General features: G+C 59.9%; 53 protein-coding genes and 8 pseudogenes (2 of these 61 cut by a window edge). 29 read left to right on the top strand and 32 right to left on the bottom strand.

Annotation, left to right across the window (positions count from 1 at the left end; translation table 11 throughout):
- Both BLJAPNOD_RS26125 and BLJAPNOD_RS26120 read left to right on the top strand, forming a co-directional pair.
- A pseudogene (locus BLJAPNOD_RS26125) lies at positions 1–1,012 on the top strand (phosphoketolase family protein) (it extends 1,341 nt beyond the left edge of the window).
- A 283-nt stretch (positions 1,013–1,295) separates the two neighbouring features.
- Positions 1,296–1,535: a hypothetical protein gene (locus BLJAPNOD_RS26120; RefSeq protein WP_115421997.1), complete on the top strand. Its 240-nt coding sequence runs from the start codon at positions 1,296–1,298 to the stop codon at positions 1,533–1,535.
- Between the two features lie 113 nt (positions 1,536–1,648).
- Here the strand turns inward: BLJAPNOD_RS26120 and BLJAPNOD_RS26115 are convergent.
- Together BLJAPNOD_RS26115 and BLJAPNOD_RS26110 are read right to left on the bottom strand one after the other, a co-directional pair.
- A pseudogene (locus tag BLJAPNOD_RS26115) lies at positions 1,649–1,882 on the bottom strand (EF-hand domain-containing protein); the annotation flags it as partial.
- A gap of 121 nt (positions 1,883–2,003) precedes the next feature.
- A complete protein-coding gene (locus BLJAPNOD_RS26110; RefSeq protein ID WP_115421995.1) occupies positions 2,004–2,612 on the bottom strand; it encodes a Spy/CpxP family protein refolding chaperone in 609 nt (202 codons plus the stop codon).
- Positions 2,613–2,828: 216 nt separating this feature from the next.
- On the opposite strand from BLJAPNOD_RS26110, the gene BLJAPNOD_RS26105 reads away from it, so the two are divergent.
- On the top strand, positions 2,829–3,050 hold the full coding sequence (locus BLJAPNOD_RS26105) for a heavy-metal-associated domain-containing protein (RefSeq protein ID WP_115421994.1): 222 nt from the start codon (positions 2,829–2,831) through the stop codon (positions 3,048–3,050).
- A 203-nt stretch (positions 3,051–3,253) separates the two neighbouring features.
- Complete coding sequence (gene nirK, locus BLJAPNOD_RS26100) at positions 3,254–4,321, top strand: copper-containing nitrite reductase (RefSeq protein WP_115421993.1); 1,068 nt, start codon at positions 3,254–3,256, stop codon at positions 4,319–4,321.
- 43 nt (positions 4,322–4,364) lie between these two features.
- Here nirK and BLJAPNOD_RS26095 read toward each other — a convergent pair whose 3' ends face one another.
- Positions 4,365–4,799 carry a cytochrome c gene (locus BLJAPNOD_RS26095; RefSeq protein ID WP_335925561.1) on the bottom strand — a complete coding sequence of 145 codons (435 nt, stop codon included), beginning with the start codon at positions 4,797–4,799 and terminating at the stop codon, positions 4,365–4,367.
- On the opposite strand from BLJAPNOD_RS26095, the gene BLJAPNOD_RS36145 reads away from it, so the two are divergent.
- From BLJAPNOD_RS36145 to BLJAPNOD_RS26080, 4 genes are all read left to right on the top strand, one after another.
- The gene (locus tag BLJAPNOD_RS36145; protein WP_237244044.1) at positions 4,783–5,202 is read left to right on the top strand and encodes a hypothetical protein; all 420 of its coding nucleotides are present in this window, start codon (positions 4,783–4,785) and stop codon (positions 5,200–5,202) included. The genes BLJAPNOD_RS26095 and BLJAPNOD_RS36145 overlap by 17 nt on opposite strands.
- A gap of 128 nt (positions 5,203–5,330) precedes the next feature.
- Complete coding sequence (locus tag BLJAPNOD_RS26090) at positions 5,331–6,668, top strand: HipA domain-containing protein (protein ID WP_115421992.1); 1,338 nt, start codon at positions 5,331–5,333, stop codon at positions 6,666–6,668.
- A 3-nt stretch (positions 6,669–6,671) separates the two neighbouring features.
- A complete protein-coding gene (locus BLJAPNOD_RS26085) occupies positions 6,672–6,959 on the top strand; it encodes a helix-turn-helix transcriptional regulator (RefSeq protein ID WP_115421991.1) in 288 nt (95 codons plus the stop codon).
- Between the two features lie 476 nt (positions 6,960–7,435).
- On the top strand, positions 7,436–7,768 hold the full coding sequence (locus tag BLJAPNOD_RS26080) for a WGR domain-containing protein (RefSeq protein WP_115421990.1): 333 nt from the start codon (positions 7,436–7,438) through the stop codon (positions 7,766–7,768).
- Between the two features lie 83 nt (positions 7,769–7,851).
- Here the strand turns inward: BLJAPNOD_RS26080 and BLJAPNOD_RS26075 are convergent, their stop codons facing one another.
- From BLJAPNOD_RS26075 to traA, 8 genes are all read right to left on the bottom strand, one after another.
- Positions 7,852–8,247 (bottom strand): type II toxin-antitoxin system HigA family antitoxin, encoded by a 396-nt coding sequence (locus BLJAPNOD_RS26075; RefSeq protein ID WP_115421989.1) that lies wholly within the window; start codon positions 8,245–8,247, stop codon positions 7,852–7,854.
- On the bottom strand, positions 8,247–8,543 hold the full coding sequence (locus BLJAPNOD_RS26070) for a type II toxin-antitoxin system HigB family toxin (RefSeq protein WP_115421988.1): 297 nt from the start codon (positions 8,541–8,543) through the stop codon (positions 8,247–8,249). The genes BLJAPNOD_RS26075 and BLJAPNOD_RS26070 overlap by 1 nt, the downstream gene beginning before the upstream one ends.
- Before the next feature lie 607 nt (positions 8,544–9,150).
- Positions 9,151–9,342: a hypothetical protein gene (locus BLJAPNOD_RS26065; protein ID WP_115421987.1), complete on the bottom strand. Its 192-nt coding sequence runs from the start codon at positions 9,340–9,342 to the stop codon at positions 9,151–9,153.
- 495 nt (positions 9,343–9,837) lie between these two features.
- The gene (locus BLJAPNOD_RS26060; protein WP_115421986.1) at positions 9,838–10,590 is read right to left on the bottom strand and encodes an SOS response-associated peptidase; all 753 of its coding nucleotides are present in this window, start codon (positions 10,588–10,590) and stop codon (positions 9,838–9,840) included.
- Positions 10,591–10,605: 15 nt separating this feature from the next.
- Positions 10,606–10,929, bottom strand: coding sequence for a hypothetical protein (locus tag BLJAPNOD_RS26055; RefSeq protein WP_147294587.1), 324 nt, complete (start codon positions 10,927–10,929; stop codon positions 10,606–10,608).
- Positions 10,930–10,933: 4 nt separating this feature from the next.
- Positions 10,934–11,179 carry a hypothetical protein gene (locus BLJAPNOD_RS26050; RefSeq protein ID WP_115421984.1) on the bottom strand — a complete coding sequence of 82 codons (246 nt, stop codon included), beginning with the start codon at positions 11,177–11,179 and terminating at the stop codon, positions 10,934–10,936.
- A gap of 77 nt (positions 11,180–11,256) precedes the next feature.
- Positions 11,257–11,430, bottom strand: coding sequence for a hypothetical protein (locus BLJAPNOD_RS35695; protein ID WP_173238095.1), 174 nt, complete (start codon positions 11,428–11,430; stop codon positions 11,257–11,259).
- A gap of 478 nt (positions 11,431–11,908) precedes the next feature.
- The gene (gene traA / locus BLJAPNOD_RS26045; RefSeq protein ID WP_115421983.1) at positions 11,909–15,223 is read right to left on the bottom strand and encodes a Ti-type conjugative transfer relaxase TraA; all 3,315 of its coding nucleotides are present in this window, start codon (positions 15,221–15,223) and stop codon (positions 11,909–11,911) included.
- A 191-nt stretch (positions 15,224–15,414) separates the two neighbouring features.
- On the opposite strand from traA, the gene BLJAPNOD_RS26040 reads away from it, so the two are divergent.
- Genes BLJAPNOD_RS26040 through BLJAPNOD_RS26030 form a run of 3 tightly spaced genes read left to right on the top strand, consistent with a single transcriptional unit; the run spans position 15,415 to position 18,220 of the window.
- Positions 15,415–16,206: an NYN domain-containing protein gene (locus BLJAPNOD_RS26040; RefSeq protein ID WP_115421982.1), complete on the top strand. Its 792-nt coding sequence runs from the start codon at positions 15,415–15,417 to the stop codon at positions 16,204–16,206.
- A 10-nt stretch (positions 16,207–16,216) separates the two neighbouring features.
- The gene (locus BLJAPNOD_RS26035) at positions 16,217–16,510 is read left to right on the top strand and encodes a mobilization protein (RefSeq protein ID WP_115422087.1); all 294 of its coding nucleotides are present in this window, start codon (positions 16,217–16,219) and stop codon (positions 16,508–16,510) included.
- A 42-nt stretch (positions 16,511–16,552) separates the two neighbouring features.
- Complete coding sequence (locus BLJAPNOD_RS26030; protein ID WP_115421981.1) at positions 16,553–18,220, top strand: type IV secretory system conjugative DNA transfer family protein; 1,668 nt, start codon at positions 16,553–16,555, stop codon at positions 18,218–18,220.
- Between the two features lie 135 nt (positions 18,221–18,355).
- Here the strand turns inward: BLJAPNOD_RS26030 and BLJAPNOD_RS26025 are convergent, their stop codons facing one another.
- A complete protein-coding gene (locus BLJAPNOD_RS26025; RefSeq protein WP_115421980.1) occupies positions 18,356–19,267 on the bottom strand; it encodes a nucleotidyltransferase and HEPN domain-containing protein in 912 nt (303 codons plus the stop codon).
- A gap of 534 nt (positions 19,268–19,801) precedes the next feature.
- Positions 19,802–20,728 (bottom strand): zincin-like metallopeptidase domain-containing protein, encoded by a 927-nt coding sequence (locus BLJAPNOD_RS26020; RefSeq protein WP_115421979.1) that lies wholly within the window; start codon positions 20,726–20,728, stop codon positions 19,802–19,804.
- Positions 20,729–21,202: 474 nt separating this feature from the next.
- Here BLJAPNOD_RS26020 and BLJAPNOD_RS26015 point away from each other — a divergent pair.
- Positions 21,203–21,349 (top strand): annotated as a pseudogene (locus BLJAPNOD_RS26015) (cold shock domain-containing protein); the annotation flags it as partial.
- A gap of 97 nt (positions 21,350–21,446) precedes the next feature.
- On the opposite strand, the gene BLJAPNOD_RS26010 reads toward BLJAPNOD_RS26015, so the two are convergent.
- The 3 genes from BLJAPNOD_RS26010 to BLJAPNOD_RS26000 form a co-directional block, all read right to left on the bottom strand.
- Complete coding sequence (locus tag BLJAPNOD_RS26010) at positions 21,447–21,989, bottom strand: hypothetical protein (protein ID WP_115421977.1); 543 nt, start codon at positions 21,987–21,989, stop codon at positions 21,447–21,449.
- Positions 21,990–22,021: 32 nt separating this feature from the next.
- Positions 22,022–22,540 carry a hypothetical protein gene (locus BLJAPNOD_RS26005; RefSeq protein ID WP_115421976.1) on the bottom strand — a complete coding sequence of 173 codons (519 nt, stop codon included), beginning with the start codon at positions 22,538–22,540 and terminating at the stop codon, positions 22,022–22,024.
- Positions 22,541–22,660: 120 nt separating this feature from the next.
- A complete protein-coding gene (locus BLJAPNOD_RS26000) occupies positions 22,661–23,083 on the bottom strand; it encodes a SyrB-like regulator (protein ID WP_115421975.1) in 423 nt (140 codons plus the stop codon).
- A 388-nt stretch (positions 23,084–23,471) separates the two neighbouring features.
- Between BLJAPNOD_RS26000 and BLJAPNOD_RS25995 the strand changes: the two genes are divergently transcribed.
- The 7 genes from BLJAPNOD_RS25995 to BLJAPNOD_RS25965 all read left to right on the top strand — a co-directional run bounded on the left by BLJAPNOD_RS25995 (position 23,472) and on the right by BLJAPNOD_RS25965 (position 29,590).
- The gene (locus BLJAPNOD_RS25995) at positions 23,472–23,843 is read left to right on the top strand and encodes a hypothetical protein (RefSeq protein WP_115421974.1); all 372 of its coding nucleotides are present in this window, start codon (positions 23,472–23,474) and stop codon (positions 23,841–23,843) included.
- Positions 23,844–24,026: 183 nt separating this feature from the next.
- Positions 24,027–24,305 carry an HU family DNA-binding protein gene (locus BLJAPNOD_RS25990; RefSeq protein WP_042778458.1) on the top strand — a complete coding sequence of 93 codons (279 nt, stop codon included), beginning with the start codon at positions 24,027–24,029 and terminating at the stop codon, positions 24,303–24,305.
- 779 nt (positions 24,306–25,084) lie between these two features.
- Complete coding sequence (locus tag BLJAPNOD_RS25985; RefSeq protein WP_115421973.1) at positions 25,085–25,780, top strand: FadR/GntR family transcriptional regulator; 696 nt, start codon at positions 25,085–25,087, stop codon at positions 25,778–25,780.
- Between the two features lie 31 nt (positions 25,781–25,811).
- Entirely contained in the window at positions 25,812–26,777 is a 966-nt protein-coding gene (locus tag BLJAPNOD_RS25980; protein ID WP_115421972.1) for a tripartite tricarboxylate transporter substrate binding protein, read from the top strand.
- A 9-nt stretch (positions 26,778–26,786) separates the two neighbouring features.
- Complete coding sequence (locus tag BLJAPNOD_RS25975) at positions 26,787–27,260, top strand: tripartite tricarboxylate transporter TctB family protein (RefSeq protein ID WP_115421971.1); 474 nt, start codon at positions 26,787–26,789, stop codon at positions 27,258–27,260.
- A complete protein-coding gene (locus tag BLJAPNOD_RS25970; RefSeq protein WP_115421970.1) occupies positions 27,257–28,759 on the top strand; it encodes a tripartite tricarboxylate transporter permease in 1,503 nt (500 codons plus the stop codon). The genes BLJAPNOD_RS25975 and BLJAPNOD_RS25970 overlap by 4 nt, the downstream gene beginning before the upstream one ends.
- 78 nt (positions 28,760–28,837) lie before the next feature.
- Positions 28,838–29,590: a ribonuclease activity regulator RraA gene (locus BLJAPNOD_RS25965; protein WP_115421969.1), complete on the top strand. Its 753-nt coding sequence runs from the start codon at positions 28,838–28,840 to the stop codon at positions 29,588–29,590.
- Between the two features lie 134 nt (positions 29,591–29,724).
- Here the strand turns inward: BLJAPNOD_RS25965 and BLJAPNOD_RS25960 are convergent, their stop codons facing one another.
- Complete coding sequence (locus BLJAPNOD_RS25960; protein WP_115421968.1) at positions 29,725–30,639, bottom strand: dihydrodipicolinate synthase family protein; 915 nt, start codon at positions 30,637–30,639, stop codon at positions 29,725–29,727.
- Positions 30,640–30,867: 228 nt separating this feature from the next.
- Here BLJAPNOD_RS25960 and BLJAPNOD_RS25955 point away from each other — a divergent pair, with 228 nt between their 5' ends.
- The 3 genes and pseudogenes from BLJAPNOD_RS25955 to BLJAPNOD_RS25945 all read left to right on the top strand — a co-directional run.
- A complete protein-coding gene (locus BLJAPNOD_RS25955; RefSeq protein WP_115421967.1) occupies positions 30,868–31,566 on the top strand; it encodes a FadR/GntR family transcriptional regulator in 699 nt (232 codons plus the stop codon).
- 16 nt (positions 31,567–31,582) lie between these two features.
- Positions 31,583–31,690, top strand: a pseudogene (locus BLJAPNOD_RS36140) (IS110 family transposase); the annotation flags it as partial.
- A 26-nt stretch (positions 31,691–31,716) separates the two neighbouring features.
- A pseudogene (locus tag BLJAPNOD_RS25945) lies at positions 31,717–31,983 on the top strand (type IV secretory system conjugative DNA transfer family protein); the annotation flags it as partial.
- Positions 31,984–32,273: 290 nt separating this feature from the next.
- Here the strand turns inward: BLJAPNOD_RS25945 and BLJAPNOD_RS25935 are convergent.
- Positions 32,274–33,335, bottom strand: coding sequence for a dienelactone hydrolase (locus tag BLJAPNOD_RS25935; protein WP_115421966.1), 1,062 nt, complete (start codon positions 33,333–33,335; stop codon positions 32,274–32,276).
- A 263-nt stretch (positions 33,336–33,598) separates the two neighbouring features.
- Between BLJAPNOD_RS25935 and BLJAPNOD_RS25925 the strand changes: the two are divergent.
- The 3 genes and pseudogenes from BLJAPNOD_RS25925 to BLJAPNOD_RS25915 all read left to right on the top strand — a co-directional run.
- A pseudogene (locus BLJAPNOD_RS25925) lies at positions 33,599–34,245 on the top strand (Tn3 family transposase); the annotation flags it as partial.
- Positions 34,246–34,875: 630 nt separating this feature from the next.
- A complete protein-coding gene (locus BLJAPNOD_RS25920) occupies positions 34,876–36,228 on the top strand; it encodes a M24 family metallopeptidase (RefSeq protein WP_115421965.1) in 1,353 nt (450 codons plus the stop codon).
- 68 nt (positions 36,229–36,296) lie between these two features.
- The gene (locus BLJAPNOD_RS25915; protein ID WP_115421964.1) at positions 36,297–36,965 is read left to right on the top strand and encodes a CerR family C-terminal domain-containing protein; all 669 of its coding nucleotides are present in this window, start codon (positions 36,297–36,299) and stop codon (positions 36,963–36,965) included.
- A gap of 285 nt (positions 36,966–37,250) precedes the next feature.
- Here the strand turns inward: BLJAPNOD_RS25915 and BLJAPNOD_RS25910 are convergent.
- From BLJAPNOD_RS25910 to BLJAPNOD_RS35230, 9 genes and pseudogenes are all read right to left on the bottom strand, one after another.
- Positions 37,251–37,983, bottom strand: a pseudogene (locus BLJAPNOD_RS25910) (LysR family substrate-binding domain-containing protein).
- Positions 37,984–38,306: 323 nt separating this feature from the next.
- On the bottom strand, positions 38,307–38,744 hold the full coding sequence (locus BLJAPNOD_RS25905; protein ID WP_115421963.1) for an SRPBCC family protein: 438 nt from the start codon (positions 38,742–38,744) through the stop codon (positions 38,307–38,309).
- Positions 38,745–38,753: 9 nt separating this feature from the next.
- Positions 38,754–39,587: a phosphoenolpyruvate hydrolase family protein gene (locus BLJAPNOD_RS25900; protein WP_115421962.1), complete on the bottom strand. Its 834-nt coding sequence runs from the start codon at positions 39,585–39,587 to the stop codon at positions 38,754–38,756.
- Position 39,588: 1 nt separating this feature from the next.
- A complete protein-coding gene (locus BLJAPNOD_RS25895; RefSeq protein WP_115421961.1) occupies positions 39,589–40,797 on the bottom strand; it encodes a Tm-1-like ATP-binding domain-containing protein in 1,209 nt (402 codons plus the stop codon).
- Positions 40,798–40,807: 10 nt separating this feature from the next.
- A complete protein-coding gene (locus BLJAPNOD_RS25890; RefSeq protein ID WP_115421960.1) occupies positions 40,808–41,707 on the bottom strand; it encodes an ABC transporter permease in 900 nt (299 codons plus the stop codon).
- Complete coding sequence (locus tag BLJAPNOD_RS25885; protein WP_115421959.1) at positions 41,708–42,733, bottom strand: ABC transporter permease; 1,026 nt, start codon at positions 42,731–42,733, stop codon at positions 41,708–41,710.
- Complete coding sequence (locus tag BLJAPNOD_RS25880) at positions 42,730–44,235, bottom strand: ABC transporter ATP-binding protein (protein WP_115421958.1); 1,506 nt, start codon at positions 44,233–44,235, stop codon at positions 42,730–42,732. Before BLJAPNOD_RS25880 ends, BLJAPNOD_RS25885 begins: the two co-directional genes overlap by 4 nt.
- A gap of 17 nt (positions 44,236–44,252) precedes the next feature.
- Positions 44,253–45,272, bottom strand: coding sequence for a BMP family ABC transporter substrate-binding protein (locus BLJAPNOD_RS25875; protein WP_158556177.1), 1,020 nt, complete (start codon positions 45,270–45,272; stop codon positions 44,253–44,255).
- Between the two features lie 73 nt (positions 45,273–45,345).
- The gene (locus BLJAPNOD_RS35230) at positions 45,346–46,185 is read right to left on the bottom strand and encodes an SDR family oxidoreductase (protein ID WP_147294585.1); all 840 of its coding nucleotides are present in this window, start codon (positions 46,183–46,185) and stop codon (positions 45,346–45,348) included.
- Positions 46,186–46,296: 111 nt separating this feature from the next.
- Here BLJAPNOD_RS35230 and BLJAPNOD_RS25870 point away from each other — a divergent pair, with 111 nt between their 5' ends.
- A complete protein-coding gene (locus BLJAPNOD_RS25870; RefSeq protein WP_158556176.1) occupies positions 46,297–47,706 on the top strand; it encodes a PLP-dependent aminotransferase family protein in 1,410 nt (469 codons plus the stop codon).
- Between the two features lie 20 nt (positions 47,707–47,726).
- On the opposite strand, the gene BLJAPNOD_RS25865 is transcribed toward BLJAPNOD_RS25870, so the two are convergent.
- Positions 47,727–48,098 carry a cupin domain-containing protein gene (locus BLJAPNOD_RS25865; protein ID WP_244611104.1) on the bottom strand — a complete coding sequence of 124 codons (372 nt, stop codon included), beginning with the start codon at positions 48,096–48,098 and terminating at the stop codon, positions 47,727–47,729.
- A gap of 352 nt (positions 48,099–48,450) precedes the next feature.
- Positions 48,451–49,167, bottom strand: a pseudogene (locus BLJAPNOD_RS25860) (IS6 family transposase).
- A gap of 354 nt (positions 49,168–49,521) precedes the next feature.
- On the opposite strand from BLJAPNOD_RS25860, the gene BLJAPNOD_RS25855 reads away from it, so the two are divergent.
- The 3 genes from BLJAPNOD_RS25855 (at position 49,522) to BLJAPNOD_RS25845 (ending at position 52,101) form a co-directional block, all read left to right on the top strand.
- Positions 49,522–50,892, top strand: a complete 1,371-nt coding sequence (locus tag BLJAPNOD_RS25855; protein WP_115421954.1) for an adenylate/guanylate cyclase domain-containing protein — start codon at positions 49,522–49,524, stop codon at positions 50,890–50,892.
- A gap of 154 nt (positions 50,893–51,046) precedes the next feature.
- On the top strand, positions 51,047–51,322 hold the full coding sequence (locus tag BLJAPNOD_RS25850; RefSeq protein WP_115421953.1) for a metal-sensitive transcriptional regulator: 276 nt from the start codon (positions 51,047–51,049) through the stop codon (positions 51,320–51,322).
- A 17-nt stretch (positions 51,323–51,339) separates the two neighbouring features.
- Positions 51,340–52,101 (top strand): glutaredoxin, encoded by a 762-nt coding sequence (locus BLJAPNOD_RS25845; RefSeq protein ID WP_115421952.1) that lies wholly within the window; start codon positions 51,340–51,342, stop codon positions 52,099–52,101.
- Positions 52,102–52,289: 188 nt separating this feature from the next.
- On the opposite strand, the gene BLJAPNOD_RS25840 is transcribed toward BLJAPNOD_RS25845, so the two are convergent.
- From BLJAPNOD_RS25840 to BLJAPNOD_RS25830, 3 genes are all read right to left on the bottom strand, one after another.
- Positions 52,290–53,303: a cation diffusion facilitator family transporter gene (locus BLJAPNOD_RS25840; protein ID WP_115421951.1), complete on the bottom strand. Its 1,014-nt coding sequence runs from the start codon at positions 53,301–53,303 to the stop codon at positions 52,290–52,292.
- A gap of 387 nt (positions 53,304–53,690) precedes the next feature.
- Positions 53,691–53,900, bottom strand: coding sequence for a heavy-metal-associated domain-containing protein (locus tag BLJAPNOD_RS25835; RefSeq protein WP_115421950.1), 210 nt, complete (start codon positions 53,898–53,900; stop codon positions 53,691–53,693).
- 185 nt (positions 53,901–54,085) lie between these two features.
- Positions 54,086–55,366, bottom strand: partial view of an efflux RND transporter permease subunit gene (locus BLJAPNOD_RS25830; RefSeq protein ID WP_115421949.1) — the final stretch only. 1,896 nt of this gene lie beyond the right edge of the window; only the last 1,281 of its 3,177 coding nucleotides appear in the window; its start codon lies off the right edge, out of view; the stop codon is at positions 54,086–54,088.

Below are 55,366 nucleotides of genomic sequence, written 5' to 3'. Positions count from 1 at the left end.
CGGCCGGGTGATGGAAGTCCTGAGCGAGCATCTTTGCCAGGGCTGGCTGGAGGGGTATCTGCTCACGGGCCGGCATGGATTTTTCTCCTGCTACGAAGCTTTCATCCACATCGTCGATTCGATGTTCAACCAGCACGCCAAGTGGTTGAAGGTTTCGCGTGAGGTTCCCTGGCGACAGCCCATCGCGTCGCTGACCTATCTGCTCACGTCCCACGTTTGGCAGCAGGATCACAATGGCTTCAGCCATCAGGATCCGGGCTTTATCGACCACGTAGCGAACAAGAAAGCCGACACCATTCGCGTCTATCTGCCGCCCGATGCCAACACGCTACTCTCGGTCACCGACCATTGCCTGCGCAGCCGCAATTACATCAATGTCGTCGTTGCGGGAAAGGCGCCGGAACTACAGTGGTTGGACATCGATGCCGCGGCATCGCATTGCGCTATCGGCATCGGTGTATGGAAATGGGCCAGCAATAACGACGACGGTGAGCCCGATGTCGTGATGGCCTGCGCCGGCGACGTGCCGACGCTTGAGACGTTGGCCGCTGTCGATTTGATCAGGCAGCACTTTCCGGACCTAAGCGTCCGCGTCGTCAACGTCGTCGACTTGATGGCCTTGCAACCTCCAAGCCAGCATCCTCATGGCTTGGGCGATGGCGAATTTGACGAGATGTTCACCAGGGACAAGCCGGTGATATTTGCCTATCACGGCTATCCGACACTGATCCATCGGCTGACCTATCGGCGTACCAACCATCAGAATTTTCATTTCCATGGGTACAACGAAGAGGGAACGACCACGACACCGTTCGATTTGGCCGTGCTCAATGAGATCGACAGGTTTCATCTGGCCGTGGATGCCGTTAACCGCGTGTCGCGTCTCGGCTCGCGCGCGGAGCACTTTGGCCAAATCATCCGCGAGAAGCTGGCCGGTCATACGCACTACATCAACTTGCACGGTGAAGACGTGCCCGAAATCCGCAACTGGTATTGGGGAGCGGCGGAATGAGGCTTCCTATTCGCGGGCCCGCGTGCGAGCGTACGGTCGCCGAGTTCCCTTATTGATGGCCAGAAGGTCAGCTAGGAGATTGTGAAGGACAACAGATCCGACAAAATGTCGGCTGATCAACTTTGGACGCTCAGACTGAAGATCGTGCCGATCCAACTGAGCTGCGCGAAAGTTCCGCAGCGTGATTGCGACAGCCGGAATTAAGAGCTACCATTTGCGTGCCGATCGTCGACACGGCGCATTCCGCGGGCCGGGATATGGCCGGGATATGGGAGAAACGGCCATGTTACGTTCAGTTCTGCTTGCCCTATTATTGTCGGTCATCCCCGCGACCGCGTTTGCCAATGAATGCCCGAGCATCATGACCGCGATCGATGCGGCCTTGCCGACCGCAACCCTCGCAGAGCCCGATATGACGAAAGTCAAGGAGCTGCGCTCCAAAGGCGAAGAATTGCACGCTGCCGGCGATCACGCCGGATCAATGGCTATGCTCAACCAAGCCAAAAAGATGCTCGGCATATAATCCTACCGACATCACAGCGCCCGTGGATGTAGGTGCGATAACAAGGGATCAGAACCCGCGAAGGAGGATATTGACGAGTCGTCATGGTAAAAACGCATCGAGAATTGGATGCGCTACTCGCGCATAAACGTCCTCATTTCCTCGGGCGTGATCTTGGGGTTTTTGTCGGCGTCCACCTTGTCGAAGATTCTTTTGTGGATGGTGGTTACTTCCTCGAATGAGAGCGCGCCGTCCCCATCGGCATCCGCGATGGCGAACACGAGCTTCATCATTTGCCCGCGCATTGTGCCCATGGGCATTCCCGCCATCATTCCGGATTGCATCATGTTCCGGCCGATCATGCCTGGCTGACCAATTTGCATTCCTTGGTCTTGCCCGGTTGCACCGTCAGCCTCGGGCGTTTGTACCGCCTGAGCGGATGTCATCTCGTTCTCCTTCTTAATGTGATTTCCAAGTGGTCGGTGGTCCCTACATCATGCCCATCATGGGAGGCAGGAGCAGCTTGTCGGCCATCTGCTTCTGCTCCGTCCCGAGCGATTGATAGAGAGGGGCAAGGGCAGCCTTCAATTTCCGCACGCCTTCAAGACGGCTGTTCAAATTGCTCTCCCGGCGTTCGAGACGCTGCAACGGGGTCGCTGCGGCCCCGCCCGGCGTGCCCATGGCGTCTGGCATTTGCATCATGCCTTCCTGCATGCCGCCGGCATTGGCACGCAGAATGTCGGCGAAGACGTTCCACGACGCCTCCTGCTCCGGCGTTATCTTGAGTTCCGTCTTCAGGAACGCGATACGTCCCTCGACATGTTCGGGGGCCATCATCTCGGCCATCGGCCCCATGCCCGGCAGTCTCATTCGTCCCGGTCCGCCAGCCATCATCCGCATCATGTTGCCCATCATGTCGCCCGACATCATGCCGCAGGACATCATCGAGCTCGGGTCCGCACCGGAATCTGGCGGCTGGGCCATTTGCTCGCTCGTCTGCCCTACAGAGGTCTCGGGATGGTGCGCGTCTTCAGCAAAGGCCGGCGTCGAGAGCATGAGCACTGTACCCGCCAGCAGGATTGTCCGCAGTGTCGTCATTTCGCTTCTCCTAAGCTCCGATAAACGACTGGTCTTCAGGGTACGACGGCTGAGACAGTTCACATTGACGCAGATCAAGCTCTGATCAGAAGTCGCAAGGTGCGCGAAGATGAAGAAGAACAACGCGCAGGAGAGAGATTCTGTCGGCGGCTATTGACCTTGCCATCGTTGGAAGCACCACATTCCACCATATCATTTTCCACGAGGAGATCTCGAATGTACCATCTCAACATCCCCGACATGACCTGCGGACACTGCGCCGGAGCGGTCGAAAAAGCGGTGAAGTCGGTCGACCCCAACGCCAAGGTCGCCGTCGATCTCGATGCCAAGACCGCATCGATCGACTCTCCGGTGTCCTCCGACGCATTTGTTTCCGCGATCGAGGAAGCGGGCTACCAGGCCTCCTTCAAGAAGTCCTGCTGCGGCCCCGTGGCTTAAAGCATAGGGATACGCCGCCGTCATGCCGGAACACGCCACTCAAGCGGCGCGAAGAACGAGAGTTCGGCCGCAGATGTTGGCGGCGTACCGCATCAAATGATCACGATCTCGCGAGCACTTGCCGTCCTTGCGGCAGCTCAAAGATCTCAGGACCGGGGAGGTCTTGACTGCTTTGAGTACAAGCATTGCACAGGAGCTTCCCCATGAGACGTTCATCCAGACCTTCACATGCAATATTGGCACTTGCACTCCTGGCTGCGACCGGGACGTCAGCCATTGCTGCAGGTTCCCACGATCATCCGACAGAGAATGGCAGCGCCGAGGCTCCGCTTGATGTTGTCCGTTCTGCCCTCGACCTGGCACCGCCGATTGCAAGAAGCGAGCCAGCGACCATCACGGTGAAACTGGACACGGTCGAGGTGACGGGCCAGCTTGCAGACGGCGCGGCCTATCACTACTGGACGTTCAACAAGAAGGTTCCAGGTCCGTTCGTGCGTGCCCGAGTGGGCGACACGATCCAGGTGGAACTGTCCAACCGTGCCGACAGCAGCGAACGCCACAGCGTCGACTTCCATGCAGTGACGGGGCCTGGCGGCGGAGCGGTCGCGACGGATGCCGCACCGGGCGAGACCAAAGGCTTCTCGTTCAAGGCCTTGAAGCCGGGTCTTTACGTATATCACTGTGCGGTGCCGCTTGCCGCTCATCACATCGCCAACGGCATGTATGGCTTGATCCTCGTCGAGCCGTCAGGCGGTCTGCCGCCGGTTGACCGGGAATTCTACGTCATGCAGGGCGAGGTCTATACGGCGCAGCCGTACGGCTCCAAAGGGAAGCTCACGGAGAGCATCGACAGGCTGCTGGATGAAGACCCAGAATACTACGTGTTCAACGGAGCCGCCAACGCGCTTACTGGCGACAATGCTCTATCGGCCAAGATCGGCGAGACAGTTCGCATCTACTTCGGTGTCGGCGGTCCGAACAAGACATCCAGCTTCCATGTGATCGGAGAAATCTTTGACAAGGTGTACCAGTTGGCTTCGTTGACGACGGAGCCTCTATCCGATGTCCAGACGATCACTGTGCCGCCCGGAGGCGCGGCCGCGGTCGACATGAAGTTGGAGGTTCCAGGCGAATACGTCCTGGTGGATCACGCGTTGTCGCGGGCGGCTCGTGGGTTGGTAGGCAAGTTGGTCGTGAGCGGCGAGAACCGGGCCGAGCTGTTCCAGAACCTATCGCCTGTTACGGGCCAGGTGGAGCACAGCGCTCATTGAGCGAGCCGCGGCCCTCGTGAGCCAGTCCTGGCCACGACTGCCGCTACTCGCCCTTAACTCGAAACTTGGCGTGGCAGGAGGTGCAAGTCTGCAGCATCATGTGGAAGGCGTGCTCGGCCGGCATTTTCATCGGGTCCGGAGCTGCCGCCTTCCTCTTGGCGAGCGGCCCACCCATCATCACGTCGCCGCCTTCCATTCGCATGTCGGGAGCGAGAACAGCCGGATTGCGGTCGGCTGCGACTGAAAGCGCCGACGCATAAGCGCCAAGTTCGGCCGCCAGCTTGTCGAACGTTGGCCGATCGGCCTCGATGCTGGCGCTGGCCTTGGAGCCTTCGACGATGACCGGTGCTTCGAACAGGACCGAAAGCCTTTCCCCGGAATGGATCCGGATGGTCTCGACGGCGGTTTTGAACGCCTTCGCATCGTAACGCGATGCGCCCTTGAACATGGCGTCGATGCCCTTGGCGGCTGCCGCCATCGCCTTCCTGTCCTGCTGTCGCTCGGCCACCTTCGGTGACGTCGAGCGCGTGCAAGGGAATTGCCGGCCGTCCTGGTTGCAATTGTTTCTGGTCGTGCCGGTGGCAGAGGCGGCCCCCATCAAATGCGGGCCACATATCGGCGGAAGCGAACATGTCGTTTCCCCGCAGGTGAAAGCCGATCTCCACGCAGAGAAAGAAACAGGAGGCCAGAAAGCGTGCTGCAAACGCATCTGCAGCCTGCGCTACGCGTTGTTCCCGGCTCCGATCTTCGGCGAAGTCACCCTGAATTCCGGCAGTCGGCGGGACCTCGCCCCCAAACCGCCCATTTACGGCATCACCTTCCGCCCCGCCATCGGCCCTCCTCGATCCATCAACGAACCTGAATTGTACGCGGCGGTGTGATGTCTCCCTTTAAATCAGACGCATGAGTTCCATAATAAACATTATCCCGCAAACCATCTTTATTGACCCACACAATGGGTTGATTGCTTCGCGTTTTGTCTATAAATGATCCTCAAAGGGGTCGTTTAATGAGATTGACGCTGGAAATCCACTTCGAAGGCAAATGGCACGAGGCCGCGACAGTTGCCCTCCAGGATGATGAGGCCGGCTACCAGGGCAGCTCTGTAGTCGACTACGACCTTGATTACTTCATTGCCACAGCAGCACGGGATTTCGCGGTCGGAAGTGCCGTCGGGGATCATCGTGCGCTTTCAGTTCGCTTTCCCGTCGACCTTGAAAACCGACACGGCAGCCGCTGGCCGCCTTTCCTTCTCGACCTTATGCCACAGGGGCATGCGAGACGGAAACTTGCTGAACATCTTGGTCTGAACGAAGCGGCTCGCTCATCGGACTATTCGCTGCTCGTGAGGGCAGCGACTGGAGGAATAGGCAACATACGCATAAAGGAGGCGGCCGAGGCGGAATCGCAGCGCCTGCGCGGATTGCAGCGCCAGGGCGTCACAGAAAGGGACATTCTCGAGCGTTCCGACCGTTTCATGGAGGTGGCGGATCGCTTTGCAATGCTCGCCTCGGGCTCAAGTGGGTTGCAGGGCGAATGGCCAAAAGTGTCCATGACCCAAGCGGCAGACGGTCTTTACTATGCCGACAGCATCGTGAATGACGAGGAGGCCGTTCGACACGTCATCGTCAAGCTCGTTCGCAGCAATGAGCCTGTTGATCGCACGATACTTGAGGGCGAAGCTCTCTATTCCCGATTGGCGTTGGAACTTGGTTTGGACGTTAAGGAACCGTCTCTTTACGCTGACGGCGTGCTGATCATTCCAAGGTTCGACCGACAGAAGGGCGCGAACGGAGAAACGATCCGCCTTGGGCAGGAGAGCCTCGTTTCGGCTGTCGGCGTTGCGGACTTCGGCCATATCGGCACGCATGAAGCCTATATAGACATTCTCAAGGCGTATTCGGCCGACCCACTTGCAGATGTGACCGAATATCTGAAGCGCGACATCGTCAACCTGGCGCTCGGCAATCCTGACAATCACGGCCGAAATTCCGCGCTTAGCAAGTATCCGGACGGGACGATCCGGCTTTCTCCACTTTTTGATTTCGCCCCGATGCGTTTGGCAAGGGAGGGCATTTTGCGCTCTACCCGATGGGCATCGATGCGCGATGCCGGCCGCGACCACCTTCCGGACTGGCGCCAGATCTGCGCGGATGTTTGGCCCGAACCAGACGGTCAGGCGAGCATCGGCAGCCAATTGCAGTCGCTTTCGGACCGCCTGAGGCAGATCCCCCAATACGCCAGGGACTTGGGCGCGACGGATCCAATTGTCGATCGAGCCATGATGAGATGCGGTGAGATCGCCGACGGCGTTCAATCGTCGTTCGCCGGCTCGTCGGGAGCCTGACCAATGGCGCGCTGGAAAAAACCGACAAAGGAGCAGATCCTGGCGATGCGTCAGGATTTGGCTGAGCGCGCCCGGCACGGTTCCCTGCGAATCCCGGAAGCCGTGATCGATATCCGCAAGAGCATCGGCCTTTCGCAACAGGAGTTCGCCAGGACACTAGGGCTAACCCGCAGGCAAATCGCCGAAATTGAGGCGGGCACGGCGAACCCGACTTTGGAAACTTTGGAAAAAATCGGAAGACTGTTTGGTTTCACGGTGGGGTTTGTACCCAAACCCGGGACTAGGCCCTGAGGCCCTTCTCCAGCTGAACGCTCGGGCGGGGGCAGTTGGTCCCGCTCCCTTCGGGCCACGATGTTGAAGCTCCTGCGGCGGCCCTGCTTCCGCCCCTCCGCGTGACGCGAATTCCCGCTTTCCTGCGTTTTACGCGGCGCTCTCTAATCGGCGTGTCGAGGTCAAGCGCTTTTTGAGCCCTTCCTTGGAAGCAACGAGATGACATCGTCGTCCGCAGTCGGCCCAAAGTTCGGCCGACTGGCAATCATCGAGCGTGAAAGCCGGTCGGAACGGGGGTGCCGTCAGCGCCAGCAGCGAACCTAAGTGTCGCATTTCTAACTGTCTGGCGCCGCTGAATCCCTAATCAGCTTGCCAATTAGTTGATTTTATTGACTCATTTCTTGCGGCGCAGCGCATAGAAGTTCACATGACTGAATGTCTGCCGTGCCCGTCGGCAACTTCGACCCGGCCTATGAAATCAGACTCGCATCAACAACGTGAATCGATTGGCCGCAACCGATTCAAAACTCTCGTTGGACGCCGAATCTCCGGCACGCAATGCTGTGTCCATGACCCAGCATTGCTCCAGCCTGTACCTACAACGAATAGACCCAAGCCGAAACATGGCGCGCTATTATGCGCTTTCGATAGAGCGAAACCTTTTTGGCGAAATTTGCCTCATTCGGGCTTGGGGACGTGTCGGCACCCACGGCAAGGAACTGAACCACCATTTCCCATCCGAGGCTGAGGCAGCGGCGCTTCTTCGCGCAATCGCCCGCCAGAAGAACGCGAAGGGCTATGTAGCCAAGGCAACCGTGCAAAATCGATGACGTGTGGTGACTAATGCCGCGTCATTCGAAGCGTCGACTTGGCTTAACTCGCATACGCGGAACGAGACTTTGAAGTCGCCTTGTCAGGCGACCTCTCGTTCGCGGCCAACAAGATGATACGGTTCCACAAGGTAGTCTGACGGAATATTCCACGCCTTATGAAGCCGGTGGATCATCTCCACGGTCAGAGCGCGCCTTTTATTCAGAACCTCAGAGGCCCGGGAGCGCGAACCTAAAATCACGGCAAGATCGGCCTGCGTGCGGCCGAACATTTCCATGTGCGCCTTGATGAACTCAACGGGTTCAGGTGCCTCTATCGGGTAGTGCGCGTCTTCATATGCCTCGATGAGGGCCGACAGAACGTCGAAGCGGTCAGCCTCCTCTGTCCCGAGTTCCGGCTGGTTCTCGAAATATGCCGAGACCTCTGCAATAGCCCATGCAAGGTCATCATCATTCCTGATGGCTCGAATGTTGTCCATTACACCGTCTCCGGGTTGATCTCATCGTACTCTTTGTGGGTGCCAACAAACTTGATCAGCACCCGCTTATATGGATAGGCAACGTGGACGATCAGGCGATACTTGTTGCCGGAAATGTCGAATATGATGCGATTATCGCTGACAAAATCGATGTTGGCACCGAACATCGTCTTCACATCCGCCGGCCCCGTCCACGCGGCGCTGCTCACCATTGCGTACCAGGTCTTCAGGGGTACTTCCGCTTGGGGATGCCTTCCCCAGAAGGCTCTTAACGTGGACTTCGCTATGATTTGCATGCGTCATGTGTATTCCCATATTGGGAACAAGTCTACAAATTTGTCAACACGCAACCCCCTTCGTGACGATGCACGCGGCGGGTTGCTACCGCCCGCAGGACCGGTCCAAGCGGCGGTATCGGCAGTGGGCCTGGCAACCGATTTTGGTTTTCGGCCCTGCGAGACAGCACTCAACCCTGAAAATTTGCGCAGTAGCCACTCGAATCGGACCGCAGACACAAAAAACCGCGGTTCGCACTTAACGCACCCAAAATCCAGACAGACTGGCCGGGACCTGTGCTTTGTGGCGGCAACCTTTTCCGCGGTACTCTCGCCACACGGATTTTGGGAACGTTAGGATGTCTCGTGAAGAGTGGCTTGCAATGTTGATGGAATGGGTGAAACGCGCAGCGTCTCTCCTGCGCCTGGTTCCGCCTGCGTCCGTGAAAACACAGCGCTTCGAAATACGCGGCGCGACGGCAAGCGATGTCGTGCGGATCTTGCGAGAGTTAAGGCAGCACGACGACCAACTTCCTCAAGGCGAACCTTTAAGCCACCAACAACCTGACATCGCCGATGCGGAAGATATTGCAAAGGGTCGGGGGCGGTCAATTTCAGCGCGTTTGATTCATGCGCCCCCGAGACGGCCACCGCCGGTCTTCGAAGCGAGGTACATGACCGAAGCGACGATCTGTAGGATCAATCCAATGCCCCAGATAACCAAACCAATATCTGCCATCAAATTCACGCCGAGGAGCGCGCCGACGATCATTAGGACCCAGCCTAGTGCGATCTGAATACGTGCATTCCTAAGAGACATCTGCTCACTCCTGCTCAAAGCATCCAATGGCAACGATGCTTGCAACCCCCCCGGCGATTGCACCGATTAGTCCGACGAATTCTGGCCCTAAATCAGCCATCCCCATGCCCGCACCAAAACCAGTCAGATAGCCGAGGATCGCTCCGGTTAGCAGACCCAGACAGCACGCCCATGTTGGCCTGAAAGGCAAGGAATCCTCCCATCAAATTTGCTTCTTAGGATAGTGTAGCGCAGGGGACGATGGATTTCATGGCCACAAAATTGAGTAGCTGCGTCTACGACGTTAAGCGATGGAAGCTGATGGGCAATCGGGGCGCGCCCCGGAAGACCGGCGGCCGCAGCACCTGGAGAGGATTCAAACGGCACTATGGGGAGTATTGCTCCGGTACTGACAAGTGTCGCCGTCGATGACGGATGCGCGGCCGACGATCGGCTCTTGTGCGGCCGCGCCGTGACACCAAGCCAGCATTATCGCGACGTAAGCGGCGGCTCGGTTCACAACAATAACGCCTCTTGAGCGGCCTCAGGCTTTGCCGGTGCCTCAACCAGTTGCAGCACGCCATCGGCAAGTGGCCGCTGCAGGGAGCGGGCTTCTTCCCACGGGGTGCTAAGCCAAGCTTCCACTTCATCCTTGGACGTGAGGAGAACCGGCATTGCCTTGGGGTGTATTGGCTCGACAATGCTGTTGGGCTGCGTGGTCAGAAATGCGAAGAGATCGATCGTCGTCAGGCCTTCCTTGACCTTCCGAACACTGGTCCAGTCCTTCACCCAGATGCCGGCAAAGAACATAAGTGGCTCGTCCGCGGTGCTTGCGAACCAGGCGTTTGGCGTGTGGCCGCCTTCGACTTTGCTCGCTGGGTCTGGCTCCGCGAAGCGGGTCACCGGTACGACGCATCGGTTCTCCACTCCAAGCCAACGCTTCCAGTGCTTGCTTGAAGTGTTTCTTACGTTGGTGGTGCCGCCGTCTGGCTCCATTTTCAGGAGTTCGTCAAAGTCGACCTCCTTGCCCTTGGCGCGAAGCTTATCCGCGCGCTTCGTGGCTGCGTCCAATTGCGCCTTACTCGACGAAGGCATGCCCCAGCGCACCATTGCGAGTTCACGCCGTTCCTCGTTGTTGCGAATGATCGGCGCGAAGCGGTCCGGGTAGACGTCGATGGACGGCTCCAGGTTGCCGATCAGATCGTGTGTCACCGAAACGAAATCACGGATAGCCTGCTGGTTTGTGGTCAAGTTGTAGAGGTTGCACATCGCTCTTGCTCACCTTCAATAGACATCGTCTTTCCAGACTGGCTTGCGAACTGTTTTGATATTCACCAGTTTTCGGATGCGGAGCTTTCCAGTGTCGGCGGGCCATGGCAACTCGAAAACTGCACACAAGTAGTGTTTGTGGTTGCATTTCTCGCACCGGAAATGCCGTGCGATTTCATCGATGGGCACGTCACCGCATAGCAGCAGCAAGTCGCGACAGCGGTAGCGATGAGTGATCCGGCAGTACATGCAGTCGATCCTGACGATCTGGCGCGTTCCCTCGGCCTTGGACAGGGTATGCATGCGCTGGCTTCGGGTTAGTCCATTCTGTTCCGGCATGGTGTCAACCTGAAGCGTTTGCGCTTCCGCTTGCTTCGGTCGGCTCTCTGCACGGCCGCCACCCACGGGTAAACCCCAAGCTCATTGAGATCTCGGCCAACGCGAGTTGTTCGCGCAGATGTCGGCAGTCGGCGAGCAAGGTCCGGATCGTGGCTTCGGCGTCGCCATCGTGCCAGGTCAGGGCTGCGGCGTACTCATCGTGGGTCTGATCTGTATCGTCGATCGGAACGGTTTGCTGGGCGGCGGGCATAGTCTCTCCTCGTCCGGGGTGCCTGCCCGGAGCTTCAATTTGCTGGGTTTAGATTGGCGGCCGCATCGCCAGTGGATTTAGGATTTCTTGGCCGGCGGCCATTCGATCCTGTGTTCGGAGCAATACCAATTGGGCGCTGCGCTGCCGTGGGCGAAGCCGAAACCGCCCCATGCTTTGCAGCCTGGATCCTCGCACAAATGCACGAACGGGCCGCTTCCCGTCTTCTTGATCGCACCGGTTTCGTCGCTCATGCTGTAGGCCTCCCCAATGCGTCCGTTCTATAAATGTTCTCATTGAGGCTAGGAGTCAACGACCAGATTTGGGGAAGGCTAATGAAGCTTTTACGCCCGGATGATTGCGCCGGCAGCTTCCTCAAACATGCGACGCTCGGCGTCGAGCGCAAACCAATGGTTACGCACCCGAGGCGCGCCCAGCATGTTCAAGGTAGGGGAACATGATACATGAGCTACGCCTCGCGGCGACACGCTCGCAGTCCGAACAGTATCACCAAGCTACACCTGTCCCCGGACAGTCTGAGGGTTTGGCTAGCTGGCCTTCGTCAATCCCGCGACCTTCCTAAGGTCGTCGTTCAGTCGACTTTGCCAGCCCTTGCCGCAGTTGCGCATGAGTGTAAAGCTAGGCGAGGCGTCTGACCGAACATACGGAGAGCCCGCGCGAAGCGATGCTATCCTGATCCCGAACAGACTGAAACAATTCGAAGTCACGCCGTCACATCCTCAGTCCCAATCCCTTTTTCAGCCCGCGAGTGAGTTCGTACTCGCGGGTTAACTCCGCCCGCTGCGCCCGATCGGTGATGCGGGCAATATCCTTGATGCGATCAAGTTTCGTGGAGAGCTCCGGCCCAAGCCGCACGGTTTGCTTCTTCCAGTCGCGCGGATCGGCGCTGCCAAACCGCTGCTCGAGCGCTTGGGCGATGTTCCTTGCCTCCTCGAGCGCCTGCTTTCCCTCAGATGTGCCAGATAGCTGCTCGAGGAATTTCGGCTTCTCGGCATGGGAAAGTCCGTCGAGCTGCTTCAGGATGGCCTCACTTCGGGGTGTGAGCCCCGGAACCTCGACCACATCCCGCTTCTCGCGGTTCCACTTTTCTGACTGGCACTCGGCCTCAAGCCGGCGCTCCCAGGTTTGACTGGCCGACGCGACGTGATGGCCGAGCGCCTTGGCGTAATGACACGCGGCCTTGCGCTCCTTGTTGTCACCTAAAAGCCCGGTCTTGCCGCGCAGCTCCCCGAACTGCTCCGGACGCTCGGCGACCGATTTCGCCAAAGCCTGACCGTCTGCGCCCTTGCCCACAATGGCCGCCCCGAGCTTCACGGCAACACCGTCCGGATCGGCATAGACATTGCGCCCAAGGGACCGTACCGCCTCCATCGCCCGCTCGAAATCCGGCCTGGCATTCTCCCGGGCAACGTCCTCGACGCTGCGGGAATATATCGTCAGCGCCGGCACAAGCGGTTCAACTTCTTCGACCGCCCTCTCCGCACCCTGCCCGCTTCGCTGCCCCTCGTCGATGGCTGGAGACTGAGGGGCGGCCTGATGAGCACGCTCCTCGCCATAACCGGAGCGAAGTGCCAGCCGCTCGTCCGCCCGACCAGGCGAAAGAGTGACAGTGATCTCGCTTTGAACGCCGAACTCTTCCGCCAACCCTCGCCGCGCCGCAAATGTGCTGGTGTAGTCGAGCGTCGTTTCCTTGGCCCCCGATCGGCTCATGCTGGCGCTGAGTGCCTTCATGTCCTTCAGCTCATCACGACCGGCATAGAGCTGCACTTGATCGCGGTGACGCGTCATCGCCACATAGGTCAGATGCCGGTCCATGGTACCGGACGCCATGACGAAGGCGCGATCGACCGTCGCGCCTTGAGACTTATGGATGGTGGTCGCATAGCCGTGATCAAAGGATTGGTAACTGTTGACGGGTATGGACACCGCACGGGCGTTGTTCTGCCCGCTGCCGTCGAGACGTATCTGTAGTGCGTCCGCCTCGACGGCGATGACGGTACCGAGCATACCGTTCTTCACCCCGAGATCGCGGTTGTTTTCGAGAAGCACGATCCTGTCACCTGGGGCGAAAGCACGCTTGCCGTCATTGGTCTGATAGACCACTTCACGAGCCAGCGCGCCCTGCTCATCGTCACCACGCGCCAGCCGCCCACGCGCTTGGAGCGACACCCGGACATCGGCATTGATAGCCCGAACGTCGACGCGCCGATGCGCCAATGCAATCCGTGAGCCGGACCAGCGTTCTTCCAAATCGGAAATGTAGTCGCGAACCAAAACGGCTCGCGCCTCATCGCGGTTGTCGGAGAATTGAACCGCGCCGCGATCGGCATAGATCGCCAACCCCTCGCCGGTCCGATGGGTGGCAAATGCTATCGATGCCTCGCGCTGCCGGCCGTCGTTCTGCCTGCGGATTTCTGAAAGCTCCACCGCGCCGACGCGCTCGGCAATCGCGCGGAACGGAGACCCTGCCCCAATCGCCTGCAGCTGTTCGTGATCGCCGACAAGCACGAGTTTGGCGCCCCGCGCCTCTGCCTCGATCACGAACTTCGCAAGCTGCCGACTTGCGACCATGCCAGCCTCGTCGATGACGAGAACATCGCCCTTGCCAAGCTGCCCCCTGCCCGCCTGCCAGCCATACTCCCAGGACGCCAACGTGCGCGACGCAATGCCGGAGGCTTCCTCCAGACCCTCTGCCGCCTTGCCGGCAAGTGCCGCGCCATGAACACGGTAACCCTGCCTTGCCCAGGCATCGCGTGCTGCGGCAAGCATGGTGGATTTACCGGCGCCGGCAAAGCCAATCACCGCCACGATCTGCTCCGACCCGGTGATGTGCTCAACGGCGACACGCTGCTCCTCACTCAAACCGGAACGCGCGATTGCCCGTTCCCGATCGGTGAGCAGCATTTCGCCACGCTCAACTTTTCCGGAGAGCGAAGCAGCCAGCCTGGATCTGATCGCATCGTCCTGGACGCGTAGTGCCTGATCGACGTGCTGGCGATCGACGCCGTGGCGCAATGACTGGCTCATGCGTTCAGCGCTCGCCGCCATGCTGCGCTCGATCTCAATCATCTCCCGCGTCGAATAGCGCGCCAGTTCCCTCTCGGTCTCCGGCTTCAACTCGACCAATGCCGGCGATGCCATGACGGCCGCAAAGGCATTGCGAAACCCATCCACATCGTCGATGTAACGATGCAGAGCGCGGGCGATGTCGTGGCGATCGAACACACTCTTCTCGCCGGTAATAATCGACAGAACCTGCTCCGGTTGTCTGCGGATCAACTCGGCATTGGATCGCGCCGCCTTCCAGTCAAGCCGTTCACGCGAAACGTCCAGCCCACGCCGGTCCATCTGAGAGGCATGCACACCCATATGCTCGGTCGGCTCAATCTCGAGCCCGCGCTCCAGGTGCGAACGATGATCGACCCGAACATCCAGTCCGAGCCGTGCCAGATGCCGGTTTGTGTGGTGCTCCCACAGTTGCCGGATATCGCGAAGCTGCATATGCGAGGTCGGCTGGTCGTGGTTCAACAGCCATTTGTTCTCGCGCTCGATCAGCGTCTTTTCGCCAAGCCCCTGCTCGCTCACCACCCGCGTCGTCATCACCACATGCGCGTGGAAATTCCGGATGTCGCTTTCACCCTGTGGCTGGTGAATGGAGAAGTCCACCGCGGCGCCATAACGGTTTGCCAGATCCTGCGCGAAGTCGCGTGTCAGCGCCAGGCGATTGCCAGCACTTATCTCATGCGGAAGTGCGATCTCGAACTCGCGGGCGACCCGCGCATCCTTCCGGTTCTCGGCTTTCTCGACGGCATTCCACAGCGTCGAGCGATCCAATGCCCAGGACGCCTCGACGCCATCGGGAAGAACGATCTCGGAGTGCTCGACACCTCGCTTCTGCGTGAAGTCATGCACGACGCCATCGCGCTCGTTGACGATCTTCGTCGCGGTGCGATAGGCGATGGCGGCAACCGCGCTGCGGCCACCGCTTCTAGCGATCGGCTTCATGCTGCAATGGTAGATGGCCAAGCGACACCCTCCAAAGTCGCACAACCATACCAAGCGCTGAGTTGTGCAGCAACTCGTAAGTGCGCCCTTCAAGACTTCGTTCGCTACGCTCCCTACGTTCGGGATAACGCAAGACGCACGCTCCCCATGCCAATTCAGGGTTGCGCAAATCGTCGTAGTGCTTAAGCTCGATGCAACCGGTGGAGGGCCAAATGGCAACAGACAATTCCGCAACACTGGCATTGCTGATCGACGGCGACAACGCTTCGCCAAAGATTGTCGTCGGCCTCATGGCCGAGATCGCCAACTACGGGATCGCCAGCGTCAAGCGTATCTACGGCGATTGGACCGGCCCCAACCTCAAGGGCTGGAAAGAATGTTTGCTCGAACATTCCATTCAGCCCATTCAGCAGTTCGCCTATACGACCGGAAAGAACGCAACCGACGGCGCGATGATCATCGATGCCATGGACCTGCTTTATACTGGCCGGTTCTCCGGCTTCTGCATCGTCTCCAGTGACAGCGACTTCGCGCGGCTTGCTGCCCGCATCCGTGAGCAAGGTGTCACGGTCTATGGCTTCGGTGAGCGCAAGACCCCTCGCCCGTTCATTACCGCTTGCGACAAGTTCGTCTATTTCGATGTGCTCAGTGCACCGGTCGAAGAGATCGAAGAAGCCGCGGTTGCCGACCGCCAGAAACCGACGGAAGTCAAACTTGCCGCTGCGAAGCCCGTGCCGCGAAAGACGGGTCTCGATAAGGTGGCACGGGCGATGCTGACGAAGGCGGTCATCGCGACGGCCGACGAAGACGGACGAGCCAATCTGTCTCAAGTGGGCGGGCACCTGGCCAAGCAAGCGCCCGACTTCGATGCCCGCAACTACGGCTTTCCAAGGCTGAGCGATCTCGTCAAAGCCTCGGGTCTCGTCGATGTCGAGCGGGCCGCCGATAACCCCAAGGCAATCCTGGTTCGTCTCAAAAAGACGTCGGCGGACACTCTGAAATAGAGGGATGAAGATGGCGCGCAAGTCGATCGAACAGCGCATCGCCGAACTGGAAGCGCGCAAGAAGACGTTGCAGGCGCGCCTCGGAAAACAGGAACGTGTTCAAGACACGCGTCGCAAGATCCTCATCGGCGCACTCGTGCTGCATCGATTGGAGCATTCCAAAGACCTGGTGTTCACCCGAAGCTTGCGGGAATGGCTTCGTCAGGAATTGCCCGGCTTCCTCGTTCGCGACGCCGACAAGGCGCTGTTCGACGACGTGCTCGGTCAGCCTGAGGCGACCGAAAGCGGCGGGAGGGCGGAATGAACACTGCCGCGCCGGGATTGCGCAAGAGATCGAGCTAGCGTGATGGACCGAATACGTCTCACCTGGATTGCCCTGAAAAACCTGATGCGGATTGCAGCACGAGAACCGGTTTGGACAATTGTAACGCTGATCCGACTGCCGTTGCGCGCCCTCATGCCAGCAGCGAGTGCAACCGTCATCCTGTTCGGGGTCGTCGTCCTTGTTGGACAGGGCGGCACCTTCGCCTTGAAACAGATCGGCTTTGTACAAGGCAGTATCCCGATCATCGCGCTGAACTTGTTCTTGCTGTTGCTGCTGATGTTCATCCTGTTCTGGCTTGTCAGCAATCGACTGATCGAACGCTTCGGCAGTCTTGCCGACGACGACACCCACGGTTCGGCGCGCTTCGCTACCGCCAGGGAGGTCGCACCCCTCGCTCGGACCAGCTCCGGCGTGTTGATCGGCCGCGATCTGAAGACGAGAAAGCTTCTGCGCTATGATGGTCCGGCGCATCTGCTCACAATGGCGCCGACCAGGTCGGGCAAAGGGGTCGGCACAATCATCCCCAATCTGATCGCCTGCGATCGCTCCGTCATCTGTATTGATCCGAAGGGTGAGAATGCAAGGATCGCCAGCCGGGCGCGAGCGCGATTTGGCCCGGTTCATGTCCTCGATCCTTTCGCCGTCAGCGGCGAGCCGTCGGCTGCCTTCAACCCGCTCGACATGCTCGATGCCGCCGGCCTCGACCTGGCGGAAGACGCGAGCAGCTTGGCCGACGCGCTCGTCGTCGACGAGCCGGGCATGGCGGCAGAGGCGCATTGGAACGAAGAAGCCAAAGCGCTGATCGCTGGACTGATCCTTCATGTCGTCACGGCGGAGGCTCCCGAGCGGCGAACGCTGACCACGCTTCGAGAAAGGCTGACGTTGGCGCCGGATGTCTTCCTGGCACTGCTCAAGAACATGCAATCGTCAGACGCCGCGGCTGGGCTCGTCGCCCGGGCCGCCAACCGTCATCTCGCCAAGGCGGATCGGGAAGCCGCCGGCGTGCTCTCGGCCGCGCAACGCCACACCCATTTCCTTGACAGCCCGCGCATGACAGCCGTCCTCAATCGATCAGAGTTTCGCTTCGCCGACCTGAAGCACCACAACGCAACCGTGTTTCTGGTCCTGCCACCCGATCGGCTGTCGACCTACTCGCGCTGGTTACGCCTGCTGGTGACGCAGAGCTTGGCTGACATAGCGCGTGATGCCGCCAAACCCGACCTGCCGGTACTGTATCTGCTCGACGAGTTCGCCGCGCTCGGATATCTCGCCCCGGTCGAACGCGCCATGGGCCTGATGACCGACTACGGCGTCCAACTTTGGCCGATCCTGCAGGACGTTCATCAGCTGCGCGCAATCTATGGCAAGCGCGCGGGCACCTTTCTTTCCAACGCCGGTCTTCTCCAGGTGTTCGGGGTCAACGATCCCGAAAGCGCTCGTCTGGTTTCCGATCTGCTCGGGCAGGAAACCGTCCTGTTCCAGACGATGAGCCGTGCGCTCGATGCGGAAAAGTCCGGGCTCAGCTTCAGTGAGCAACGCGCAGCCCGCGCCCTGCTCACGCCTGACGAGGTCCGCAATATGCCCGCGCGCGCGCAGCTGTTGTTCGTTTCGGGCAAGCGCCCGATCATGGCAGGCAAGCTTGTCTTTTACAGCGACAAGGAATTCGCCGGCCAGTTCGATCCGGGGTGATCTTGAGGGCGCCAGGCGGAGGCAACGCAGCAAAGTTGATGTGGCACACCTCCCCGTCCCGCCCACCGCAAGGTATGATGTTGTCGACGGGATCAAAACACCGACCCGCCGGACCAGTCCACAATGAGAAAAAGCTCAGGTGGCGCCGGCTGCCTTAGCCAACTCCGCCAGCCGCTCCTGGCAGATGGTTTCGACGAGGCGGTGCAGGTGCTCGGTCCGGTCGAGAAGCCAGCCCAGCGCCTCCTCCGTGATCTCGAAGTGCTTTGCGTAGCGCGCCTTCACATAGGCCTCGTTCAGGGTGTTGTACCAGGCAATAAAGCGGTGCTGGTCGCGCGGCCAAGCCTCGACGAGCCGCTGATCCTGGCCTTCTGCAAGCCCGCGAAGGAATTTGAGGTTGTGCGACGGCGGGCTGTAGCTGGTCAGCGTCAGGAGCACGCAGGAATACGCGGTCTCCACCGATTGGTGCAGATTGAAGGCGGCGTGGTTGAACTTGCCATCTTTAATCGAGTAGCGCGCCAACTGTCGAAAGTACTCAGCGCTCGAAAGCTGCCTGTCAGAATGTTCCTTTGCGATTCGGAGGACGTCGGCTGGAGAAAGCCGTTTCGGTTGCGCCAGCGGCTGGTCGTCAAGCTCATAAAGCACGATACCTTCGCGCAGGATGTCGACGAAGAAATACTGCCCCTCGGTGAGGAACGTGTTGACCTCACGCCGTCCATGGACGATCAGCCCGACCGGCGTCGACACGACCTTGTCCCACATCAACCGATCGGTCGCCTTGTCCCAATATTCCGGCTCAGCAAGTTTGCGAGTGTTGACGATGACAAGGATATCATAGTCGGAACGGTATCCTTTCATCGTGTGCGGTTCGTCCACCCATGTTCCACGGGCATACGAACCGAACAGAATGATCTTCAGGATCCGACCGCGCTTCTTGAAAGGGGCGGTCCCGCCCTCGAGCGCATCGGCAAACTCCTCGTGGATGATCTCCACGAGGCGGGCAAGCTCGCGCTGCTTTTTCTCCGGCAGGTGATCCAGGCTCGTTTTCATATACAACCGATAGGATAAAGGCGACTCGTCGTCTACCACAGGGAACAAGAAAGGTGCCGCGTCTGCGATCCGCGCCGTTTGATCCGGCCGACCGCGTGACTGTGGAGCGTGCCACTTGTCCCAAAGATGATGAGCGTACCAGGCGGCGACAGCAACGCTGCCAAGCCCGTTCGCGCGCGACTTGACCGGTTAAAAGCCTCGTCTCGGAGGATTAGCATCGCGACGGCCATAGGCCGGGATCCGGGAAGCCTGGGCCCGGCAAGCCGCTTCGTTTCGCCGTGAGGCTCATGTCTGTGTCCGTCGCACCGCAGTCGCGGTGTATCGGCTCGCGGCCCAGCTGCGGGCCGCATTTTTTTCGGGATGCCGAACTTGGTCGCCTCCCTCATTTGGGGGATGGCACCGACGGCGACGGAAGAATAGAGACTGGCACACGGTGGCAGCCGTGGGGATATTCGGTGCAACGATACGAGGCGGCGCACTCGAATATCCCTCGGCCACTCAGCCGCTTAAACGACCGCACGGTTGTCCACGTCTTCATTCGTCCACGTCTTCATTCGAAACTTTGCCAGCCATCGGCTGCAGGCCGTGCAGAAAGGTGACGGCTCGTTCGGCATGGGCTGCCATCTGGAACACAAGTCGCCTGTCGTTTTTCAATTTCGTCAGCCATGAGGCGATGTAGGCGGCGTGGTCGTCGCGCGGTTCGATCGCAAGGCCGAGATCGGCGGCGAGGAACACACTGCCGAGTTCGGCAACCAGCTCCTCCTTGGCATATCCTTCATCACCCCACCTTTCGCGGCCGAGATTGCGATCGAGCCGGGTGGGGCTCATGGTCCAATGGATCGCCTCGTGCCCGAGGGTGGTCGCGTGGCTTTCAGCCGACACGAACGCTTCGAAACGCGGCATCTGGATGAAATCTCCGACGGGGTGGTAGTACGCCTTACTGCCGCCATGGCGAATGTCGGCGCCGAGATTGGCGAAAAACCGATCGGCCAACTCGATCCGCTCCTTGCCGCTCTCCGGCAACGCGGACGGTATTGCATGATAGTGTTCGGGCAGGCCGTCAATCTGATCGGCATTGAACACGCTGTATCCCTTCATGAACGGGATGCGTCGCTCGATCTCCTCGCCGGCGTCGTCGGTCTCCTTTCGCTCGATGGCATTGGCGTAGACGACAAGGGTCGACGTCTCACCCTTGCGCACTTGTGCGCCGAGTTCCGACGCCTGCCTATAAGTCATCCAATAGGGCGAAGAGTATCCCTGCTCCGCAGCCGTCATCCAGAGAAGCACAGTGTTGATGCCGCGATAGGCCACGCCGTTGTGCCGAAGCGGACGGACCGGCGTCCCTCCCCCGCCCCACGGTTGCATCCACGGCCGTGTGCCTGCCTCCAACTGCTCGACGATGCGGTTGGTGATGCGTTCGTAAACGTCGCTGGTCGTGATCGCTGTTGCGGTCTTTGCCATTGCCTTGCCCTTTCCCTGATCTCGCGAAGCGGGAGCCGTTCGCTCCTGCTTTCGAGCTCGTGCGGAACAGCGGGGGATTGGGGTGCAAGCGATCCGCGCGGGGAACCGGCTGCACGAAGCGCAACGTCAGTGGGGTGGAGGAAGCTGGGCGGCGGGCGCTTGGAAGGGGCGAAGGGGGCAGCGCCCCCCAGCCCCTCGCCTTATGTAAGAATGGGGCGCAAGTCGCGCCGACAAGCCACCCTCTGACGGTCCCGGGGCAATATCTCGCTAGAGAACCCGGCATGACACCGAGAGCAGATGAACGGTTCAGGTGGGTTCAAAGCCAAGCACGAAATCGATGACCTTGGATGAAGACATTTCGCAGTTCTTCAGGATGGCGTTCGCGCCAGTGAGCGCATAGAGGTTGAAGGATGCGACCGAAGCAGTTCTCGACGGCCGTGATCACGAGGTCCTGCACGTCTTCGCTCTTGATGCCCTGAGAACGGTGGAACGGACGTGTTTGTCCATGTGTCCGCGGTTGAAGACGGCAGTCCGCTTCGAGACGGCCAAAAGGTCAGCTACGACATTGGCCAGGACCGTAAGACAGGAAAATCACGAGCCGAAAACGTCAGGTCAGCCTGAGTTGCCAACTGTACAACAGTGACACCGACGAAAGTCGCGAGCTGTGGTTCAACGAAGGACTCGCTGGCCTTCGAAGCGAAGGTCAGCAAACCACAATTCAGTTTGTTTCGAACCGTTCAAGCATTTTTTGGAGCAGGGTGTTTTCCTGCCGAAGCCGTTGCGCGAGCAGCCCTTTCAGACGGCGGTTCTCTTCCTCGAGCGCGGCAAGGTCGTCAATTGTTTCGGGAGTAACGATAACCGTCCGGCTGCCAATAGGTCGACCCCGGCGCGCTGAGCCCTGGCGCCTCAGCTTCGTTTTTTGTGGGATAGCCTTGGGGCGATCCACTTCCAAGGGTAGGATCGGAGCAGAACCGGAAAAAACATCAACGCTACCAGCGCCGCCTTCTGACGGGTCCGCCAGATCTGCGATTGGGGCAGCAGCCTCGATTACGGCGCCCTCGTTTGGCAAAACGTCAGCAGTGGTCTCTGGAGAAGGCAGGTCCATGCGCTGAGCCGGTTCGAACAGATGCGGTGCTTCTGTCTCCGCCGCGCGCACGAGGGCTTTGAGGTCCGTGTCTCCCCAAATTGAAGACTGGTTGGTAGTCGACCGCCGGCGAGCCGATTTGACTTCGACGATAAACGTTCGCTGTTGCGGTTTCATGCGGCTCCAACGTTTAAAGGTGGGATATCAGTTTACGGCGTGTCATACCGCCCAAGCATTTTTTTGAGCTGCGTATTCTGCAACCGCAACTTTTGTGCAAGCCGGCGTCTTAGTTGCCTGACGTCCTCGTCCAGTGCGGTCATCTCATCGACGAAGGTCATCGGCGGCTGTGGGGCACCAGAGGTGCCATCTCCATACTCGACGACCTCGGCCACTGCAACATCGCCAGCTCTCGTTTTCCGGCTGCGCCTCGGCCTTTTCGTCGGCGGAGGCTGTGGCGGTCCGGCGGGTTCCGGAAGCACCACCTGAGCGTCGGCAGGTGACCGGTCAACTGTTGCAGCGAGCGTCCCGTCACCTTCGTCAACCGCAGCAACTTCGGTGTCGATGTTCGGAGCGTCGAGACTGCTTGCCTCCTCTTTTGGGGACTCCACAATCCGGTCAGCAACCTCTCGTGCCGGGACCGCGGTCTCGATTTCAGGAGGATTTTCCGGCGCCTTGACCGTTCGTCCCAAGGACGCCAGCTGGACCAGATATTTCCATGGTGCTTTCATAGTGCGCCGCCAACCCGATCAATGGCACCGGCATCCTCGGCAGCAGGCCTCAAAGGAACTCCAGCCAGAATGCGATGACAAGGGCCAATCAGGCTATCCGATCGGCCCTCTATCAATTGATCAGGCAAGGCCCAACCGCTTGCGCAGGTCGGCGTTCTCGACCCGCAGTTTTTCGGCCAGCGCCTTGCGCAGCCGCGCGTTCTCTTCTTCGAGCTGGCGAAGATCTGCAATGTCGTCGAGGACTGGAGCTGGAGCCGTCATCGACGTCGGCTGCTTTGCCCCACGGGTTTCGCCGGCGCCCTTGGCGACCTTCTTTGCCCTGGTCTCGCGAACGGCCGGCCCCTCTAGCGAGAGCTTACCGTCTACAGACTTGTCTGCACGCTTCCTGCGTCCCCTCACCGGCTGGGCAGCAACGGCCTCCGGTGCTTCAGCAGTCGCGTCCGCAACGACATTCTTGGGTCGCGGCCCCCGACGCTTCTTGGGCGGCGCGACTTCCGCCGGCGGCGCGGTCTCCACGATTTCGGTATTGCTCTCGTCTGCCATGAGTTGTTTCCCTCTCGAACCGATCATCTTTTTCCATTGGGCGGTAAGCAGAGTCAACGCATCGCGACATCTTCTATGCGTTGGCGCATTACACGGTTGCCGGTCAATGCGGGAACCGAAGGCGGAACAGGCTCCGGCCGCGGGGTTCACGCTGCAACGTTCGTGGTCGAGTTTTTCTGCGGCAGCGTACCGGAATCGAGGAAACAGACCTTCTATCCGCTGAGTTATGCGCTTAGCGTACATGAGCAGTTTCTGTTGGACTGCATCTCCCCGCGCCCAGTGAGCCATATGGGTGCGATACTCGCCCCGCCTACCGGCGGGGCTTTCTTTCCGGCACGAGAGTTCCCGTAGCTAGAGCCAGGCATCAGGATACTCCGAGAGGCGCTGCATGAAAGCTGAAGAAATTTCGCTAAACTATCCCATTCACCGGCGCGACGGCGCTGTTGTGGAGATTGAGTTCGATCAGGAGATCGCCGCGACGCTCGCGCGGCTCCCGGATGACCCTTCGCTTTACTTCGATCTGAGCGAACCACATCTCCTTATTCCGCTCCAGCAGTTGGTAAACGCGCGTGCGCGTGAAAGAGGCATCGTCAATGCCAACCGCCACATGGTGGCGGCAGCGAAAGGCAGTCTGGAGAAACGCAAACCCCTCACGGTTCAGTCGTTAGGCAACGAGCTGTGGCTCGTGGTGGATGGCAATTCGACTTTACTCAACGCTCGTCATTCTGGTTGGCGGGTGATACCTTGCTGCATGAGATGACCAGACACATCTGTATATCCCGCCGTCGATCGACGGACACTCACCGGCTCGGGAGCCAACTTCACCGAAAGCGGCGATTGCGTTGTGGAAATCTTCGGCATTTCGCTCCACCTCGCTCGGACGCCAGATGACAAGAGGGATTTCGTCGGGCGAGACTTCGCCCGTCACCATGAGGGGAAAACAATGACAACAACCAATGAGATTGCAGACAAGATCGCGACCGAGCACGGCTTGACCAAAGTCCAGAGCAAAGCGGTTGTCGAGGCGGTCTTCGCCGCCGTGACCGCGGCCGCCACATCCGGCGCCGAAACGTCGATACCGGGCTTTGGCAAGTTCAAAGTCAAGGACACGCCTGAGCGGGAGGCGCGCAATCCGGCAACCGGTGCGACCATCAAGGTTGCTGCTGCGAAGAAGTTGACCTTCGCGCCGGCCAAGGCGCTTAAGGACGCGCTGAACGGCTGATAAGACTGGAAGGTTCGGGGCGAGAGAGCGCACCACCTCACGGTGATGCTATCTGGTCGCCTCGAACCTTAAACGATTGCGGATTGTGCGGCAGAACCGGTCGGCTGAAGCACATGAGCGATACGGGACCGGCGATGGCTTGGTCCCGCTGCACGCGGCTCCCGATGATATATTATGCGATTCTAAAGCTCCAGCCGGGCCGGAAAGCCCGGTGCGCGCAGCGGAAAGACCTTCCTCGCGATAGAGCCGGTAGATGCGATTGACGCCGGACGGCTCCGAACCCGATTTGATCGTGATGATGTACGTCCATTAGAGCGGGAACAGATAGAGGCCGGCGAGAACGATTGCGATTGCCGGCACCAGCCGGTCACAGGATAGGGTATTCAGATGTGCTGCCACTATCTGGTTGAACCCGTTGCATGAACCCCGCATCACCACCGACTACCAGCCAACAACTTCATCTCCGGGTGACCTGACATCACCGCCGCGGCTCTTGGGAATACAGCGCAAGCCGCGCTCTTGGCTCATCTTTAAGCCAGTACAGCCCGCTCATAATTAGTCTCCTCACGGAGCTGACATTACATCGGCTGCATCCAACCAGTGGGTCCTAACCCAGGGCGGCTTCTGATCGAAAATGTTCAAACATAGTATGTTTGGCATTGCAACATATGATGTTTGATGTTTTTATTCCTGGAACAGGCCGGTATGGACGCGGATTTGTACATGCGTGACCGTCAATTATCAGATGTTTCTGGACCAATGGGAGGGTAGCCGTGACCATGGGAACCATGCGCGCAAACAAAGGCTGGCTTGTGTTGGACAAGCTCGGCCGCGATATCGCGGCGAGTGTTTTCCAGCCGGACGACCGCCTTCCGCCAGAACATGAGCTTGAGCAGATGTTCGAGGTCAGCCGCTCCGTCGTCCGTGAAGCAACCAAAAGCTTGGCGGCCAAGGGTATGGTGGTAGTCGGTCCGCGCCTTGGAGCGCGCGTGGCGCCGCTCGATCAATGGAGCCTGCTTGATCGCGACGTCCTGGAATGGGTTCTGGCGGCTCCCGATGCCGACACGCGTTATCATAGCGCCATCGACGAGGTGCGCCACATGATCGAGCCAACCTCCGCGATGCTCGCGGCTGAGCGGGCCACGGCGAGCCAACTCAGTGAAATATCAGCCGCCTATGAGCGGATGCAGAAGGCGGCACGCGAAGAGGATACCGACGCCGCCGTTCAGGCCGATAGGGACTTTCACATCGCGGTGCTCAAAGCGACACAAAACCCTATCCTGCAGGCCTTCGATCATGCGGTCGGAGCTATTCTCGGCGTCCTTTTTGTGACGACGCACATGGAGCATTTCAAAACCAATTTGCCGCGCCATGGGGTCGTACTGGACGCCATCTTGAACCGGCGGCCCTTCGAAGCCGGGCAGGCAATGACGCGCGTCATCAGCTTCACCAGCGAATTGATGCGCAAAAAGTGACTCTTAACCAAAATCAGTGAGGAGACGACCCATGATGAAATTCCTGTTGAGCGCCGTGGCGGTCCTGATGAGCGGAACCGCCGCGATGGCGGATTACCCTGAGCGGCCTATCTCGTTCCTAGTGCCGTGGAATGCCGGCGGCGGCACAGACGCTATCGCACGAACCTTTGCGGCCGGCCTGGAAAAGGAACTGGGCACCAAGGTCACCGTGATCAACCGCACAGGCGGTGCCGGCGTCGTGGGTCATCAGGCGATGGTGACTGCTACCCCTGATGGATACACGATCGGTCTTGGCACGGCGGAACTCGTATCGTTCTACTGGAATGGCCAGGCAGACTTCACTTACGAAGCCTATACGCCCATCTCGCTGATCAATCTCGATCCGGCCGCCTTCCACGTGGCTGCCGACAGTGAATGGAAGGATCTGCGTCAGGCGCTGGACGCAATCAAGGCGGCACCCAACGGAACCTACAAGATTTCGGGCATGGCGCCTGGTGCTGCCTACCACATTGCGCTCTCCGAAATGCTCCAGAAGGAAGGCATCGATCCAGTCAGCATTGTCGTGATCCCCACGCAGGGCGCGGCGCCCGGCTTCCAGGAATTGGTATCGGGTGGAGTCGAGATCCTGCCCTTCTCGCTGCGGGAAGGCCGCACAATGATTGAAGCGGGCAAGACCCGCGCATTGGCAACCTTCGATTCCAAGCGGTCGCCTGCATTCCCCGATGTCCCCACACTCAAGGAAGCCATCGGCCTTGATTACGTGAACGGCACCTGGCGCGGCATCGTGGCCCCGGCGGGCCTGCCTGCTGATATCCAGGCGCGCCTTTCCGAGGCGTCGCAGAAGGTGGTCGAAAGCGGCGAGTTCAAGGCTTTCATGGAGAAGCAGGGCTACGGCATCTCCTATAAGAATGCAGAGGAATTCAGCACTTTCCTCAAGGAAAAGCAGGCATCGGTAGGCGAAGTTCTTCAACTGCTGAAACTGCGCGTACGCGACTAGGAACCGGCCATGCGAATATCTGATCTGCTGTCCGGGGCGATTTTCATCGCCTTCGGCATTACAGTGCTGCTTCAGGCCAACAGCCTCCCCTCGATCGGGGGAGGCGTGTTGTCCGCCGGCTTCTTCCCTGGCCTGCTCGGAGTAGGGCTAGCCTTGGGGGGGGTGATCGTGGCGGGCAAGGCGCTTGTGCAGGGTGCAACTTTGCCTCTGGTCCGCGCAGAGCCATGGATGCGCGACTTCCGCAAGCTTGCCGTCGTCGCGCTCATCTCCATTTCCATCCCCTTCTTCGCCTTCGCCGCACCAGCTATGGGCACGATCGCCACCTCCTTCATCATCCTGACGGTGATGATGCTGGCTCAGGGGCAGAAGATGGTTTCCAGCATCGTCATTGCAGTCATCGTTTCGCTGGCGATCCATCTGCTGTTTTCAGAGGGAATGGGTGTACCGATGCCGGTTGGCATCATTGAGGGGATGCTGTCATGACCGCCTTTCTTGAAGCCCTGCCGATGGTGCTGTCCTTGGACGTGATGATTATCATCATCATCTCCGCCGCCTTTGGCCTGTTCGTCGGCGCCACGCCTGGCCTCAGCGCAACCATGGCCGTGGCCCTGCTGGTGCCGGTCACCTTCTTCCTCTCGCCAGTGGCCGCCATCGGTGCGATCATTACCTGCTCGGCCATGGCGATCTTCGCAGGCGACATTCCCGGCGCGCTATTGCGCATTCCCGGTACTCCTGCCTCCGCGGCCTATGTCGGCGATACTTTCGAGCTGAACAAGCAGGGCAAATTGGCGCTGGGCCTCGGCACCACTCTTACCACCTCGGCCATCGGGGGCATTATTGGCACGATTGTTCTGGTGGTGGCCGCACCTCAACTCGCAAACTTCGCTCTTAATTTCTCCAGCTATGAATATTTCTGGCTGGCGTTGCTGGGCCTGTCCTGCGCCACCATCGTTGCGCCGGGGGATCAGGTGAAGGCGATGATGTCCCTGATGCTCGGCGTTCTGCTGTCCACCGTCGGCCTCGATGTCGTCACCGGCCAACAGCGGTTCACCTATGGCGTCGTCGATCTGCAAGCAGGCGTGCCTCTAATCGCGGTGTTGATCGCCGCCTTTGCCATCGCAGAACTTTATCGCAAGGCCACGAGCTCCGATTCTCCGCTTCCGGTTCCGCCGCCGCTTTCGGCTAGCGGATTCATGCGCGGACAGGGTGAAGTCTTGTGGCGCTACAAGTCCGGCATCGCACGCGGGTCGCTTACCGGCACGCTGGTCGGTGCGCTGCCCGGCGCCGGCTCGGATATCGCTGCCTGGATTTCCTATGCAATCTCCAAGCGCTTCTCCAAGACGCCGGAAAAATTCGGCACCGGACATCTGGAGGGAGTTGCCGAAGCGGGCGCGTCCAATAACGCGGCACTGAGCGGCTCCTACGTCCCCACGCTGGTATTCGGAATCCCTGGCGATTCCATCACCGCCATTGTCGTCGGTGTCCTGATCATCAAGGGCATCCAGCCTGGACCGATGGTATTCACCTCATCGCCGGAACTCCTGAACGCGGTTTATGTTGTCTTCTTCCTGTCCAACATTCTCATGGTGCCGCTCGGTATCCTTGCGATCATCATGGGCCGACGAATCCTCATGGTCCCGCCCGGCACCCTCTACTCGATCATCCTGCTCCTATGCATGGTTGGGGCCTACGCTACGTCGAACTCTCTGTTCGATCTGTGGTTCCTGCTGGTGGTCGGGGTGCTGGTTTGGATCCTCGACGCCAACGACTATCCAGCCGGCCCCCTGGTGCTTGGGTTGGTCCTTGGGCGGATAGTGGAAGAGAACTTCATGAACAGCGTTCTGAAGTCCCAGGGTGACATCGAAGCCTTCTTCAACCGCCCGGTTGCCGGCACGCTCGGCGCTATCACCATTCTGGTTTGGAGCTATCCGCTGCTGAGCAGCGCCTATTACCGTCTTCGCGGCAGGCGCGCCGAAGCCTGACTTGGCTGCCCACATTTTGTTCTGGCGGGAAGATTTCTCGCTGGAAGGCATTCCCGAACGAGAGAAACAGAGGTTTTCATGACACATACACCCGACATCACCCGTCCTGACAAGACGCTTGTGGAGGGGCTTGCCAAGGTGGGTAGCGCCACTGCCTCCGCTGAGCTGTGCAACATGGGCGTCCGCGACACCCAAATTCGGGGCCCTGTGCCCTTCACCCGCGGTCGCGCTATCGCGGGACCGGCGCTGACGCTCCAGTTCATGCCCAAGCGTGAAGATCTTTATGGCGGCAAGGAATATGACGAGCCGGAAAGGCAACTTCACCGCCATGTGCTCTATCATGCCCAGGAAGGCGACATCGTCGTTGTCGATGCACGCGGCGACATGGCCAGCGGGATCTTCGGCGAAATGATGCTGACTTATTTTGCCGGACGCGGTGGCGCCGGCATGGTCATCGATGGATGCATCCGCGATGCGGCGGAGGCATGGAAGCTCGACCTGGGTTTCTGGATCAAGGGCGTCACGCCAAACTATCATACGCAGACCAACCTGATGCCCTATGCGGTCAATGTTCCGATCGCCTGTGGAAACGCCTTCGTCTGCCCAGGCGACATTATCGTTGCCGATGATGATGGAGCGGTGGTTGTGCCAGTTGCTCTTGCCGAGGAGCTTCTGCAGCGGGCGAGCAACCATGCGGAATGGGAGGGCTTTTCGAAGCTACGCCTTTCCCAGGGTGGAGACCTTCGCAAGTATTATCCGCTCACCCCAGAAGTGGAAGAGGAATACCAGGTCTGGCGTGCAGAGCAGAATGCCGCCAAGACGACAGCCTGAATGCCGGTTCGATTGAGTCGCTGATAAAACACCCGCGGATCACAGACCCGCGGGTGTTTTCATATCATCGTTCCGGCTGCCCCTTGCATGGTTTTGCGTTGCCGCTGTGCCGAAGCTCGCTGCAACGGTGAGGGTCATGCAATCGGCTGGACAAAGCGGCCGAGTGTAGAGGCGAAGCGTGCGATAATTGCCTCACCGGCCGCATTGGGGCGACTAACAGGAGCGCGGTCGAAGATCTTGATTTCGGCGCGTGCGCCGAACAGGCGCTTGCCGTAGCACATCAGATGTTCGATGCCCTGCATGGTACTTACCACGGCCGGCAGCATTCGCTGATACGCCGCTTCGGATTCGTCCGGAAGGCCCTCCTGAAAAAGGTTGTAGACTTTCACGGCATGGTCGATGCAATCGGGTGCCAGTATCATTCCCTTGCAACCGATGCGCAGATTGTCGGGTAGCTCAAGTCCGCCGCGTCCGTTGAATACCGGCAACCGTCCGCCTGTTACCTCGATCAGATGGGCGATATCGACCACCGGTCCCTCCCCCTTGATGAGGCGGATATTGGGGTGCCGCGCGACAAGTTCCTGAATGTCATCAGCATTGAGGCCGCGCCCCATGAGCGCCGGGGCGTTCTGGATGGCGACCGGCAGCGTGGCAGCGTCCGCTACGCGCCCGAAGAAGTTCATGTACTCCCGCGCGGAATAAGCGCCGATCATCGGAGGTTGCAGGATGAGCCAGTCCGCCCCCACGCGGTCGGCGTGTCCGATCTGACGGATTTGTTCAGCTACTGATGCACCATAGATGGTGATACCTAGAGGGACGGATTTGCCGACATCCTCGGCAAGCCACTCCATGACCTCTACCCGCTCGATCTCGCTAAGCTTGGAGGCTTCGGTGGCCAGGCCAAGCGCGGCCATGCCGTGCACTCCGGCCTTTAGACAAATCTGTGTCTGGCGGCGCATGGCCGCTCGGTCGAGCTTCTCACCGTTGTCAAACAGGGCATAGAGTATCGCGTGAATGCCGTGTAAGTCTTCAATACGGAATGAAGTCATTTGGTCCTCATGGCGTTAGCGGACAGGACGTATGCTGCCATCGGAAGACCGTGGGCCCAGCTGCCGCGTTATAGTAAGGAGGTCGCCGTCAGGTCCCCACTGGCAGGGCTTTCGGATCCGACCACTACAAACATATGACGTTAAACATATGATGTTTTGCAATCAAGCCTAAGTTGCTGCCCGGACATAAGAAATGGAAGATCGACGACATATGAAAGCTGGCCGGATATGAGACACAAAAAGCCCAACCGGACCGAAAATACGGCGGATGCGCTAGCGCAACGCATCGTTCGTGGCATCTATCCGGTAGGAACGCTTCTGCCGGCCGAGCCGGAGCTGGAGCGTGAATACAGTGCGAGCCGCACGGTTGTCCGCGAAGCGGTCAAGACATTATCGGCCAAAGGCCTCGTCACTGTGCGGCAGCGCCATGGCACCCGCGTCAATCAACGCGACCAGTGGATGTGGCTTGACGGCGATGTCATTCGCTGGCTCTCGGCAGGACGCCTTGACCCCGAGGACTTGCTCGCCTTTTCGGAAGTCCGTCGAATTTTCGAGCCTGAGGCTGCAGCCCTGGCTGCCGCCCGCGCCACGGATACGCAGCGCCGTACCATTCTCCTCAGCTTTGCTGCCATGGAGGCCAGTCAGAATCGAAGCGATGAGGCAGTCGCCGCCGACAAGGCCTTCCACCTAGCCATTCTGGAGGCGACGGGCAACCCGGTCCTGCACTCGCTGCGACGCGCTATCGAAGCCCTTTTCGACGCACTGTTCCCCTATACGATCGACCGCTACGCAGCCAATATCCACAATCACCGCCTGCTCGCCGAATCCATTCACGACAGGAATCCCGAAGCTGCGCGCGAGCATATGCGCGCAGTACTTGGCGAAACGGAAGACTTCCTGCTTACAATGGCCCATAGCGATAGCTGATCGGGAAGACGTCACGCGCCACCTGCTGACGATTCCGAGGATCGGCGCGTTGGGCGAGACCGCATTGCCGGCCGCCACCGGTGATGGACGGCGGTTGCGCAAAGCCCGCGATCTGGCGGCGTGGCGATGATCTCGTTTATTGACGAGCCGTTCCTGGTCCTACCACCCGATCGGCTGTTGACCTACTCACGCTGGTTGCGCCTGCTGGTGACGCAGAGCCTGCTTGACATGGCGCGTGAGGCCGCCAAACCCGACCTGCCGGTACTGTATCTGCTCGACGAGTTCGCCGCGCTCGGATATCTCGCCCCGGTCGAACGCGCCATGGGCCTGATGACCGACTACGGCGTCCAACTTTGGCCGATCCTGCAGGACGTTCATCAGCTGCGCGCAATCTATGGCAAGCGCGAGGGCACCTTTCATCCCACCGTCCCCATGCGCAATTCACTGACGCCGCGTTTATGTGACAACACCGGGTCGAACTCGCCTGCTTGGGCCGGGGGCCGGCCCAAGCAAGCGATAGCCCCGTTCCGCTTTGCTCTCAACCCCGAGATGCGCCGGTGTGAACAGGTCGACCTTTCGCGCGAGCGCAAACAGCGCTGTTGGTGAGCCCGCCTTCTTTTCCAACTCAATCTCGAAAGTCGGGGTCGTTAGCGGGAGGGGGCGAAATCCTACGCTAAGCCGATAGCGGCCGACGCGTTGCCGACCCATCAAAGCGCGGGTTTCAATGCTCGGCTGAATGCTTCAGTGGCCATGGCGATCAGCCGTTTATGGATCTCTAGGCGGGACAGTCTCCCACCGTCTGAGCAGATGGGATCGCCAACTTTTTCGGAAACTGCGAGTTCGGTCGCACCAGGTTTGCATTCAGCAAACATGCTGTAGTGGCTGGCATCCTCGATCATGGAATAGGTGCTCTTCGAGATGGCCTTTGCGATCCCCGAGGCCAGCGCGGTCTGGGGGATTGCGCCCTGTTTTCCAAGGTTTACGATCTCGACGGGGATCGTGACCTTAGAAAAGCTGTCGGTCTGGAAGACATCTACAGGGGCAGGATCTATCGCCATCGCAAATTTGATCCGCGTATCGAGGTTGTTGCGACCAGCCAGATGCATGTCCATGGCGTGAAGATTGACGCCACTTTGTCTGACCCATTCACAAAGGGAAGGATTGAGAGCATCGGTGTCACAATAACTCGCCAAGCGGATAGGATCGATGCGAGCACCAGCCAGTGCCAAGGCGGTATTGCCGCCCATAGAAAGCCCGAGAGTGCCAACCCTCCCGTCTTCAAGGTGATTTTCGAAAAGCGGCTGCTGTTCCACCGCATCCAAGGTCGCACTGATATCCGCAGGTCTCAGCCAAAGCTTCATCGTTTCTGCTGCTGATCTGTTCGCCCCTGTATTACCGGGATGAGTAGGAGCCGCCACTATGAAACCCTGCTTCGCCAAGGGCGTAGCAATCCAGCTTATGGCTTGCGGGGTTCCTCCCAGGCCCGCACCATGAGATAGCACGATCAGCGGATATTTTCCGGGTGAGATTGGGGCTTCAAGCATTGCGTCCGTACCCACAAAAAATGCGCTTTCACCAAGCGTGACGGGTTTGCCGCCCCCGTACGCTGGATACCAGAGGGTCACTGCCAGATTGCCACGTCGCTCTTTGGAGGGGGCTGCGATCTGCCGCACGCCGACAAATTCGCTGGCAGCGGCGGATTGATGCACCATCAACATCGGAGTGATCGTGCTGCAAAGGATCGCCGCGATTTTCGTCATTAATTTCATGGAATTTCCTCATGGTCGTGGGGTGGAGTGGCCCAGAGTTTGCTGGAAATGGACCGCGGCGCGCCCTCGAACGCGATCTCGGACGTTCTAGATCGCGATTCAGCTCGTTTCTTCTGGTGACGTAGATCGAGATTACGGGATGGGGGTGCTTCCGCACGCCCATCCGACGCGGCAGGCTCCTCGGAGCCAGCACGCCGATAGCTGCTCGGGGTAACGCCGGTGACGCGCAAGAACTCCCTATTGAAGTTCGATTTTGTGCCGAAGCGCAGTTCTGGCGCATGGGCACCTCGGCTTCGAGCGACGGCCAGTTCTTCGCCACCACGGAACAGGGTGAAGCCATGAACCTCGTCAACGCGAAAGACAGCAATAAACCGGGCTTGAAAGCCTATAGCCACGCCCCGAACCGATACGCGCCGTTTGCAACCCAGGTGACCCTAGCGACGGCGAGCGAAGCGCCCTACATCTTCGACGGCCTGCTCATGAACGATGCCGGCCGCCATGTCCGCGAGCAGTTCGCCGACACAGGCGCATTCACCGATCACGTCTTTGCCGCTTATGCCATTCTCGGCTACCGGTTCGCTCCGCGTATCCGTGATCTTCCGTCGAAGCGGCTCTATGCGTTCAATCCATCGTCCGCCCCAGATCAATTGCGGTCCATGATCGGCGGAAAAATCATTCAGGCCATGATCGAGCGCAACTGGCCCGATGTTCTGCGCATCGACGCCACCCCATAGCGGCCTGAAGCATGGCGCCAAGCCAGGTCCTGCGCAAACTCGTCTCCTATCCAAGGCAAAACGAACTGGCTACGGCTTTGCGCGAGGTTGGCCGCGTCGAACAGACGCTGTTCATGATCGCCTGGATTCTGGACGCCGACCTGCAATGCCGCGCCCAGATCGGTCCCAACAAAGGTTAAGCCAACCACGCGCTGAAATGTGGCATACAGCCACACTCGCCTCCCATCGGCCGAGCGCCTGGCGATCGTGCTCCATCGGCGGCCCTGGCAAATTCCGTGCACGTAGCCCTCGGGAAGCTCAACAAGCGCCTTCTCGAGCGTAACGAGAAACGCAGACGATAGCGTCACGGCGCCAAGCACTCGTCACAAATGCCACAACCGTCGACGTCCATCCGCGATGGCTGACCGCTTCTTTTGACAACAGAGGCATACCATCGCGTCTCCCAAGTTACCTTCCTCGCGCTCAGGCGGGATGACTTCGATTTCGGGAACGGAACGGGCATTCGTTGAAGGCTGATCCATCTCGAGGCTCCATGTCGAGGATGGCACAAGAGATAGGAAGCCTCCAGACGGGCGCAAGTGCTGGCGCGCGAGCCAAATTCGCCTCAGGAGCGTCACTTGGTCGATATCGTGTGAATAGACCGCCCCCTCACTGTCCCACCCGGACCGGCGCAGGATGGATGATGTCGCCCCTGTAACCCCTGGATCACGCCGTCCCGATCGCCACGAACCCGACCGAACTTCGAATTGTTGACTCATTCATTTGAATGAATTATTCGTTTGATTGTTAGAACGCATGAGGATGCCATGAACCGCCGAGAACTTATGGGAATGTCGACAGCCGCTATCCTTGCTGGACTGCCAACCGTCAGCGCCGCATCACCGCAAAAGAAAGCGACACCGAAGATTAGCTTTGATCGAGCTCCGCGTCTTTCGCTCGCCGAACGTGATCGGAGATGGGCAATTGCCCGCGAAATCATGAAGCGCGCGGAAGTAGACGGCCTGATCGTATACGGAGATAGAGAATCATCCGCCCCGGCCCCCTTTTCACCGGACAGCTACTTCACCAATGACAGGTTGGGGTCGATCGTTGTGTTCAAGGGCGATGAACCACCGGTCGTCTTGGCATTTGCGCCCATGGCAGTTTCGGACCATATGCAAGCACGTCTGCGCGGGGACGAGCAGTGGCTGGCCCCGGAACAGATCCACGTCGGAAAGAATGGCGCACATCTCGTGTCGATCCTCCATCGGATAGGACTAACGGGAAAGATTGGCGTTATTGGCCTTGAGCCCTACCCGCCTTTCTATTTCGATGGCGCCATACCCTACGGCATCTGGAACGCCGTCCGTGAAGCATTCCCGAAGGCCGAGTTCAAACCGGTTTATCGAGAGTATTTTATGCTAACGGCTGGACACAGCGATGAGGAACTTGCCCTCATTCGCCACGCTGCCGGTATCGGCGAAAAAATGTGTGAGGCTATGAGAGCAGCAACGGCGCCGGGCGTAACGGAAGCCGACATCGTTGCGGCAACCACGGCAGAGTGCCTGCGTAACGCAGGCTTTACCGCTGAAATCCTTTTTGGATCAGGCCATGAGTTCATCGGCTGGGGACCTGCTGCATGGACCTATCGTGCACAACCACCAAGGACAATAGAAGACGGAGACGTCGTTCTGGCTGAGGTTTTTGCCTTTTACGGCATGTACGAGACCCAGCATCAACCTGCCATTACCGTCGGCAAAGCCCATCCCGATTTCGAACGGGCCGCTGCCGTTGCGCGCGCGTGCTACGAAGAAGGCGTAAAGGCTCTGCGCCCGGGACGCACTTTCGGAGAGGTCGTGGATATCATGGAAGCGCCGCTGTTGGCTTCAGGCGGCTGGCACGTCCATCCTTTGATCCACAGCATCAACCCTTACGGCCCAATTGGATTCGGCACAGCTCCGGGACCTGAATCACTTCCTGAAGCGGCGGCATATGGCTCGATCGGCCGGCTGCCCACGACATGGCGCGATCTTCCCTTGGAGCAAGGCATGTCCTTCGCCTTTGAAACGAATTGCGCATTTGGAAGACACCTAGCTAACCTGGGCGGGACGGTTCTTGTCGGCGCGGATGGCGGAATAGAATTGAACGATAATTCCACCAAAGTGATGCGGGCAGGTTGACGAATGCGTTCGTGTGTAGCGGTAGCTACCGCTACACACTCCTTCCTCATCAAGAACAGTGCACTGGAATGAACACGACAATCGACAAACCCTTTGGAAGCTCGTCGGATGTAACCCGCGGGAAGCTCATTGACGCGGGACTACGGCTCTTCGCCGAGTTCGGGGTTGAAGGAGTGCGGACCCGTGTCCTTGCTGACGCGGCTGGCGTCAACCAAGCGGCAATTCCCTACCATTTCGGAGGAAAAGAGGGTGTGTACTCCGCTGTGGTGGAGGAAACCGTCAAAGAAATAACCGAAGGTCTTGGCAAGACTGGCCTCATGAACGTGACGGCAGAAGCAATTCAGGCGATGCCCGCTGATGCCTGCAGGGACCATTTGCATTCCTTGGTACGGGCTTTCGCCCTATTGATCCTGGCGCCCGGAAGACCGCGGGAACGTACTGCTCTGATTGTCAGGGAGCAGCTTCAACCCACAGGGAATTTCAATTTTCTTTTCAACGGCTTCATAGCACCATTGCACAGCATGGTAAGCGCCCTCGTTGCCCGACTAAGTCCGGATGATCTTGATGATCTGACCGCCGTTATCAAGGCTCATGCAATTATCGGCCAGGTGCTGGCCTTTGCGGTTGCGCAAAATTCCTATTTGCTCCGCGCTCAACAGCAGGCAATCTCGATACGGGATGCAGAGCACATCGCAGATACGCTCTCCGACATGGCGGTAAAATCTCTCAGCCACTAGGCAACAGTGATAGGTAATTTCGGACTTCGAGGGCGACGTTTCGGCCGACATGGTCCTCTCCTTCAAGAACGGCGAGGCGGCATTTGCGTTCAACAGCTGCTGAAGGAAGTCCAGATCGAATTGAAGTAGTGCAGCATTTGCCGGCGACGTACCTTCGCCGACAAGTGCCATCTTTCAGGCCACGCTCGCTGGCAACCCATACGCCACGATCCTCGCTTCTTTTCCAAGCGAGATGGCGTTGATGTAGGGTTTGCAGACGAACCGATCGTCGTTGTTCCACTCGTCTCAGCTGCCGGCCCTGACCAGCGACCGGGCGATATTGATGATCTCGTCGCGGGCTGCCGTCGGATCGTCCTTGGACCACGCAACCCCGAGCCCGATCCTGAAGTCGACGCCCCTTCCTGAGCTCGAAATTGCGGATGGGCAGATCCAGCGTCCATTCCGGCGCAAAGCCGATGCAGAGACCGGCCGAGACCAGGGACACCAGCGAGAAGGTGTCGTCGCAGGTGTACGCAACGCTCTTCGAAAGATCGTGCTCACCGAACTTCTCCGCGAAATAACGCTCTGTATAGGAGAGGTTCTGCCGCGAGAACGAGATGATCTTCTCGCCCTTCAGATCCTCGATGCCGATTTCACTTCTAGCAAGCAGGGCGCTGTTCTTTTCCACCGCCAGAAGGTAGCGTTCATACGCGATGGAGATGAACCGGAGGGAACCGATGTTTTCGACCGGGCGGATGAAGCCGAGATTGATCTGGCCGTTCTCAAGCCCGCGGATGATGTCGTTGGTCGAGCCGCGGGATACATGCAGCTCGATATCGGGATACTTGCGGCCGATGCGCGCCAGGAACGCCGGCAGCACACCGATCGTTGCCGGATCGACCGTTCCGATCCTGATCTTGCGCCTCGCCTTGCCGGCAACCGAGCGCACCAACTCGGCCGACAGGTCGACATCCCCCAGGATCCTGACACAGCGATCGTGGTAGACCGCCCCTGTATCACGGACGACCTCGAACGCTATGCATCTTCGCTTCGTCTCACCCTTGCGCCAGGATCTTCGGCATAGCGGAATCGTCGTCCGTCAATTGAGCGTCTCGCATGACGATGCCCGTCGATTCCCACTGTTAATTGACCTCGCCAAACAGCTCGTAGATCTCATCTGGCGAGCGGATCGCCCATCGGTTCTCGTATGCCAAAGCTCTCACTCGCTCTGCCTCCCTGGAGATCCCAGCGGATCTCGGAAACCCGCAGCCAAGCACCGAGTTCCGAGAGTGCCCGGCGATTAAAATGAATTAGAACGGCAGCACGCCGTTCCAATCCACCCTGCCGTTCATCCGTGCCGACTCAACTCGCCAGCTTTGCCTGAAGCGCAGCCCAGCCCGCCGCAAAGACATGTGTCGAAACAATTTCCACGTACTTGCCCGCGTCCTCCGGCTCTTCGTCAAACACAGCGGTCCACTCGGCGAGCGTACGGTCGCCTTCGCCGATCTCGATCAATCGGATGGCCGCGACATAGTTCTTGATCGGAAACGCAGGCTTCACGAAGCTGTAGGACAGCGAATGGTCGATATCGCTGAGGGCGAGAAGCTGCTCACGCACGTGCGCTCCATCCGTCAGATAGAACGAGCGGATGCAGCCGACCTCAGCGCTGCTCAGCCCCCCTTCGATTTCGCTGCGTGCTATGGCCGGATGCCAGTTCGGCAGTCCGTTGAAGTCGCGAACAATCTTCCAAACAGTCTCGATAGGCGCGTCGATCACTGCGCTTGCGTGTGCCTTTGCCATAGTCCCCTCCTAGTGCTGAATGACAAGTTTCTTGAAAGCCTGCGTCTGCGCGACGAGGGCTTTTTCGACTGGAAGACGCTCCATGCTGGATGCGCCATAGAAGCCATGGCAACCCGGGCACCGCTCAAGGATGAATCGGGCGTCATCCGGCTCGGCGATAGGGCCGCCATGGCATAGAACGATGATGTCGGGATTGACTGCGCGGGCTGCGGCGGCAATCGCATTGATTTGATCGACGCAAGTCTCAAGCGTGAGCGCGGTATCAGCACCGATCGCCCCGCCCGTCGTCAGCCCCATGTGCGCGACGACAATGTCTGCCCCGGCTTCCGTCATCGCCCGGGCGTCGTCGACCGAAAACACATAGGGCGTGGTCAGCATATCCTTGCTGCGCGCCAGGCGAACGAGGTCGACTTCCCGGGCATAGCTCATGCCGGTCTCTTCCAGATTGGCCCGGAACGTGCCATCGATCAGGCCGACCGTCGGGAAATTCTGGATGCCGGCAAAGCCGACCGCTTTCAACCGGTCGAGAAAATGATCGAAATTGCAGAATGGATCGGTGCCATTCACGCCAGCGAGAACCGGGGTGTGCTTGACCACGGGCAGTACCTCGCGCCCCATGTCCATCACGATCTCATTGGCATTGCCATAGGCCAGAAGTCCGGCGAGCGAACCGCGCCCCGCCATTCGGTAGCGGCCGGAGTTGTAGATGACGATGAGGTCGATGCCTCCGGCTTCCTCGCATTTAGCCGATAGGCCGGTGCCCGCACCGCCCCCGATGATGGGGATCTTCGCTTCGATCTGCTGGCGAAATTTTTCCAACAACTGGCGTCTGTCGAACTTCATGCTAACGGCCTCTACTGATTTCATGGAAGTGGCGAACGGCTTCGGAGCTGAACTCCGGCGAATTGATCGCATGCGGCACCCGCAAGACCCGACGCTCATCGGTTTGCAGTACGGTGCTCTCGATGGCATCGAAGAGGGCTGCGTCAGCTTCCGGATCGTGGAACGGCTGCCCGGGCGCATCCAGAAGCGACACGCCGCCCAGCGGCAAGAGGAAGCGAACCGGCCCGAGGCTGCGGTTCAGGCGCTCGCCGATCCACCGGCCCATCGCGACGTTCTCTTCGACGGTGGTGCGCATAAGCGTGATCTGCGGGTTGTGAACATAGAGGTTGCGATGGCGGTATTTCTGCGGAACCGTGTCGATGCCCGCAAAATTGACCATGTCGAGAGCGCCGCAGGAGCCGACATAGGGCAGCGTCGACTGGGCGAGGAAGCCGAACCGCTCTTCCGTTGCGGGCAGGATGCCTTCGAACAGGAGGTCACACACCTCCGTCGTCGTGACGTCGAGGACACCGGCCAGATAGCCTGACGAGGCAAGCTTCTCCATCGATTGGCCGCCGATGCCGGTGGCATGGAAGACCAGGCATTCGAAACGATCATGCAGCTGCTCGACAATCTGGGTGACGCAAGGGGTGGTCACGCCGAACATGGTCAGGCCAAGCGCCGGTCTGTCGTCCTGTTCGGCTTCCTGCCGGTTGTGGACCATACCGGCGATCGAGTTGGCGGCATTCGACAGGACCGTGCGCGAGATCCGGTTCAACCCGGCAATATCGGTAATCGAGTTGACCATGGAAATGTCGTTGGGGCCGACATAGGCGCTGACGTTTCCGACAGCGACCGTCGAGACCATGACGCGCGGCATTCCCACAGGCAGGACGCGCATGGCCTGCGTAACCATCGCGGTTCCGCCGGATCCGCCAAGGCCGATGACGCCGCCAACGTCGCTGCGCGACAGAATGAAACGTTCAAACGCCAGCCCCATGGCGGAAACCGCCGAACCGCGGTCGCCGGTGAACACGGCCTCAACCCCGCCGGGATGGAACCGTGCGACGGTCCTGGCATTGATATCGGCGTCGTCAGCCGGCGTCGCCGTGGATAGATCGACCAGAGCCGCGGGCAAGCCCTGGCGCCTGATCAGGTCTGCAACGTAGCGCAGCTCATCACCCTTCGTATCGAAGGAGCCGGCTACATAGATTGTCTTGGGCATGCTCATTCATTCCTCCTCACGCAGTTCTTCTCTTTTTCACGATCCCACGCAGCCCGAGCCCGATCATTGCCAGCAAGGTGATCGCGTAAGGGGCCATGTCGGTGATCTGGTTGGGCAACCCCTGCCCCTGGAGCCGCAGGCCGACGGCGTCCGCGAGCCCGAAGCCGAGACATGCAAAGGCGACCCCGAGCGGATGGGCACGGCCGAGCATGACGGCGACCACCGCGATCCAGCCCCGTCCCGCCGTCATGTTTTCGGCAAACAGCGCGACGGAGCCGAGCGCCAGGACAGCGCCTGCAAGTCCGCACAGGCCGCCGGCAACGATGACGGTTGCGGTCTGATAGCGGCTGACATTCGCTCCCATAGCGGCGGCCGCCGATGGCACCTCGCCGATGCCGCGCAGCCGCAGCCCGAAGCGCGTGCGGAACAGGTAGATGTTGAAGGCGAGCACGAGCAACCATGAGAGATAGACGATCAGGTTGTGCCCGCTAAGGATGGCGCCGAGGACAGGAACATCGTCTAGTCCTTCGATACCGAACCGCGGCAAGGCGGTGACAGCAGGGTCGACCAGGGTTCCGGTCACGCCGAACAATGCGCTCAGGAGATAGGTGGTCAATCCGGAGGCAAGCAGGTTCAGCCCGATGCCGATCACGATCGGATCGCCGCCGAACCGGCTGCCGCCGAGCGCCATGGGCGATGCGAAGATCGCCGTGCAGGCGACCGCAAGCAAGACGGTAAGCAATGGCGAGCCGAAGGCGACGCTGGCTGCGACGGCAACGAATGCGCCGACCAGCATCTTGCCCTCGAGCGCGATGTTGAAGACGCCCGCGCGTTCGCACAGGGTTCCCGCCAGCGCCGCCAGCAGCACCGGCGTCATCAGATCGAGCACCTGCGAAAGAAGCATGTTGATCGCCATCTATCGCCTCCTGACGAAAACCGGCCGGGCGGCAAGGCAGAGAATGATCAGCGCCTGCAAGACCCAGGTGAGAACGGCCGGAAGACCGAGCGCCCGCTCCATCGCAAAGCCGCCCACCTGCAAGGCAGAGAAGAAGACCGCGGTGACAACAGTTGCAACCGGGCTCGCCATTGCCAGAACCGCCGCCATCAGACCCGACCAGGTATAGCCCGGAGCAAGCAGAGCGCCGTCGGTGAAACGGTACTGTTGCCCGAGGATCAGCAATGCACCGACCAGGCCGGCCAAGGCACCGCTGAGGAATGCCACCCGTTGTGTCTGGCGCGGCAGGCTAATGCCCGAATACTGCGCGAAGCGCGGGTTGAGGCCGGTGATGCGCCACTCGAAGCCGTTGACGCCGTGTCTGTCGTTGATGATGACCGCGATCGCCACCCCCGCCATGATCAGCATGCCCATGCTCACCGGCACGTCGAAAAGATTGGCGGGAAGACGCGCGGCAGACGCGACCCGATAGGTCTCCGGCATGCCCGTCGAGGGATCGCGCAACGGATAGCGGACGAGGTAGGACGTCACGCCACGCGCGATGTAGCTCAAGAGCAGGCTGGTGATCAGAAAAGGGATCGAGAGGCTCAGCTGAAGTACCGCGGCGATCCAGGCATAGAGCCCGCCGGCGCAAATGGCGGCGGTCAACGCCAGGACGGCTCTTGCGGCGCCGGGCGCCGGCACATAGAGGGCCACGAGTGCTGCCGCAAGCCCTCCCACAAGCATCTGCCCGTCACCGCCGAGATTGATCAACCCGGCGCGAAAGGCGATAGCTGCCGCGAGCGCCATGCCGATCAGTGGGACTGAGCGATTGAGTGTCTCGCTCAGCCCACGGCCCACGAACGCGCCCTGGACGATTTCCCGGTAAACCGAGAGGGGGTTGGCGCCGGTCGAGGCGACGACGATCCCCCCGAGGATGACCGCGACCGCGATCGAAACCAATATTGTCGCCAGCCGAGATTTGGTATCGAGGCTCCCTGCCGTCATGTGCTTGATGCTCCCCCCATCATCCACCTGCCGATGGTGCTTTCGTTCATGTCGCTTCCCGTGAGGCTGGCGTCGATACGCCCTTCGAACATCACGAGAATCCGGTCAGAAAGCGCCATCAGCTCGGTCAGGTCGGACGAGACCACCAGGATGGCCCGACCCCTGTCCCGTTCGGCAATCAGGGTCTTGTGGATGAATTCAATTGCGCCGACGTCCACGCCGCGGGTCGGCTCTTCGATGATGATCAAAGGTGCGCCATGCTCGATCTCGCGAGCCATCACCACCTTCTGCATATTGCCGCCGGACAGCGAGCCGACGGGCACAACTTCGGACGCCGACTTCACCTTGAATTTCTCGATCAGCGTGCGCGCCCGTGCGCGCATGGCTTCCTTGCGCAGAAATCCCCGGTTGGAAGCCTCTGCGCTACGATGCGTGCCGAAGGCGATGTTCTCGGCAATCGACGCCGCCGGCGCCGTGCCGGTCAGGTGCCGATCCTCTGGCACATAGGACATGCCGATGGCGCGACGATCGGCGATCGAGAGGCGGGACACGTCCCGTCCGGCGATCGTGATTTCGCCGGTCGACGCCTCGAGCCCCGTCACCGCCGAAACCAGCTGGGGCTGGCCATTGCCCGAGACCCCGGCGATGCCGACGATTTCGCCGGGCCTGACGTCGAAGGACACATCGTCCACGACCGTAACCGTGCCCCGGCGAACCGACAGGTTTCGGACCGAAAGCATCGGCGGAGCGGTCGACGTCACCTTGGCGGCGATCGTCGGCGGCACGTTCCGCCCGACCATCGCCCGGATGATTTCGGCTTCGCTCGTTTCCCTGGTCGTCAAGGTGCCGGACACACGGCCGTCACGCATGACGGTGATCTGGTCCGTCACTGCGATGACCTCCGGGATCTTGTGTGTGACGAGAATGAGCGCCATGCCGTGGCTTGCGAGGTGCCGCATTGCCGTAAAGAGGCTGTCGCGCTCCTGCGGCGTGAGGACTGCCGTCGGCTCGTCGAGGATCAGGATTCGGGCCTGTCTCGACAGCGCCTTCAGGATCTCGAGACGCTGACGTATTCCAACGGCCAGATCGCGGACGCGGCTGTCGGGGTCGATCTCCAGCCCGTGCTTCGCCCCGAGCTTTCTGACGAAATCGCGGGCGGCGCCGGCAGCGACGAACGGGCCGTTGCCGGGCTCGTTCTGGAACACCAGGTTTTCCCAGACGGTCAGGTCCGGAAACTGCCTGAATGTCTGGTGGACCATGCCGACGCCAGCGGCGATGGCACCGAGCGGGCTGGAAAAATCCATCGCCTTGCCATCGATGCGTATTTCACCGGCATCCGGTTTTAGCAGGCCGTAGAGGATGTTCATCAGGGTCGATTTCCCGGCCCCGTTTTCACCCATCACCGCATGGATTTCGCCGCTGTTGACCGAAAGATCGATCCCGTCATTGGCGACAAGGTCGCCAAATCGCTTCGAGATGCCCTTCATCTGGAGCAAGGCCATGGCTGGCCCCAGGACCGTCACTGCGCCATAGGGTCAGGCACGGTGATCGCGCCCGACACAATCTTGGTGTGGAGGTCGGTGATCTGGCCGATGACTTCAGGTGCCTGCGCGATCATGCAGCCCGAAGCAGCCAGCTCCTCGGTCATGGCGACGAGTTCCAGTCCGCCCTCGGCAAGGCCGAAGCTTTCGACAGGCTTGGCCGAGCCCTTCAGGATGGAATCGATCGTTGCCGGCAAAATGACGTCCACGCGCTTCAGCGTGCTGTCGAGGATCGCGCCGGGCGCATCACCACATTGATTGACGTCGAGGCCGATCGCCATTGCGCCCGGCTTCTCTGCCACGGCCTTGAACACGCCGCCATTGCTGCCGGCTGCGACCGCATAGATGCGGTCCGCGCCGTTGGCGAGTTGCAACGCCGCCTGGGTCTGCGCCCGGACGGGATCCTGGAACGGGTTGTCGCCGCCGATCCACGCCGTCGGCAGGACGTTGACGTCGGGCCGGGCCGTCTTGGCGCCGAGCGCAAAGCTGTCCGTGTAGCGATGCAGGAACGGGATATCGAGCGCACCGATCACGCCGACAGTCTTGCTGCTCGATGTCAGGGCAGCCTCGGCGCCCGCGAGATAGGCGATCTCCTGTTCGCGGAACACCGCGCAATAGACATTCTCCGGCGCTTCGGGAATGCAGGTATCGATGATGACAAAGTTCGTTTCAGGATTTTCCGGCGCCAGGTCGGCAATGATGTCGCCGAATTCGAAACCTATGACTGCAACGATCGGGGCTCCCATATCGATTGCCGCCTGAACGTTCTGTCGGCGCGTGGATGGATCGGTGCCTTCGAATATCTTGGCATTTGCGCCCTGGGCAGCAGCCGCCTTCTCGATGCCGGTCTTTCCGAGACCAAGAAACTTGTTGACGCCGATACGGCTTGGCGTGACCAGAACATAGGACGGCTCTTCGGCCTTGACGGGAACGGACGCGGCCGAAAGCGCAAAGACGGAACCCAGGCAGATATGCAGGAGTTTGCTGGCAGTCGTCATTTTAGACTCCATGAGCAAGTGTGTCGTGAATGGGTGAAACGCTTGAGTGCCGCACTATCCGCGGCACGCTGGCTCAATAGGGCGTGTCGCCGCCGTCGGCATTGATCGCCTGGCCGCGAATGATGATCGCGTCATCACTCAGCAGGAACGAAATCGTCCGCGCCACTTCGACCGGATCGATATGACGGCGCAACTGCGAGCTGACGAGTTGCTTGAACACCTCGTCGGGAGCCTGCTTGACCAAATCGCCATAGGCGACCGCCACCTCCCGCAGCATATCCGTCGCCATGCCGCCGGGGCAGACGCAATTGACGTTGATGTCATTGGGCGCAAGCACTTCCGACAGAACGCGGGTGAAGCTGATCATCGCCGCCTTGCTGGCGCTGTAGGCAAGCGACTGGGTGTGCCCCTTCTTGCCTGCCTCCGAGGCAACGTTGACGATCGCGCCCCTCGTTCCGTTTGCGATCATCGTCTTGGCGACGAGACGCGCCGCTTCGAACGCTCCGTAGACGTTGATGGAGAAAATCCGCTCCCAATCGCTCCAGGGAGTGTCCAGCGGATCGACATGGCGCACGATCGCGGCGCAGTTGACCAGGCCGTCGATGCCACCGAGCCGCTGTTCGGCCTCACCGATCGCAGCCGCGACCGACCCGGCATCAGCCAGATCGACGACGACACCCGACAGCAACTTCGGATCGAGACCAAGGCTTGCGATGGTCTCATCCAGCGCCTGGGCGCGGACATCACCGATGACCACCGATGCGCCTTCGGATACCAACAGTTCCGCCGTCGCCTTGCCGGCTCCGCCAGCGCCGCCGAGCACCAGATATCGCTTGTTCGCATGCGAGCGCGTCGGCGCAGCCTGACGCACGGCCAACGGGGCGTGCTCGCCCCTGGTGGCAAAAGAGCCCATTTTTCCTCCCTCGAGTCTCCTCCCGGAAACTCTTCTCTCAGTTCTCCGCCAACCAAGTTGCTCCACTCTTGCGGATCTGACAAAGTCCACTTGTCGAGAAGTGGATCAAACATGAACAGGATTTCCCCCGCCCGGATCAGCCGGCTCATTGGCAGTTGGCGCACGCTCGAAGGCAAGGTCAGCGAACAGCTCAGCGTCGCAATCGGCCGGTTGATAGCGGCAAGAGAGCTGCCCGTCGGCGGCTTGCTGCCGTCTGAACGCGCGCTTTCGACGGCACTCGCCGTCAGCCGCGGCACCGTGGTCGCCGCTTATGGGTCGCTGCGCGATGCCGGTGTGCTCGACAGCCGCCACGGCAGCGGCCATCGCATCGTCGCACCGGCTACCGCGTCCAGTGCCGCACACACACGCCTTGCCGGCGAGGTTCTGGCGCTACCACAGGACATCGACATGACCAGCGGCGCCTTGCCGCCGTCGTCGATCCTGATCGAGGTGCTCGCGGCCTTGCGTGGCACCGATCTTGCGAGCCTTGCAACGGGGCTTGGCTACGATGCCTCCGGCTTGCCGGCTCTGCGCTGGGCCGTCGCGCGCTACTATACGGACCTTGGCCTTCCTACCCATCCGGACAACATCCTGATCACCAGCGGCGCCCAGCAGGCGGTCTGGCTTCTCGCCAATGCCCTGGTGGACGCATCGGATGCCGTGGTCGTCGAAGACCCCGTCTACCGCGGCTCTCTCGAGGCCTTTCGCCGCCGCAATGCGCGGATCGTCCCGGTCGCGGCGACCGAGCACGGCCTTGACATGCGACAATTGGAAAAGGCGCTGAAGAACCGGCCGAAACTGCTCTATCTGTTCCCGGAGGCCCACAATCCGACAGGCCGATCGCTCGACGCTGCAAGCCGTCGTAAACTGACAGACCTGCTCGAACGCTATCCGACCTTCCTCGTGGAGGACGGCGCGCAGAACGAGCTTTCCACCGAGATCGGAACGACGCCGCGCCCGCTCGCAGGCCAGACCAATCCCGAGCGCGTCGCGACCATCGGAACGCTGTCGAAATTGTTCTGGGGCGGCATCCGCATCGGCTGGATCCGGGCGGCCCCGCCGGTGGTGAGCCGGCTCGCGAGCTTCAAGGCCGTGAACGACCTCGGCTGTTCCATGTTCGACCAGCATCTGGCCGTAGGCCTGCTCGAAAAGATCCAGGAAGCACGAGCCTATCGCCACCAGGAAGTCGCCAATCACCTGGATATCGCCGAGGATCTGATTGCCGAGAGGGCGGCCGGCCGATGGCATTGGGCGCGCCCGTCGGGCGGGACTGCCATATGGATCAAAATGCCCGGCGTCGATACCGTTGCATTGTGTCAGGAGGCCCAGCGCTACCGCCTGTTCCTGTCGGCAGGCCCCGGCTATTCCGCGCAGGAGAACTTCGGCGACGTCATTCGCCTGCCCTTCGTCCGACCGCCGGAAACCATGCGTTTCGCCATCGAGACGATCTGCCATCTGGCCGATGGTAAATCGGCCATTTAGCGAGCGAACGAACCGACTGCCTATTCCAGGTTGACGTAGGAAGCCGGGAAGAAGCGGGGGGTGCACAGGCAGTAGAACTCCAGGTCCACCGCGCCGGTATTCTCGATGCGCTGAGCCGCGCCGGCCGGGATCACCGCCTGATCACCGACTTGCAGCTTCTGCTTGATGCCATCGATTTCAACGATCCCTTCGCCCTGGCGAACGACATAGCGCTCGATCACGCCAGTGAGGCTGTGCAACTGCGTGGTCACGCCGACCTCGACCCTGGCAAGCGCCAGCGATGCTTCCGGCGACGCATCGTTATTATGCATCTCGGTGATGTAGCAACGCTCGTCCGTCCAGAATTCTCCCATCCCGTTTGCGGGAACGATGATTTGTCTATCTCCAGCCATAGGCTTCCTCCGTCATGTTTACCGCATGACCTGACCGGTCAAAGGCGAGCCAGGCAAGGACCACTTTATCAAAAGTGGTCCAAGGCCTTCTTTCTCTTCGGCTGCCGGGAACGTGTGTTTCGGCGTGCATGTGTGGATGCTCCCGGTTATGCAAGGCGGTTTCGAACTTTTTGTGCATGTGATCGGGTGGGGTCATGTGTCAGGCCTCATCGTTGCGGCATTGCATGAACCGCGGGCCGGCATGGCGATACGCGGATTAGGTCCAGATCAAATTTGCGAGTTTTGAGCTCTTTGCACGCCCCTGGTTTGCATCGTAAACTTAATGGCAAAGAGGCCAGACCATGACGCCGTCCTATTTTGTCGGGCATGCCCGGGCGACTTTCGCCCACAGGTTCATCGCCGCTGCGCGCAATTCGCGATGATGGCTGGAAGGGATGTCGTGGCGCGGGATGTGGAACAGGTCGGCAGTCGGGTCATGGATGGAGGCGAAGCGTTGTAGATGTCGCTGTGACTTGAAGCGCTTCATGATCCGCTCTCGCCGCCGGACTGGTTGGTGGGAATTCTCCGCCCGTTTGTTCAGGCCTTTGTGGGAGCGACGCTCGACACCGGGCATGATCTCCCGCTTTGCGACGTCGTAGGATCGAAGCTTATCGGTGATCATCACCCGCGGCGCTCGGCCCTGGCTCTTCAAGAGCTTACGCATCAGGCGTTTGGCCGCCTTGGCATTACGGTGGTTTTGCACCAGCACCTCCAGAACAAAACCGTCATGACCAACGGCGCGTCACAGCCAGTGCTGCTTGCCTCGGATCGAAATGACGGCCACACCGAGGTGCCACTTGCCTCCAAGCTGGCCGGATGAGCGACGACGGATGTCGTTGGCGAAATGCCGGCCGAACTTCTCCGCCCACAGCCGGACCGTCTCTGATGGGAGACAATGATCCCACGGGCAGCCAGCAAGTCCACGACCATTCCGCAGGCTGAGAGGGAAACGGAAATAAAGCCACACGGCGTGGGCAATGATTTCAGCGGGAAAGCGATGGCGGCGATGTAGCCGATCACGGTCTGTCATAGCACATCAAATCCAGGTTTCGTTAACTTGACGATGCCCGTCGGATAAATCGCCTCTTGGAACGACTGGCACCAAGCCCAATGGCGACAACCAGGGCGCGCTGCAATCGTGTCGGTACCGTAGAGACCCATTTTCGTGGTGTGCGCCCACCCATGGATGTACTCAAGGTCGCCACCGCCCTTGACCTTACCATCGTTGGAAGCCCTAGAAAGGTCATATCCATTGTTTTCGGCCGGGATCGCGTTCGACGCTAAGGCTAAAATCATGGCGTACAAGATCGTAACGGAGACGCTAGAGCAGGAGAGATCGGCTAACCGTAAGTCCCGGAACCGCTCCCCTCAGCCGAAGAAGAACATGACGCCCTCACTCAGCAACGACCGACATTTCGAGCGGGGAGCCCGGTCAATCCTTCTCCGGCTCGCTGTCTTTATCATTCTTGCCGCCAACGTCCTGATTGGCAAAGGCGCAGGGGCCGAAGGGTACCGTTTCGCCGTCGTCATTTTCTATCTGGCCATTAGCATTGCATCTGTAGCGCATGCTCGCTTCCTGCCCGGCCGATTCCGGCTGAAGACGCTTCTCGTCATTCTTGACGCGCTGCTTGTCGCACTGATCCTCCATGCCGATATTCTTGGCGGACCAACCAAGGGCAGTCACGCTGTTGCAACCACCAGCCTCATCGTGGCGTTCATTCTTCTCAGCGATGTTGGCCTGACGCTGCAGCGGCGACTGGTCCTGGTGTTTTCAGGCATCGTCCTCTGTGCCTGGGCGGGCATGCTGGCGGTTGTCGCCGCCAGACAGCCAATCGCTGAAACCGCTCCATTTTTTGCTTTTGTCCTTAATCAGGATCTGGGGCTGATCGTAAGCTATGGCTTCACCGCCTTTGCCACCTACCTCCTCGCCAAGGATCACGACAGAACGCGAAAGGAGGCGCTCCTGGCAAATCGGCAACGCCTGAATCTTTCCCGGTTTTTCTCGCCATTGGTTGTCGCCGATCTCCAGGAGGGGAGCGCAGCCCTCGAGCTCGAACGTCGCAATGCCGTAATCATGTTCGTGGACCTGCGCGACTTCACCCGTTTTGCTGAGACAGCCCCCACTCGCGAACTCGCATCTGTCCTTGCACACTATCGCCATCTGGTTTCGGGGACCATTTTTTCCCATGGCGGAACCGTCGACAAGTTCATCGGTGATGGCGTCATGGCGGTGTTCGGGCAACCCAAGCCGATGAAAGATGATGCAGACCGTGCGCTCGCTTGCGCGCTCGAACTGGTTCATGCGTTGAGCAATTGGAAGCACCAGAATTCAGTTGCCGGGCTCCCCGCGATGAATGCAGGCATAGGTCTGCACTATGGCTCCGTCGTCGGCGGCATCCTCGACAGCGGCTGCCATAGCGAATTCACCGTCATTGGAGATGCGGTCAATGTCGCCCAGCGACTGGAGGCACTGACAAAAAATCTGAGCTCACCGCTCGTTGTCTCGGCGGCGCTGGTCAAACAGTTGCGCCAACCTGCGCCACCGGCGCTGTGGACGATGAAGAACGATGTGGCGCTGGCCGGGCGGCGATTGCCGATCGACATCTGGTACCTGCAGACAGAAGCGGACGACAATGGCCCCCCTGAAGAAACCGCTCAGCCAGGCGGTGCAAAGACGGTGCTTCAGAGGCCATCCATCCCATCACCGCCATTTGCAGCTCCAGAGGTCGGAGTTGCTGATTTCCCTGCCCGATAGTCCCCGGCGGATCGCCGCATCCGTTGATCACGACCGGAGCGACGTTGCCATCGGTGCCACCTGGCCAGGCATCATTACGGCAACGGGCGTCAACTATGCGGGAACGAATCCCCGTTCGAAGCGTTGGATACCCATACTAGGTAGGGGTATCAGCATGTGCGACAAGAATTACAGATCGACTCTCGTGTCTCTCAATCGGATTGCCGGCCAGGTTCGCGGCATCGGCCAGATGGTCGAAGACGAGCGATACTGCATCGACATTCTCCAACAGATTCACGCTGTAAAAGCTGCCCTTTCCAGGGTCGAGAATGCGGTCTTGCGGTCGCATGCCGCCTGCTGCGTGGAAGAGGCAATCGCGTCCGGCGACGCTGACCGTCAGCGCAGCAAATTCAACGAACTGGTCGAGGTCTTCGCCAAGGCAAAACTCTAGCAACAAAGGAATCGGAAATGGCAGCACATGCGGCAAAGCGTGCCGAACTTCATCGGATGGTGACGGCCGAACACACCTGCCCCTACGGGCTGAAGGCACTCGATCTGCTGAAGCGCTGGGGTTACGAGGTCGACGACCAAAAGTTGACGACCCGCGAAGAAATCGATGCCTTCAAGACAAAGCACAATGTAAAAACGACACCGCAGACTTTTATCAACGGCGAGCGTATCGGCGGCTATGACGATCTCGTCAAATTCTTCGGGGGCGAGGTGAAAGACAAGGACGCCGTCACCTACAAGCCGGTGATAGCGCTCTTCTCGATGGCTGCCTTGATGGCGCTGGCCGCAAGTTGGGCGGCATTCGGAAACGTCGCGACGATCCAGGCCGCGGAATGGTTTATCGCCATTGCGATGTGTCTCCTCGCCCTTCAGAAGCTCAAGGACGTGGAAGGCTTTGCCACCATGTTCCTGAACTACGACCTTCTGGCGCAGCGATGGGTTCGCTACGCATACGTCTATCCGTTCGCCGAAGCGCTCGCCGGCGTGTTGATGATGGCGGGCGCTTTCATGTGGCTCTCCATTCCCGTCGCACTCTTCATCGGCGGTATAGGCGCGGTCTCTGTGTTCAAGGCCGTATACATCGATAAGCGCGAGTTGAAATGCGCCTGTGTCGGCGGCGACAGCAATGTGCCGCTGGGTTTCGTATCGCTCACCGAGAACCTGATGATGGTCGCCATGGCGATCTGGATGATCTTCAAGCCGATGGGTCTCGCCCACTGAGAAAGCAACACCGAGATGAAATGCAGCTGCCGCGGGACTGACGAGTGGCACGGCAATCGCGCGTCCCGCCGCAGGCCTGTGCAGGGGCCGGGTCAATATGATCTGCGGCCCATCATGTACACTGTGGTGTCTTCGATGATCCGCGGCTCAGTCTCGGGCTTTCCGGGTGATACGTGAGGCGCAGCCGGTTAATGCGAGTGAGCTGCGTGTGAGGCGGAGGCATTGCCGGGCTGTTCCAGACTGCAACTCGCGCCTCCATCCCAGTTGATGCCGATCGTCGGATGCTCGATGTTGAACTTCGTCTTCAGCTGCTGCTCGACCTGGTTGATGACACTGCGGATATCGGCCCCATCCATCGGCTGCACCTGGAGCGTCGCCAAGACGCGCCCTGACGTCAGCGACCAGACGTGGATGTGCGTGACGTTGCGAACGCCCGGAACGGTTGCTCGAAGATGTTCGGCAATCTCGGAACTGTCTGCGTTGGCAGGAGCGCCTTCGAGCAGGATATGCAGCGTGTTCTTGAGCAGGCTCCAGGCACTGCGCAGGATCAGCAGGGACACGAACACCGAGAGAACCGGGTCGATCGGGGTCCAGCCCGTGTAGCGGATCACGATCGCTGCGACGATCGCGCCGACCGATCCGAGAAGATCGCCCATAACGTGCAGCACTGCACCCTTGATGTTGACATGCTCGGAATCACCGCGGGTCAGAAACCAGAGGACGAAAACGTTCACGAGCAAGCCGATGACGGCGACCACGAGCATCGATCCGGCCAGCACCGGTTGGGGGTCCTGCAACCGTTCGACGGCCTCATAGAGGATCCACCCGACGATGCCGAACAGCGTGAGGGCATTGATGAGCCCGGCAATCACCTCGAAGCGGGCGTAGCCGAAGGTACGCTGCCCGTCGGCAGACCGCCTTCCGAGACGGAAGGCAACGTAGGCCAGGCCGAGCGCGATCGCGTCGGTCAGCATATGGCCGGCATCGGCAAGAAGGGCAAGCGATCCCGAGATATACCCGCCGACGGCCTCGACGAACATGAATGAGAGGATGATCAGGAAGGAAATGAGGATTTTTCGCTCATTGTCCTTCGTCACCACCGGAACGTGGGAGTGATCGTGGCCATGGTCATGTTCATGGTCGTGCCCCTCGGCGTGATCGTGGCCATGGTGGTCGCTGTGGGAGAAAGATGGGTTCGCCATAGGTCGGTACAATCCGTTTCAAACAAACACATGAATACCTATTCATATGTTTGTTTGTCAATCGCCGTGACGAAAGAATCTGCAAGTCATTTGGGGGCGCTAAACGACGCAGCGACGACTTGAGGGCGGGCGAAGGGCCGGCCGGCAATTGGCGACAGCTGGAACCCGGTCGCGCAGAGGCGGACGCCCGGATATCGATGTCTTCTGATGGGCTTCTCCCCAACCGCGCTAACCGCAGTGGAGCGTCGACCGCGGCTATGAAGGGGACCAGAAGGATGACGCAAACAACGAGGGCAGCCCGAAGGCTGCCCTCTTGCTCAGATTGACGGTGGCACTGTCGCCGCCTGAAACACCAGAGCCAGCTTGCGCTGGCACAAGCGAAATGCGTCACGCGGCATCCGTCTTGTCCTCGACCGGATAGCCGGCTTCAGACAGGACCGCGCGAATTGCCACTTCACTCGCAGACGTCCGGACCCGGACCTCTCGCTTTGGCGGATCGGTCTCGATCGTCGCGTCGGAATCGACACTCACCAGCGCTTTGGTGACCGATTTGGCGCAACCGCCGCACGTCATGTCGGGAACAGTAAAGATAAACATGGAGGCCTCCTTGGTTTGCCTCCATGACAAATGGTGCTTCCTACCGTTGCAAGGTCAAGTCCTGGAAATGAAGAAAATTGAGACTTGTCATTGCCACGGTTACGCCACAGCGTCCTTGGGACATGTGAAATTGAAAAAGGGCGGTGACCGCCCCCTTCCCTTGACGCTACCGGACGCCGAACCGTCTAGACGCGTGTTTCGAGCGACGGGCTGGAGGTCCCGCGTTGCTCGCGGCCGATCGCCATGCGCCGAACGATGACGTAGAAGACCGGCGTGAGCACGAGCCCGAACAGGGTGACGCCAAGCATGCCCGCGAACACAGCAATACCCATGACATGTCGCATCTCGGCACCCGCCCCCGTTGCGATCACAAGCGGCACGACACCGGCGATGAAGGCGAGCGAGGTCATCAGGATCGGTCGCAGGCGAAGCCGGGCGGCTTCAAGCACGGCGCTTAGCGGATCGACGCCTTCATCTTCCCTCGCCCTGGCGAACTCGACGATCAGGATAGCATTTTTGGCCGCGAGACCCACGAGCACGACGAAGCCGATCTGCGTGAAAATGTTGTTGTCGCCGCCCGTAAACCAGACGCCCGCTATCGCTGAAAGCAACGCCATCGGAGCGATCAGCAACACAGCGAATGGCAAGGACCAGCTGTTGTACTGTGCCGCAAGAATGAGAAACGCCAGCAGAACGGACAGTGGGAAGACGTACATGGCCGTGTTTCCGGCCTGTTTCTCCTGATAGGCGAGTTCCGTCCACTCGAAGGCCATGCCCGGGGGCAGCGTTTCCGATGCGATCCTTTCTATTGCCGCGGTCGCCTGCCCGAACGAGTATCCGGGCGCGGGGCTGCCGCTGATATCGGCCGACGGGAAGCTGTTGTAATGCATGACCCGATCCGGCCCCGAACTGTGCCTGATGGTCAGCAAGGCCGACAGCGGGATCATTTCGCCCGCCGCGTTGCGCACTTTCAGGCGACCGATGTCCTCCGGCTGCATCCGGAATGGCGCGTCCGCCTGGACCATCACGCGGTACGTGCGGCCGAAGCGATTGAAGTCGTTGGCGTAGAGCGAGCCGAGATTGACCTGCAACGTCTCGAAGATGGTGTTGAGCGGCACACCTTGCGACTTGGCCTTCACCCGGTCGATGTCCACCTGCACCTGTGGTGCATTCACCTGGAAGCTCGCGAGCATACCGGCCAGTTCAGGCGTCTGCATCGCTCTGCCCATGATGGCACCCTGCGCCTGCGCCAGCGCCTCGAAGCCAAGCCCCGCCCGATCCTCGATCTGGATCTTGAAGCCGCCGGTAGCACCGAGGCCCGGAACGGGTGGTGGCGGGAAGATGCCGGCAAAGCCATCGGGGATCTCGCTGAACTTGCCCATCAGGCGACCTGCGATCGCAAAAGCGGACAAGGAAGGATCCTTGCGCTCGTCAAAGGGTTTCAGCATCGTGAAGATCACGGCGGC

Source organism: Ensifer sp. M14, from assembly GCF_003355565.1.
GTDB lineage: Bacteria > Pseudomonadota > Alphaproteobacteria > Rhizobiales > Rhizobiaceae > Ensifer.
Note: the sequence above shows the minus strand (reverse complement) of the source record. Positions and strands in the feature narration are given on the sequence as shown.

Excerpts from the sequence above, each read along its gene's own strand:
- BLJAPNOD_RS25975 (WP_115421971.1), top strand. The coding sequence starts at position 26,787 with ATGCGAATATCTGATCTGCTGTCCGGGGCGATTTTCATCGCCTTCGGC.
- BLJAPNOD_RS25990 (WP_042778458.1), top strand. The coding sequence starts at position 24,027 with ATGACAACAACCAATGAGATTGCAGACAAGATCGCGACCGAGCACGGC.
- BLJAPNOD_RS26030 (WP_115421981.1), top strand. The coding sequence starts at position 16,553 with ATGGACCGAATACGTCTCACCTGGATTGCCCTGAAAAACCTGATGCGG.
- BLJAPNOD_RS26035 (WP_115422087.1), top strand. The coding sequence starts at position 16,217 with ATGGCGCGCAAGTCGATCGAACAGCGCATCGCCGAACTGGAAGCGCGC.
- BLJAPNOD_RS25955 (WP_115421967.1), top strand. The coding sequence starts at position 30,868 with ATGAGACACAAAAAGCCCAACCGGACCGAAAATACGGCGGATGCGCTA.
- BLJAPNOD_RS26050 (WP_115421984.1), bottom strand. The coding sequence starts at position 11,179 with ATGCCCGCCGCCCAGCAAACCGTTCCGATCGACGATACAGATCAGACC.
- BLJAPNOD_RS26110 (WP_115421995.1), bottom strand. The coding sequence starts at position 2,612 with ATGACGACACTGCGGACAATCCTGCTGGCGGGTACAGTGCTCATGCTC.
- BLJAPNOD_RS26000 (WP_115421975.1), bottom strand. The coding sequence starts at position 23,083 with ATGGCAGACGAGAGCAATACCGAAATCGTGGAGACCGCGCCGCCGGCG.
- BLJAPNOD_RS25965 (WP_115421969.1), top strand. The coding sequence starts at position 28,838 with ATGACACATACACCCGACATCACCCGTCCTGACAAGACGCTTGTGGAG.
- BLJAPNOD_RS25880 (WP_115421958.1), bottom strand. The coding sequence starts at position 44,235 with ATGGCCTTGCTCCAGATGAAGGGCATCTCGAAGCGATTTGGCGACCTT.
- BLJAPNOD_RS25850 (WP_115421953.1), top strand. The coding sequence starts at position 51,047 with ATGTGCGACAAGAATTACAGATCGACTCTCGTGTCTCTCAATCGGATT.
- BLJAPNOD_RS25960 (WP_115421968.1), bottom strand. The coding sequence starts at position 30,639 with ATGACTTCATTCCGTATTGAAGACTTACACGGCATTCACGCGATACTC.
- BLJAPNOD_RS25855 (WP_115421954.1), top strand. The coding sequence starts at position 49,522 with ATGACGCCCTCACTCAGCAACGACCGACATTTCGAGCGGGGAGCCCGG.
- BLJAPNOD_RS25890 (WP_115421960.1), bottom strand. The coding sequence starts at position 41,707 with ATGGCGATCAACATGCTTCTTTCGCAGGTGCTCGATCTGATGACGCCG.
- BLJAPNOD_RS25905 (WP_115421963.1), bottom strand. The coding sequence starts at position 38,744 with ATGGCAAAGGCACACGCAAGCGCAGTGATCGACGCGCCTATCGAGACT.
- BLJAPNOD_RS25920 (WP_115421965.1), top strand. The coding sequence starts at position 34,876 with ATGAACCGCCGAGAACTTATGGGAATGTCGACAGCCGCTATCCTTGCT.
- BLJAPNOD_RS26105 (WP_115421994.1), top strand. The coding sequence starts at position 2,829 with ATGTACCATCTCAACATCCCCGACATGACCTGCGGACACTGCGCCGGA.
- BLJAPNOD_RS25840 (WP_115421951.1), bottom strand. The coding sequence starts at position 53,303 with ATGGCGAACCCATCTTTCTCCCACAGCGACCACCATGGCCACGATCAC.
- BLJAPNOD_RS25885 (WP_115421959.1), bottom strand. The coding sequence starts at position 42,733 with ATGACGGCAGGGAGCCTCGATACCAAATCTCGGCTGGCGACAATATTG.
- BLJAPNOD_RS26070 (WP_115421988.1), bottom strand. The coding sequence starts at position 8,543 with ATGCAAATCATAGCGAAGTCCACGTTAAGAGCCTTCTGGGGAAGGCAT.
- BLJAPNOD_RS25985 (WP_115421973.1), top strand. The coding sequence starts at position 25,085 with ATGGGAACCATGCGCGCAAACAAAGGCTGGCTTGTGTTGGACAAGCTC.
- BLJAPNOD_RS25915 (WP_115421964.1), top strand. The coding sequence starts at position 36,297 with ATGAACACGACAATCGACAAACCCTTTGGAAGCTCGTCGGATGTAACC.
- BLJAPNOD_RS35695 (WP_173238095.1), bottom strand. The coding sequence starts at position 11,430 with ATGAGCGACGAAACCGGTGCGATCAAGAAGACGGGAAGCGGCCCGTTC.
- BLJAPNOD_RS25845 (WP_115421952.1), top strand. The coding sequence starts at position 51,340 with ATGGCAGCACATGCGGCAAAGCGTGCCGAACTTCATCGGATGGTGACG.
- BLJAPNOD_RS25935 (WP_115421966.1), bottom strand. The coding sequence starts at position 33,335 with ATGAAATTAATGACGAAAATCGCGGCGATCCTTTGCAGCACGATCACT.
- BLJAPNOD_RS25895 (WP_115421961.1), bottom strand. The coding sequence starts at position 40,797 with ATGAGCATGCCCAAGACAATCTATGTAGCCGGCTCCTTCGATACGAAG.
- BLJAPNOD_RS26095 (WP_335925561.1), bottom strand. The coding sequence starts at position 4,799 with ATGGCGGCAGCCGCCAAGGGCATCGACGCCATGTTCAAGGGCGCATCG.
- BLJAPNOD_RS26005 (WP_115421976.1), bottom strand. The coding sequence starts at position 22,540 with ATGAAAGCACCATGGAAATATCTGGTCCAGCTGGCGTCCTTGGGACGA.
- BLJAPNOD_RS26065 (WP_115421987.1), bottom strand. The coding sequence starts at position 9,342 with ATGTCTCTTAGGAATGCACGTATTCAGATCGCACTAGGCTGGGTCCTA.
- BLJAPNOD_RS25970 (WP_115421970.1), top strand. The coding sequence starts at position 27,257 with ATGACCGCCTTTCTTGAAGCCCTGCCGATGGTGCTGTCCTTGGACGTG.
- BLJAPNOD_RS26085 (WP_115421991.1), top strand. The coding sequence starts at position 6,672 with ATGGCGCGCTGGAAAAAACCGACAAAGGAGCAGATCCTGGCGATGCGT.
- nirK (WP_115421993.1), top strand. The coding sequence starts at position 3,254 with ATGAGACGTTCATCCAGACCTTCACATGCAATATTGGCACTTGCACTC.
- BLJAPNOD_RS26055 (WP_147294587.1), bottom strand. The coding sequence starts at position 10,929 with ATGCCGGAACAGAATGGACTAACCCGAAGCCAGCGCATGCATACCCTG.
- BLJAPNOD_RS25900 (WP_115421962.1), bottom strand. The coding sequence starts at position 39,587 with ATGAAGTTCGACAGACGCCAGTTGTTGGAAAAATTTCGCCAGCAGATC.
- BLJAPNOD_RS25835 (WP_115421950.1), bottom strand. The coding sequence starts at position 53,900 with ATGTTTATCTTTACTGTTCCCGACATGACGTGCGGCGGTTGCGCCAAA.
- BLJAPNOD_RS26040 (WP_115421982.1), top strand. The coding sequence starts at position 15,415 with ATGGCAACAGACAATTCCGCAACACTGGCATTGCTGATCGACGGCGAC.
- BLJAPNOD_RS26025 (WP_115421980.1), bottom strand. The coding sequence starts at position 19,267 with ATGAAAACGAGCCTGGATCACCTGCCGGAGAAAAAGCAGCGCGAGCTT.
- BLJAPNOD_RS26060 (WP_115421986.1), bottom strand. The coding sequence starts at position 10,590 with ATGTGCAACCTCTACAACTTGACCACAAACCAGCAGGCTATCCGTGAT.
- BLJAPNOD_RS26120 (WP_115421997.1), top strand. The coding sequence starts at position 1,296 with ATGTTACGTTCAGTTCTGCTTGCCCTATTATTGTCGGTCATCCCCGCG.
- BLJAPNOD_RS25875 (WP_158556177.1), bottom strand. The coding sequence starts at position 45,272 with ATGACGACTGCCAGCAAACTCCTGCATATCTGCCTGGGTTCCGTCTTT.
- BLJAPNOD_RS35230 (WP_147294585.1), bottom strand. The coding sequence starts at position 46,185 with ATGGGCTCTTTTGCCACCAGGGGCGAGCACGCCCCGTTGGCCGTGCGT.
- BLJAPNOD_RS25980 (WP_115421972.1), top strand. The coding sequence starts at position 25,812 with ATGATGAAATTCCTGTTGAGCGCCGTGGCGGTCCTGATGAGCGGAACC.
- BLJAPNOD_RS25865 (WP_244611104.1), bottom strand. The coding sequence starts at position 48,098 with ATGGCTGGAGATAGACAAATCATCGTTCCCGCAAACGGGATGGGAGAA.
- BLJAPNOD_RS25995 (WP_115421974.1), top strand. The coding sequence starts at position 23,472 with ATGAAAGCTGAAGAAATTTCGCTAAACTATCCCATTCACCGGCGCGAC.
- BLJAPNOD_RS26090 (WP_115421992.1), top strand. The coding sequence starts at position 5,331 with ATGAGATTGACGCTGGAAATCCACTTCGAAGGCAAATGGCACGAGGCC.
- BLJAPNOD_RS26020 (WP_115421979.1), bottom strand. The coding sequence starts at position 20,728 with ATGGCAAAGACCGCAACAGCGATCACGACCAGCGACGTTTACGAACGC.
- BLJAPNOD_RS26075 (WP_115421989.1), bottom strand. The coding sequence starts at position 8,247 with ATGGACAACATTCGAGCCATCAGGAATGATGATGACCTTGCATGGGCT.
- BLJAPNOD_RS25870 (WP_158556176.1), top strand. The coding sequence starts at position 46,297 with ATGAACAGGATTTCCCCCGCCCGGATCAGCCGGCTCATTGGCAGTTGG.
- BLJAPNOD_RS26010 (WP_115421977.1), bottom strand. The coding sequence starts at position 21,989 with ATGAAACCGCAACAGCGAACGTTTATCGTCGAAGTCAAATCGGCTCGC.